At 56.3% G+C, this 45,298-nt stretch carries 37 protein-coding genes and 7 pseudogenes (1 of these 44 cut by a window edge); 22 read left to right on the top strand and 22 right to left on the bottom strand.

Going from position 1 to position 45,298, the window contains the following annotated elements:
• The first annotated feature begins 33 nt into the window (after positions 1-33).
• From AXG89_RS45025 to AXG89_RS42485, 3 genes are all read left to right on the top strand, one after another.
• Positions 34-198: a beta-propeller fold lactonase family protein gene (locus AXG89_RS45025; RefSeq protein WP_442861772.1), complete on the top strand. Its 165-nt coding sequence runs from the start codon at positions 34-36 to the stop codon at positions 196-198.
• 52 nt (positions 199-250) lie between these two features.
• Positions 251-1,582: an MFS transporter gene (locus AXG89_RS30435; RefSeq protein WP_062172722.1), complete on the top strand. Its 1,332-nt coding sequence runs from the start codon at positions 251-253 to the stop codon at positions 1,580-1,582.
• 464 nt (positions 1,583-2,046) lie between these two features.
• The gene (locus tag AXG89_RS42485) at positions 2,047-2,292 is read left to right on the top strand and encodes a hypothetical protein (protein ID WP_144029351.1); all 246 of its coding nucleotides are present in this window, start codon (positions 2,047-2,049) and stop codon (positions 2,290-2,292) included.
• Between the two features lie 201 nt (positions 2,293-2,493).
• On the opposite strand, the gene AXG89_RS30425 is transcribed toward AXG89_RS42485, so the two are convergent.
• Both AXG89_RS30425 and AXG89_RS42480 read right to left on the bottom strand, forming a co-directional pair.
• The gene (locus AXG89_RS30425) at positions 2,494-4,815 is read right to left on the bottom strand and encodes a hybrid sensor histidine kinase/response regulator (RefSeq protein WP_062172724.1); all 2,322 of its coding nucleotides are present in this window, start codon (positions 4,813-4,815) and stop codon (positions 2,494-2,496) included.
• A 289-nt stretch (positions 4,816-5,104) separates the two neighbouring features.
• Positions 5,105-5,365, bottom strand: coding sequence for a hypothetical protein (locus AXG89_RS42480; RefSeq protein WP_144029352.1), 261 nt, complete (start codon positions 5,363-5,365; stop codon positions 5,105-5,107).
• A 430-nt stretch (positions 5,366-5,795) separates the two neighbouring features.
• Between AXG89_RS42480 and AXG89_RS45020 the strand changes: the two genes are divergently transcribed.
• The 5 genes from AXG89_RS45020 to AXG89_RS30405 all read left to right on the top strand — a co-directional run bounded on the left by AXG89_RS45020 (position 5,796) and on the right by AXG89_RS30405 (position 9,798).
• Positions 5,796-5,903, top strand: a complete 108-nt coding sequence (locus AXG89_RS45020) for a DUF2934 domain-containing protein (protein ID WP_082771648.1) — start codon at positions 5,796-5,798, stop codon at positions 5,901-5,903.
• 327 nt (positions 5,904-6,230) lie between these two features.
• On the top strand, positions 6,231-7,364 hold the full coding sequence (locus AXG89_RS30415) for a sensor domain-containing protein (protein ID WP_062172726.1): 1,134 nt from the start codon (positions 6,231-6,233) through the stop codon (positions 7,362-7,364).
• 45 nt (positions 7,365-7,409) lie between these two features.
• The gene (locus tag AXG89_RS45015; protein WP_062172171.1) at positions 7,410-7,910 is read left to right on the top strand and encodes a transposase; all 501 of its coding nucleotides are present in this window, start codon (positions 7,410-7,412) and stop codon (positions 7,908-7,910) included.
• Complete coding sequence (locus AXG89_RS30410) at positions 7,907-8,986, top strand: IS3 family transposase (protein ID WP_062172173.1); 1,080 nt, start codon at positions 7,907-7,909, stop codon at positions 8,984-8,986. The genes AXG89_RS45015 and AXG89_RS30410 overlap by 4 nt, the downstream gene beginning before the upstream one ends.
• 50 nt (positions 8,987-9,036) lie before the next feature.
• Entirely contained in the window at positions 9,037-9,798 is a 762-nt protein-coding gene (locus AXG89_RS30405; protein ID WP_082771569.1) for a putative bifunctional diguanylate cyclase/phosphodiesterase, read from the top strand.
• A 158-nt stretch (positions 9,799-9,956) separates the two neighbouring features.
• On the opposite strand, the pseudogene AXG89_RS30400 reads toward AXG89_RS30405, so the two are convergent.
• Positions 9,957-10,124, bottom strand: a pseudogene (locus tag AXG89_RS30400) (TIGR00366 family protein); the annotation flags it as partial.
• Positions 10,125-10,755: 631 nt separating this feature from the next.
• On the opposite strand from AXG89_RS30400, the gene AXG89_RS30395 reads away from it, so the two are divergent.
• Positions 10,756-12,540: an SWIM zinc finger family protein gene (locus tag AXG89_RS30395; RefSeq protein WP_062172730.1), complete on the top strand. Its 1,785-nt coding sequence runs from the start codon at positions 10,756-10,758 to the stop codon at positions 12,538-12,540.
• A gap of 48 nt (positions 12,541-12,588) precedes the next feature.
• On the opposite strand, the pseudogene AXG89_RS45010 reads toward AXG89_RS30395, so the two are convergent.
• A pseudogene (locus AXG89_RS45010) lies at positions 12,589-12,732 on the bottom strand (IS6 family transposase); the annotation flags it as partial.
• Positions 12,733-13,679: 947 nt separating this feature from the next.
• The gene (locus AXG89_RS44295) at positions 13,680-15,359 is read right to left on the bottom strand and encodes a methyl-accepting chemotaxis protein (RefSeq protein ID WP_062172734.1); all 1,680 of its coding nucleotides are present in this window, start codon (positions 15,357-15,359) and stop codon (positions 13,680-13,682) included.
• 499 nt (positions 15,360-15,858) lie between these two features.
• Here AXG89_RS44295 and AXG89_RS30380 point away from each other — a divergent pair, with 499 nt between their 5' ends.
• From AXG89_RS30380 to AXG89_RS30365, 4 genes and pseudogenes are all read left to right on the top strand, one after another.
• Positions 15,859-17,631: a sensor domain-containing protein gene (locus tag AXG89_RS30380; RefSeq protein WP_236873531.1), complete on the top strand. Its 1,773-nt coding sequence runs from the start codon at positions 15,859-15,861 to the stop codon at positions 17,629-17,631.
• Positions 17,632-17,939: 308 nt separating this feature from the next.
• A pseudogene (locus tag AXG89_RS30375) lies at positions 17,940-18,080 on the top strand (transposase); the annotation flags it as partial.
• Between the two features lie 36 nt (positions 18,081-18,116).
• The gene (locus AXG89_RS30370) at positions 18,117-18,821 is read left to right on the top strand and encodes a sensor histidine kinase (protein ID WP_062172739.1); all 705 of its coding nucleotides are present in this window, start codon (positions 18,117-18,119) and stop codon (positions 18,819-18,821) included.
• Entirely contained in the window at positions 18,791-19,051 is a 261-nt protein-coding gene (locus AXG89_RS30365; RefSeq protein ID WP_082771572.1) for a response regulator, read from the top strand. The genes AXG89_RS30370 and AXG89_RS30365 overlap by 31 nt, the downstream gene beginning before the upstream one ends.
• 585 nt (positions 19,052-19,636) lie before the next feature.
• Here the strand turns inward: AXG89_RS30365 and AXG89_RS43665 are convergent.
• On the bottom strand, positions 19,637-19,918 hold the full coding sequence (locus AXG89_RS43665) for a transposase (RefSeq protein ID WP_236873532.1): 282 nt from the start codon (positions 19,916-19,918) through the stop codon (positions 19,637-19,639).
• A gap of 692 nt (positions 19,919-20,610) precedes the next feature.
• Positions 20,611-21,408 (bottom strand): annotated as a pseudogene (locus AXG89_RS30355) (IS630 family transposase); the annotation flags it as partial.
• Between the two features lie 61 nt (positions 21,409-21,469).
• Here AXG89_RS30355 and AXG89_RS30350 point away from each other — a divergent pair.
• Positions 21,470-21,727: pseudogene (locus tag AXG89_RS30350) on the top strand (SDR family NAD(P)-dependent oxidoreductase); the annotation flags it as partial.
• A gap of 47 nt (positions 21,728-21,774) precedes the next feature.
• Here the strand turns inward: AXG89_RS30350 and AXG89_RS30345 are convergent.
• From AXG89_RS30345 to AXG89_RS30305, 9 genes are all read right to left on the bottom strand, one after another.
• Positions 21,775-22,215: a hypothetical protein gene (locus AXG89_RS30345; RefSeq protein WP_062172743.1), complete on the bottom strand. Its 441-nt coding sequence runs from the start codon at positions 22,213-22,215 to the stop codon at positions 21,775-21,777.
• 400 nt (positions 22,216-22,615) lie between these two features.
• The gene (locus AXG89_RS30340) at positions 22,616-23,410 is read right to left on the bottom strand and encodes an ABC transporter substrate-binding protein (protein ID WP_062172746.1); all 795 of its coding nucleotides are present in this window, start codon (positions 23,408-23,410) and stop codon (positions 22,616-22,618) included.
• Positions 23,411-23,578: 168 nt separating this feature from the next.
• Positions 23,579-24,550 (bottom strand): amidohydrolase family protein, encoded by a 972-nt coding sequence (locus AXG89_RS30335; RefSeq protein ID WP_205583090.1) that lies wholly within the window; start codon positions 24,548-24,550, stop codon positions 23,579-23,581.
• Positions 24,541-24,939 (bottom strand): amidohydrolase family protein, encoded by a 399-nt coding sequence (locus tag AXG89_RS44100; protein WP_062172751.1) that lies wholly within the window; start codon positions 24,937-24,939, stop codon positions 24,541-24,543. The genes AXG89_RS30335 and AXG89_RS44100 overlap by 10 nt, the downstream gene beginning before the upstream one ends.
• A gap of 66 nt (positions 24,940-25,005) precedes the next feature.
• On the bottom strand, positions 25,006-26,016 hold the full coding sequence (locus tag AXG89_RS30325; RefSeq protein ID WP_062172753.1) for an FAD binding domain-containing protein: 1,011 nt from the start codon (positions 26,014-26,016) through the stop codon (positions 25,006-25,008).
• The gene (locus tag AXG89_RS30320) at positions 26,016-26,528 is read right to left on the bottom strand and encodes a (2Fe-2S)-binding protein (RefSeq protein ID WP_062172754.1); all 513 of its coding nucleotides are present in this window, start codon (positions 26,526-26,528) and stop codon (positions 26,016-26,018) included. The genes AXG89_RS30325 and AXG89_RS30320 overlap by 1 nt, the downstream gene beginning before the upstream one ends.
• Positions 26,525-27,550 carry an alpha/beta hydrolase gene (locus AXG89_RS30315; RefSeq protein WP_062172756.1) on the bottom strand — a complete coding sequence of 342 codons (1,026 nt, stop codon included), beginning with the start codon at positions 27,548-27,550 and terminating at the stop codon, positions 26,525-26,527. Before AXG89_RS30315 ends, AXG89_RS30320 begins: the two co-directional genes overlap by 4 nt.
• A gap of 12 nt (positions 27,551-27,562) precedes the next feature.
• Positions 27,563-27,901, bottom strand: coding sequence for an EthD family reductase (locus tag AXG89_RS30310; protein WP_062174044.1), 339 nt, complete (start codon positions 27,899-27,901; stop codon positions 27,563-27,565).
• A 182-nt stretch (positions 27,902-28,083) separates the two neighbouring features.
• Entirely contained in the window at positions 28,084-28,914 is an 831-nt protein-coding gene (locus AXG89_RS30305) for an oxidoreductase (protein WP_062172758.1), read from the bottom strand.
• Between the two features lie 244 nt (positions 28,915-29,158).
• Between AXG89_RS30305 and AXG89_RS30300 the strand changes: the two genes are divergently transcribed.
• Positions 29,159-30,010, top strand: coding sequence for a LysR family transcriptional regulator (locus AXG89_RS30300; RefSeq protein WP_062172760.1), 852 nt, complete (start codon positions 29,159-29,161; stop codon positions 30,008-30,010).
• 118 nt (positions 30,011-30,128) lie between these two features.
• Here AXG89_RS30300 and AXG89_RS30295 read toward each other — a convergent pair.
• The 3 genes and pseudogenes from AXG89_RS30295 to AXG89_RS30275 form a co-directional block, all read right to left on the bottom strand.
• Positions 30,129-30,822: pseudogene (locus tag AXG89_RS30295) on the bottom strand (IS6 family transposase).
• A gap of 73 nt (positions 30,823-30,895) precedes the next feature.
• Complete coding sequence (locus AXG89_RS30290; protein ID WP_062172762.1) at positions 30,896-32,473, bottom strand: hypothetical protein; 1,578 nt, start codon at positions 32,471-32,473, stop codon at positions 30,896-30,898.
• 1,065 nt (positions 32,474-33,538) lie between these two features.
• Positions 33,539-34,171 carry a TetR/AcrR family transcriptional regulator gene (locus AXG89_RS30275; RefSeq protein ID WP_062172768.1) on the bottom strand — a complete coding sequence of 211 codons (633 nt, stop codon included), beginning with the start codon at positions 34,169-34,171 and terminating at the stop codon, positions 33,539-33,541.
• Between the two features lie 135 nt (positions 34,172-34,306).
• Between AXG89_RS30275 and AXG89_RS30270 the strand changes: the two genes are divergently transcribed.
• Together AXG89_RS30270 and AXG89_RS30265 are read left to right on the top strand one after the other, a co-directional pair.
• A complete protein-coding gene (locus tag AXG89_RS30270) occupies positions 34,307-35,494 on the top strand; it encodes a TCR/Tet family MFS transporter (protein WP_062172770.1) in 1,188 nt (395 codons plus the stop codon).
• Complete coding sequence (locus AXG89_RS30265; RefSeq protein WP_062172772.1) at positions 35,491-36,399, top strand: NADP-dependent oxidoreductase; 909 nt, start codon at positions 35,491-35,493, stop codon at positions 36,397-36,399. The genes AXG89_RS30270 and AXG89_RS30265 overlap by 4 nt, the downstream gene beginning before the upstream one ends.
• Positions 36,400-36,470: 71 nt before the next feature.
• Here AXG89_RS30265 and AXG89_RS43660 read toward each other — a convergent pair.
• Positions 36,471-36,698, bottom strand: a pseudogene (locus AXG89_RS43660) (Tn3 family transposase); the annotation flags it as partial.
• Positions 36,699-37,510: 812 nt separating this feature from the next.
• Positions 37,511-38,482, bottom strand: coding sequence for a magnesium/cobalt transporter CorA (gene corA, locus AXG89_RS30255; RefSeq protein WP_062172773.1), 972 nt, complete (start codon positions 38,480-38,482; stop codon positions 37,511-37,513).
• A 665-nt stretch (positions 38,483-39,147) separates the two neighbouring features.
• Between corA and AXG89_RS30245 the strand changes: the two genes are divergently transcribed.
• Positions 39,148-40,803 (top strand): methyl-accepting chemotaxis protein, encoded by a 1,656-nt coding sequence (locus AXG89_RS30245; protein WP_062172777.1) that lies wholly within the window; start codon positions 39,148-39,150, stop codon positions 40,801-40,803.
• 432 nt (positions 40,804-41,235) lie between these two features.
• Here AXG89_RS30245 and mntR read toward each other — a convergent pair whose 3' ends face one another.
• Positions 41,236-41,679, bottom strand: coding sequence for a manganese-binding transcriptional regulator MntR (mntR, locus tag AXG89_RS30240; protein ID WP_062172779.1), 444 nt, complete (start codon positions 41,677-41,679; stop codon positions 41,236-41,238).
• Between the two features lie 250 nt (positions 41,680-41,929).
• On the opposite strand from mntR, the gene AXG89_RS30235 reads away from it, so the two are divergent.
• The 4 genes from AXG89_RS30235 to AXG89_RS30220 all read left to right on the top strand — a co-directional run.
• The gene (locus AXG89_RS30235; protein WP_062172781.1) at positions 41,930-43,288 is read left to right on the top strand and encodes an Nramp family divalent metal transporter; all 1,359 of its coding nucleotides are present in this window, start codon (positions 41,930-41,932) and stop codon (positions 43,286-43,288) included.
• A gap of 642 nt (positions 43,289-43,930) precedes the next feature.
• Positions 43,931-44,416, top strand: coding sequence for a DUF3455 domain-containing protein (locus AXG89_RS30230; RefSeq protein WP_062174046.1), 486 nt, complete (start codon positions 43,931-43,933; stop codon positions 44,414-44,416).
• 81 nt (positions 44,417-44,497) lie between these two features.
• Positions 44,498-45,064 carry a sigma-70 family RNA polymerase sigma factor gene (locus AXG89_RS30225; protein WP_062172783.1) on the top strand — a complete coding sequence of 189 codons (567 nt, stop codon included), beginning with the start codon at positions 44,498-44,500 and terminating at the stop codon, positions 45,062-45,064.
• Positions 45,061-45,298: the start of an anti-sigma factor gene (locus tag AXG89_RS30220; protein ID WP_062172785.1), read on the top strand. It continues 509 nt past the right edge of the window; the window shows 238 of its 747 coding nt (coding positions 1-238); it begins with the start codon at positions 45,061-45,063; its stop codon lies beyond the right edge, outside the window. The genes AXG89_RS30225 and AXG89_RS30220 overlap by 4 nt, the downstream gene beginning before the upstream one ends.

Here is a 45,298-nt window from a genome sequence, read left to right as displayed (position 1 = left end):
GTCGAACAAAGCCGAGGTCGTACGCCTAGGTTCATGACATCGACGCCAAACGGCCGGTTCATGTTCGTCTTGAATGAAGAAAGCGACAACATCGTCGCGTTTGCTGTGGACCACACGTCCGGACGGATCAAGCCAACAGGATTTTCCGTTCAAACCGGCAGCCCGGTTTGCATGATCTTCTCGCAACATCAAGCGTAAGCACCTCTGAATCTTTACGGGCATCGAGCGGCTTGACGCCGATGAGACTGATATGCAAGCACCATCAGCAATAAACGAAACAGCGCTCGTCAGGAAAATTTCGTGGCGCATCATTCCGTTCGTTTTCATCCTTTACATCGTCTCGTATCTGGATCGGGCGAACATTGGGTATGCGGCGCTTCAGATGAACAAGGAACTTGCCCTTAGCAGTGAAGCGTTTGGCTTCGTCTCGGGCATCTTCTTCATCGGATATTTCCTCTTTGAAGTGCCCAGCAATGTGATGCTCAACAAGTACGGTGCGCGCGTCTGGATCGCACGTATTCTGCTGACATGGGGAGCTGTCGCGATCGTCTCTGCGTTTGTCCAAAACGCTACTCAGCTTTATATCTTGCGGTTTCTGCTCGGGGTTTCGGAAGCCGGCTTTTTCCCAGGCATCATCGTCTACCTGACGTACTGGTTTCGTGCCAAAGAATTAGCGACGACCGTTGCCCTGTTCACGGCCGCCATCCCGGTTTCGTACATCATTGGCGCGCCGCTTAGCACGTGGATCATGGATAACGTCCATTGGCTGCAGTGGAGTGGATGGCGATGGATGCTGGTCCTCGAAGGTGCGCCTGCCCTACTTGGCGCCGTGATGTGCTTTCTCTACTTGGCCGATCGCCCGAAGGATGCCAAGTGGTTGAAGCCTGATGAGCGTGACTGGTTGCTGGCTGAACTTGAGGAGGACAAGAAAGCACGCCCAAGTGTGAAACACATCGGGACGTTCAAGGTGCTCGCCAGTCCGAAGGTCCTTTACCTGTCGTTCATTTACTTTGTCTACCAGTGCGGAAGCTTGGGCGTCGGTTACTGGATGCCGCAAATCATCAAGGCGTTCTCAACAAAGATCAGCCATACCGAAATCGGGCTGATCGCGACGATCCCTTACATATTTGCAACAGCGGTCATGGTGCTGTGGTCACGTAGCTCTGATCGTCGGAGCGAGCGCCGGCTGCATTCGGCGATTCCGTTGGCCGTCGCAGCAGCAGCCTTGTTCGGAGCCAGCATGGCGACAAATCCATATGTCTCCATTTCGATGATCAGTTTGAGCCTCGCGGGCTTGTACGCGTTTAAATCCCCGTTCTGGGCTTTGCCTACGCTGTTTCTCTCACGCTCAAGCGCCGCGGTTTCCATTGCCGTTATCAACTCAATCGGCAATTTGGGCGGGTTCGTCGGCCCCTTTGCCATTGGCTACATCAAGGAGCAGGGCGGAAGCTCGACTACCGGCCTGCTGTTCCTTTCTGGGCTTCTGGTCGTGTCATTCTTCATGACCAACTTTATTCGCATAAAGGAACATATTTCGGAGGTTTCCGGGGTAGAGGCTGTCCCATCGAACAAGAGTGCTTGAACGCGGCAGCCATTGACCGTTACGAGTTCACTCGCGCTCCAAAAATCAGCAAATTTTTATAACAACTTAGCGTGGGTGGAGGTCCCAACGAAAAAAGCGAGTTCGGAAAGAATGGCCTGCCGTAGCTAGCTGTCATTTACTATGACTGCCATGATGTCTCCGGGACGATCAGAAGTAATGTTTGAAGAATGGAATAAACGATGTTGATGATGATAAAAGCCGTCGTGCTGTTCCGATAGAGCCGGAAACTACTCAGCACATAGCAGCAGGCCGCGTGCGATGCCAACTTTGGATCGTGTCGAACGCTGGCGAACAAAGACCGCATCGCCGTGTCTGCATTCGTTGACCCAGGTCAAGCCGGGCCTCGTCGCCAAATCTACACTCTCAACGTTAGAAGGCTCGTTCCACGCAAAGGGGATTGACGTTGAGAGCATTCGTGTATCACGGACCCGGCGGAGAATCTCTTGGGAGTGAAAGGCGGGGAAGAGCATATCAAGCCACCGGGCATGATTCCGCGAAGTGACGGCCACGCAATTATTTCCGTAGGATTTCGCTCTTTTTTGCGACTAAGCAACAGCCAGAAATATTTCATGACAAAGCGGTTGATCAAAGTGTTCGACGGCAGCGGTGCCGTCATCCACTCCACCGCTGCAGCATCGATCTCTCGGATATTGGTTGCCGCCCTCGGCACCGGTATCCTTTGCCGTTAGCTTCTGTGGCCGGCTTTTTTATTAGTTGCCTCTGCCTAACCCAAAGATGGCCGCATGGAACAATGTGTCGCCAAGCGATGTGGGTGAGGCAGGCCTAACTTGCGTATTTCAGCGTTCGATGGGCATGGCTAACGCGTACGGAGACGCGGCGGCAGATGACCCGTTTCGGGTTGCGAAGGCCTTATCGGTGTTCCGACTGCCCTACGGTTCCAAGTGTGTCGGCGTGACGGCCCGATCGGCGACTGTCCCCAGGATGCGTCGCACTCGATCGAAGTCAACGGGTTTGACCAGATAATGGTCTATTCCAGCCTTCAACCCGAGCTGTCGATCTGTTTCGTGACCATATCCAGTAATTGCCACAAGAACCGTGTGGTCGAGACTCGGTTGTTCTCTGATGCGCGATGCCACCTCGTAGCCGTTCAGCCCGGGCAAGCCTATGTCGAGAAGCACGACGTCAGGCCGAAATTCGGAGGCGGCTCGAAGCGCGCTATTGCCATCGTGCTCCATCCTTACGACATGCCCGAGCATTCCCACCAGCATCGCCATACTCTCTGCGGTGTCGACGTTGTCATCCACTACGAGAATTCGCAACGCGGTCGTTGATTCAATACTTGATTCGGTCACGGGTAACGTTTGCGTTGCTGACGATGCTGCGATCGGCAGGCGTATGACAAATTCCGTTCCTTCGTTCAAGACGCTATGAACATCGATGATCCCATCGTGCATTTCCACGATACGTTTTACTAACGCGAGGCCGATCCCCAGTCCACCGCGGGAGCGCGCAAGGGACCGCTCTGCTTGTGTGAAAAGTTCGTAAATATGTGGTAGTAATTCCGGGGCTATGCCGACGCCGCTATCTCTTACGCGCACAACGCAATTAGTCTCTTCGAGCTCGACCGACAATGCTATTGTGCCGCCTTCATCGGTGTATTTGGCTGCATTTGCTAGAAGGTTGACCATCGCCTGTTCGAGCCGCGATGCGTCTCCGTTGATCCATATTAGGTTCTCTCCAAGCGACTTGGAGACTCTATGGTGCCGTTGTTCAATCAGCGGTTGAGTTGTCTCGAGGGCCCGACTCAGTATTTCCTGGATGGTCACGCGCTCAAGCCTCAACCGCACCCGTCCCGTCGTAATCCTCGACACTTCGACTAAATCATCGACCAGTCGCGTCAACTGAACGAGTTGCCGCTCGATGATGACGCACGCGCGATCCATTGTGGCGTCTTTGATCTCGTGGTGGCGCAGGAGCCGGACAGCGTTGGTGATATGAGCAAGGGGGTTGCGGAGCTCATGGCTGAGCATCGCAAGAAACTCATCCTTCTTATGGTGCAATTCTGTAAGCGCTGCTGCCTGCTGCTTCAGAACGTCTTGCATGCGCACGCGATCGCTGATATCACGGATATTGCATTGAGCGATCGGCTGGCCGGCGACCGAGTAGACATTGCTGATGAATTCCACCTCGGCCGGCTTTCCTGCCATGGTCTTCAGCGGGAGACTATCGTAACGGACATACCCGTATTGCTGCAGATGCGTGTAAGTGGCCTGACTCGCTTCTTTGTCGGCAAAGAACCCGATTTCCCAGAGCTCTTTCCCGACCAGCGCACCGTGGGAATAACCTAGAAGATCAGCGATGTACCGATTGGCATCGACGATGACAAGCGTCTGAGCATCAAGAATGAGGATGCCGTCCTTGGCTGTCTCGAACAGTCGTCGATAACGCAGTTCTGAGTCTCGTAATGCGCGCTCTGCAGACCGACGTTCCGATACGTCTTCAATCGTGACTAAGATTAGATTGTTTGTTAGGCCGAACAAGCTGAGAGCGGTGGCACTCACTTGCATCGCGCGTTTGCCCAAAGAGGGAAAGAAGTCTTCGACAAGACAGCATCGGCTGCTCTGCTGGCCCTGTAGAAGCCCATCCAAAACCCCATCAACGTCGATTTTGGCCCATTGCCCGTTTCCCAGTGCATCTAGCTTGATCCCAAGGGTCTCTGCCGCCGTGACACCGAAAGTGCGGTAAAACTCAGGGTTCGCTGCATCAATGCTTAGATCAGGATTCAACACCAAAAGCGGGAAGGGTAGCGAATCGATTACGCTCTGCGCCGCGCTGTGTTTTTCCGCAGAAAAAGAATTTTCATCACTTCGAGGGATCTCCTCCGCGAATATCAAAAGTCCTGTAGCTACCCCTTGAGGTGGGTTCAAATCGATCGCGCTACCGATCACATATTTTGACAAACCGCTCTTGGTCGAAATCGCTCCGCTGACCGACCGCGAATTGTGTTCTGGGGAAATTTTCCTGGAGATTTCAAACAATCCCTCGGGGTCGTTCTCCGTTGAAAAAACGTGCTGCAGCGTCCTACCGCGCGCCTCGGCAATGCTCCACTCAGTAAGGCTTTCTGCTTTCGTATTCATCCAAAGCACGCGTCCCGTGACGTCAACAGTGATAACTGAATCGAACTGGATGAGGTCGGGATCAGCGAGTCTTCCGAAGTCATAGGCCTCTGGCGGCTGACGATCTATGTTCATTCAAAATTCCATAATGTGTCGCCGCACTGGTGGCATTAACCCGTAGCTGTTTAAAACACGGGTTTGCAAGTAGCAAAAAAGTTGACTGCCAAGCTATTGTGCTGCGCGTGCAAAAGAAGGGGATGTATCAAGCGCGCTCAACGCAGGAATCGCTAAGAGTGACGCGCCCAATAGTAGGAGGCCTGATAGAGAACCGTCTGTTAAAAGTATTAAGCAGATGGCGAAAAGTCGATGATCTCCCTGCCGGGTCTTACAGTCCGCATTAACTTATATTCTGTTTCCAATGTGTTCACAAGGAATAATGTGTATCCGATATGTCCATGTTCGGAATGAAATAGTGTTTCAGTAAAGCGTTGACTACAACATTTGGTTGCTCGTTCGCAGCGTTGATCGGCAGAATAACGTCGTTCCCTCGTACACAGCCGCCGTCGTTGATCGCAGTTGTTTTGACGTAGTGTGAAAAGGTGTTTGGAGCTTGGTCAAAGAAAGGGCTTTGGGGGCGCAAAGTCCGTAAACCGGTAAAACTGCGCGAAATCAGTTGATATTTCATTTATAACGCTGGACGGAACGTCGTAAGGGTGATTAACTGGATTAATTCCTCCTGCATGACGAGCGGGCACCGAGCTTCTAGGTGAGAAGTTATGAGCGAACGGCTAGTCGACGTAATGATAGAGGCGAAACGGTTATACACAGATATCCGGTCACGATTAATGGGTCGCGTGGCATTGCATGCAATCAGCAGTTTGAAGCTAGTGCTCTGGAGGCGGCCGCCCATGGTCAACTCTTACCCAATGACTTGGCTGGTTTACAGTCCGGATGCATGTGAGTCGAGCAGAGCAGTTGGCGTCCTACGGGGACGATGTCAATGAAGCTTCCGAGACGAAACTCGGCTTAGAACAGTGCGTGCGTGCGCGAGCATATTTCCTTTGGGGGAGCGGTGGCCGTCTGGACGGAAAATCAGCAGATTTTAGCATTGCACTCTGGACCAGCATATCCGCGAGCGGGCCCACGCGGTTTGGGAGCAAGAAGGTAGACTCACCGGTGGGCAAGATGGGGGTTGGCGCCGCTTATGCGATTTTCAATCGTAGTGCGCTACGATGATGTTTGGTTCAGGTGGTTTATAGGGACGCCGCTCGTCGAAGAACAGTATGTTTTGCTTCTCTCTGATGTTGACCGCCCCCTTTGGCGCCAACGTCCTCAGCTTTGGTTTCCGTGGTCGGCATTTTTATTCCCTTTGTTGGCGTAGGTTTATTCAGGTGCCATTGACGTGGCGTGCCACGCGGGCAACGCGTTACTTAATAACCTTTTTACAGCATTGAAAATTTTAGATGTCATTGAATTGCCTACGGACCCCAACTAGACATAGGTGACCTTTGTTTTGTTCCACTTTCTTCAAGCGCCGGCGTGAGGCAAAAATGACTGTGCGTTCCGAACGATCTTCCAATAGCGCATTCACCGACAGATACATCGAAAGCGCGCCTGACGGCGCCTTCGAACATACGTTATTGCGAGCACTTGCACAGAATGTGCCGCACCGCATTTATGCAAAAGATTTGCATGGCCGTTTCATCTTCGCTAACGACTCGGTAGCAAAAGGCATGGGAGTTTCCGATTCTACTGAACTGCTGGGAAAAACTGATTTCGATTTCTATCCATTCGAGCTTGCCAGCGAGTATCACCGGCAAGAACAGGAGGTTCTAAGGCACGGGCGCTCGCTGCTCAATCAGGAGGAGCATGCGAAATATCTCCTACTAGAATCCGAAGCGTGGCTAGTTACGACGAAGGTCGCCGTGCGCAATGAAGCAGGGGAAATTATCGGTCTGGTAGGAATCAACTATGAAATCACCACTCAGAAGGCAGCTGAACTGGCGTTGCAAGCAGCTCATGCGATGGCAGCAGATGCCACGTTGCGACTGCAAGCCACTGTTGCGCGGCTTGATCTAGAGGTAAAAGAGCGCCAACGCTTCGAGCAGGAACTTCGCCACCAAGCCATGCACGACGCGCTCACTGGTCTGCCGAACCGGGCGTTGCTAATGGACCGCATTGAACAAGCCATCGAACTCGCCCGGCATCGCAACCAACCGCTCACGCTGTTGTTCCTTGATTTAGACCGTTTCAAGCTTGTCAACGACAGTCTTGGTCACGCCGCAGGGGATGAACTACTAAGGGTCCTAACCCGGCGGCTTGGCCGCGTAATGAGCTTAGGTGACACCCTGGGCCGCCTTGGCGGTGATGAGTTCATTCTCTTACTCACCGAGCCCATGTCGGCTAACGCTTTTGCTGATCTGACCGGAAACCTTCTGCGCGTCGTGGCCGAGCCGGTGCTCATCGCTGAGCGCGAGGTGTCCGTTACCTGCAGCCTGGGCTACTGCGTCTATCCCCGGGACGGAGCGGATGTGACCACGTTGGTTAAGCATGCCGACGCCGCCATGTACGGCGCAAAAAAAGACGGCGGTAATCGGGTGTGGCAATACACGGCGGCGTTAAGTTCGCACGCCGGCGAGCGGTTGGAGCTAGAGACGCAGCTAAAGCCCCCTGCGTCACAATAGTTGTCGCCTCTGAATTTTCTTAGTGAAGAGATCAGAGGTGGTAGATTGAAGACGAAACAAACGTATTCAGCCGAGTTTAAAGAGCAGGCGCTTGCGAAGGTCCTAAACCGCGGAAGCCGTACAGTCGGATCCGTGGCCGACGAATTGAACATGAATGCACTGACCTTAAGGAAGTGGATGAGAGGTAGCGCCACGGCAGGTCGGAGCTTGGACTCCGGACACGCAAAACGTCCAGAAGACTGGTCGCCGGAAGAGCGACTGGTGGCTTTGCATGAGAGCCATGGGTTGGTCGATGAAGCCCTGAACGCGTGGTGTCGCGAGCGGGGTTTGTTTGCCCATCATCTTGCGCAGTGGGGTGCGGATTTTTGCGTCGCCGGCAGGGCTGGCCATCGCCAAGAGAGCGCTCAGGAGATCCGTGAACTGAAGCAGGCCAATATGCAACTTCAGCGCGAATTGAACCGTAAGGAGAAGGCCTTGGCTGAAGCGGCAGCGCTGTTGGTGCTGCAAAAAAAGTATCGTGCGTTGTTCGAGGACGAGGCGTCATGACCGCCCTTGAAGATCGCAAAACAGTGATCCGTTTGATCGGCGAGGCCACCTCGGCCGGGGCTCGGCAAGCACCTGCGTGTAGCATACTGGGATTGAGCGAGCGTACTGTGCAACGTTGGCTGTGCGGTGAACCTGACTCGCTCGATGGGCGCTCGACGCGACACTATGAACCGTCCCATAAGCTTTCTGCTGATGAACGCGCGGAACTGCTGGCCGTGGCGAACTCTGCCGAATTCGGGCATCTGCCGCCCAGTCAAATCGTTCCCCGGCTGGCCGATCAGCAACGCTACATTGCCTCGGAATCAACCTTCTACCGCGTCCTGCGAGACGAGAACCAACTCGCTCACCGGCGCAGCGAGCGGGCGCCCCGCTCGTGCCGCAAGCCACGCGCTGTCATGGCCGATGCGCCGAACCAGCTTTACAGCTGGGATATCACTTACCTGCCTTCAGCGATTCGCGGGCAGTACTTTTATCTCTATCTATTTATGGACGTGTTCAGCCGCATGATCGTCGGCTGGCAGGTCTATGCCGAGGAGAGCGGTGCCCAGGCAAGCGAGGTCCTCAAGGATCTCTGCGCGCGTGAGGCGATACAGCCAGATCAAGTCATTCTGCATTCCGACAATGGTGGCCCGATGAAGGGCGCCACGATGCTGGCTACCTTGCAGTCCCTGGGCGTCATGCCGTCATTGAGTCGCCCGGGAGTCAGCAACGACAATCCTTATTCAGAATCGCTGTTCAAAACGCTGAAATACCGTCCGGCCTATCCGCTCAAACCGTTCGACACATTATGCGCCGCGCGCGATTGGGTCACCGAACTGGTGCGCTGGTACAACCATGAGCATCGCCACAGCGCGATTCGCTTCGTCACGCCAGCCCAGCGTCACCGAAATCTCGACCAAGACATCTTGAATCGTCGTGCAACCCTCTACGAGAGCGCTCGACAAAATAATCCGCTGCGATGGAAAAGCCAAACGCGCAACTGGCAACGCATTCATGTGGTCCATCTCAATCCGGATCGCGACGACAAAATCAGCGCCGTTTCGCAACCCCGTAACCAGGAGCTAAAAGCAGCTTAAATCTCATGCGTCGAGGCGACAACTAGCTTGAAAACTTCCGAAAGCAGGCCCTGCAACGGGACGAATTTCTGCTCCACTACCAACCCCAAATTCAGATTGCCAGTGGACGCATTGTCGGCGTTGAGGCGCTGATACGCTGGAAGCATCCCGTTCGCGGATTGCTGCCTCCGACACAGTTCATTCCGCTTGCCGAAGAGACTGGACTGATCGAGCCTATTGGCGAATGGGTGTTGCGAACCGCGTGCGCGCAAGCTGCTGCATGGCACAGCAGCGGGTTGCCGGCTCTGCGTATGGGTATTAATGTTTCGGCTCGTCAGTTCAACAATCCTTCGCTGGAATCGGTGGTCGCTCAGGTGCTCGCTGATTGCGGCCTGGCCCCTGAGCAATTGGAGCTTGAAATCACCGAGAGCCTTTCGATGAAAGACCCTGAGGAGAGTATCCGCATTCTGGCCAGCTTTAAGGCGCTCGGCATCGGTATCGCGATCGACGATTTTGGCACTGGTTATTCAAACCTTGTTTATCTGCGACGATTCCGCGTAAGACGGATTAAGCTGGATCGGTCGTTCGTCAGCGAGCTCGGTTCAGAATCAAGCAGCCACGCAATCGTCGAGGCAATCGTCGCAATGGCTCATAAACTTGACTTGCAGGTGGTTGCCGAGGGAGTCGAGACGGCCGAGCAGCGTGAACACTTGCTTCGCTACGGCTGCGACGAACTTCAGGGTTTCTGGTTTTCGCGGCCAGTTGATGCTGCCACATGCGGCAGCTTGCTGCTTTGCGAAATCAAACCGGATAACGAAAGAGCAAAGGCATAGCATGAAAAGATGCAACGGCGTTTTCTGATCGCTCGACGGCTGCTGGAGCCTTGCAAAAAGTGCCGTGCAATCGCGTGTCGTGCAGCTGGCGGGCGACGTGCATCTCTTCGCCAATGCGTTGCCGTCGTCCGATTTTCGATGAGGTAGCGATCACACGCTCAATGCATGACCGGCGGGACGAATTCCAGCGAACTGGCTGATACCGTCAGCAGGATCAGCACGAGTGGCACGTGCACGATCAATTGAATAAATGTGAACCCGACACTATCGCGGGCTCGCAGTCCGAGCACATCCAGCAACGGCAGCATCCAAAATGGATTGATAAGGATAGTTATCTTAATAGAACGGAACTTGATCTTTTTTCCCCGCAATTTTCGCTCGCACAACTAAAGTCGGTTCTAAGTTTCAAGTAAAGTTGGTACTACGCATTTCAGGCAATGAGTGCGCCGTCGCCACTAGGAGTTAGAGTGGCCTCTATTGCCGGCCTGGCGGGACTCGGAGAGTTTTGCGGGGGACGTGCTGCTCGTTCGGTAGGGTAGCTGCGTTGTAAGGTTTCTGGCTATTAAGTGCCAACTTTAGCTGAAATCGTTCAGAGAGAACGAAGTTTAATTGACGGCTAGGGGAGCCTATAGAACCAACTTTGCTTGAAATGGTTTGTGGCTCTCCGCCTTTTCCGACGGACGTTCCCAGCGAACAATGGCTGGATTGCTGTGGGACCATATTTAGTTGTGCAAGCGCTATGTTTTTACGCGTCCAAAACCTTCGAAATGGCCGCTTTTGGTGCTGACAATCGAACTTAAACCACAGCGTTCAAACGCGTGGTCTATGAAATTAGAATAGGCCAGATCTGACCAGAAATCGAGGTCGCTAGCGCGGAGAGCCGTCAAACGTTTTTGTGCCGTGCTAAGCGGCGGCCTTGTAAAATCCGAGAGTTGAGCTCCGCGGAGAAAATCGCAGATGTGTGCCAAGGCCAGACAGTCGTTATTTTTCGGCATCCTCACCCTCGCCGTAATCAAGTCACTTGCGGACACGAAGACGCTCGCGCGCGGGAAAGCATATTTCCAAGAGGGTGCCGTGTCAGTTCTTAAAGAACGTAAAAACATCCTTCGTGCTTTTGTACACGGTACCTATCAGTACAGCGTTCAACTTGGGATTGGGAGCGACGGTGAACTGACCTACGAGTGTGACTGCCCTGTTGGCGCGGACGGGATCTTTTGCAAGCACGCGGTTGCTGTCTCGTTTTCTTGGCTCGAAAACTCGGGTGAGGAGGTGTTTCATATAGACAAGCCAGAACCCGCACGAAGGGGCAAAAATCGCAAGACGTACGAAGAACTGATACGCGAGTATGTTGCTGGATTGGGCGAAGAGGTTCTGAGAGAGTTGCTCCTCGACGCAGTCGAGCGCGACATCGGTTTGCGCGACAGGTTGCTTTTTGCTGCTCGTGCAGCGGCTGCCGATGACGCACCGAGCATGAAGGCAGCAGTTCGTGAAGCGACCCGCGTGTCTCACCCACTCGACTGGCGCGAGGCGGGCGCATACGGTGATGGTCTGATGTCTCTTGTGGACATGCTCCGTCAGCGACTTGCTGGCCCCTACGCTTCCCAGGTAGTCGAGCTTGCAGAAGAGGCGATATCTGGGGCGGAGAAAAGTCTGGAACAGATCGATGACTCGAGCGGCGATGTTATGCCCGCCATTATGGAGCTGGCGGCCGTGCACCTTGAAGCATGCCGGCAAACGCATCCGGACCCGTTGAAGCTTGCCGAACGATTGTTCCGTTTTCAAACTGAAGGCGTGTGGGACACGTTTTACGACGTCTTGCCAGCCTACGCGGACGCGCTCGAGGAGCAAGGAATACAACGCTATCGGACGCTTGTGACAAGTGCGTGGGACAAGCTTGCTGAACTACCTCCAAGCAACGAGTTTCGCCGATCGTTTGACCCCCTACGCATGCGACTTGACCGTGCGATGGAGGCGATTGCCAAAGGCGACGGCGACGTGGACGCACTTGTTCTCATTCGTTCAAAGGATCTGTCGAGCCCCTACCGTTTTTTGCTGGTCGCAGAACTTTGTATGCAGCATGCGCGCTACGACGACGGCCTGAGTTGGGCAGAACGGGGGCTCAGCGAATTCGGGAAGAACGTTGACCAACGCTTGCTCACATTCTGCATTGAGGAATATCTGCGTCGCAGCGATTTCGCGAAAGCCGATGCATATGCGTGGCGACGATTCGAAATGCATCCTACAGCCGAGGGGTTTGCAGAACTGATGGAGGTCGCCAGCGCGACCGGCCAACGAGGCGTTACGGGCGCTCGCGCGCTCGACTATCTCTGGGAACGGGTTCGGGACGAAGAAGCACCGACCAAAGCGACGCGAGGTTCCTGGCAAGCAGGAACACGAACGGAAATGCTTAAACTATTTCTTTGTGAACGCGACTATGCCAAGGCCTGGGAGACATTTTGCGGCGGTCCGGTGGCCACGCACATGTGGGCGCAAATGGCGGCGATTCGAGCGAAAACTCATCCGCATGATGCGATCGCTTTGTACCACCGATTGCTGCCGATCGCCGCTGATAATGGAAGCCGAAAAGCGCGCTATGACGAGGCGTTTGGCATCGTAAGGACAATTAGCAACTTACGAGCGAAACTGGAGGAACACACGGTGTTTGTCGAAGAACTTCAGACGATCCGTGAGACTTATCGTGCCAAGCGCAATTTTATGAAACTGCTGGCAAGTTTAGGCTGAAAACACATCAACCTTCGCACGAAAAAGCCGCCGACATCAATCGTATAGCGGTCTGCGGCGTAGAACTTTTGCACGATGAGAAAATTCTCTGCCGATTTTGTCGCAACAGCGTCGGATCGGCTCGTACGTCATCACCACGCCGCGCTCAAAGAGCAGTCCCTCGACGTCGCGTAGGCTCAAGTGCAAGCGAAAATTTCAACACACGGCGTAATGGATTAAGTCAGTTTGGAAAACGAAGATCGAGATAGGGCGACTTAAATTTCTTCGTTGCGCTGGTTTAGGCGGCCAACTCAGCAACCCGACACTGCCCTCTGTAGGGATTTTGCCTATCTCAAAATCCAGAGATTCCAGCTACCCGACTGTCCGGATTAGCGGAGCCAGCTCTATGCGCAAAACTGGCGTTCAACCCGAAAACGCGGATTGACAGTTTTCTACGCGTAGCGGTGACGAATTAAGTGGGTATGCGCTCGTGAAGCGTGTTTTTGGCGGTGCCGTGTCATGCATCGCGGGGCGCTTATCCAAACCAGCGTGCTTTTTACGTTCAGTGGACGCGTCTCGATTTCTGGACATTTGTCCAATCAGTGTCCGAGATTTTATAGCGTCCACGGAACGTGTCCATTAGGATTAACTGGACACCCAACCTATGGCTTACCATGACAGGCACAACTTCTCCATGGTCGAATCCGCCGGACAGCTTTCGCTGATTCGACTGGCATCGAGACCACCGTCCGCGCGCCCAACCACGGAGACGACTTTGAGGCGACGATCCACATCAAGATCCGCGGTTATCGTGCGATAGGCAAACGGGTGTCCGTCGTGATACCCCGAGCGCTCCATGCTCAACTCTGCATTCGAGAAAAGCGGACCGACCCCGGCGGCAATCGCGATACTCCGCTCCGAAAAACAAGCTATTGAAACGTCGTGGATTGCGAGCCACCGCTAGCGCACTCTTTGGCCGATGATTCGTCGGGAATTCCACATATGCAGCGGTGACCGCGGAAATTGGGACATTGGGTAGCCGAAGGAATTCGTCAGCTGCGAATACTCACTCCGCCGCCTTAAAGACAAACCGCTCTTTCCCCGCAGGGGACTAGATCCTTGCGCGCGAAGTTTCTCGGGTAGCCTGGAACGCAGCGAGTTCAGAAAGACTGCCAGTCAGCCGTGGTATGCGTCCCTAATGATGCCGCTCGCTTGGTGGACGGCATCGCTGCTGCCTTGGCTGGTGCCCAACGCGCGGGCCGTGGCGCCGAATGAACAGTGCTTTCGCCAACCTTGAATATCGACACCGCCTGGCGCAGCGAATTCGACTGATCCGCCATCGATTGCGCGGCCGCTGATGCCTGCTCGACGAGCGCGGCATTCTGCTGCGTGACTTCATCCATCTGGCTGACCGCCTGGTTGACCTGCTCGATACCCACGCTCTGCTCGGCCGACGCTGACGAGATTTCGCCCACGATGTCAGTGACTTTTTGCACGGACGTCACGATCTCCGTAATCGTCGCGCCCGCTTCGGAGACCAGTTTCGAGCCGGCATCGACGCGATGCACCGACTCGCCGATGAGCTCGCCGATCTCCTTCGCCGCCGTCGCACTGCGCTGCGCCAGCGTACGCACTTCGCCCGCGACGACCGCGAAACCCCGGCCTTGTTCACCAGCACGGGCAGCTTCAACCGCCGCATTGAGCGCGAGAATGTTGGTCTGGAACGCGATACCCTCGATCACGCTGACAATGTCGGCGACCTTGCTTGCGCTGTCGGAGATACCTTGCATCGTGTCGACCACGCGGGCCACGACCTCGCCACCTCGCTGCGCCGTAAGCGACGCGGAACCGGCCAGCGCGGCGGCCTGCTTCGCGTTGTCCGCGTTATGGCGGACCGTAGTCGTGAGTTCTTCCATGCTCGCCGCGGTTTCTTCCAGAGACGCCGCCTGTTCCTCCGTGCGCTGCGACAGATCCGTGTTGCCCTGCGCGATTTCTGAGGCTGCGACCGAGATCGATTCGCTCGACGTCTTGATGCCGCGCACGATGGTGGTCAGCTGTTCTTTCATCGTCGCGAGCGAATATAACAGGCTGGCGCTGTCGCCATCTTTCAACCTGATCGGCACGAGCAAGTTGCCTGCGGCAATTGCGTGAGCAATCGTGGCCGCATCGCTTGGTTCGCCGCCGAGCTGCCGAGTCAGCCCGCGCGCGATCAGCAGCGCTAGCGCCAAGCCAATGAGCGTGGCCGCGACTGTCCCGGCAATTACGAGCGCGACCGCGCGCGAAAACCCGTTACGCGAGTCAAGGCCTTCCTTGTTAGCCTCAGCAACATTCGTATCAACGATTGCTTTGAGCGACCTTTCGGCGACATTTAAAAATTCAACCGATTCTCCTTCCAGCAACGACATTGCGTCATCATGCTTGCCGTCCTTCGCTAGGGTGCGAATACTGTGGTCGGCATCCAGATATCGGCTCATGGCAGCTTGCAAATCCCCGTACCGTTTCTTTTCTTCAGGGTCATTTATCAACGGCTCATACTGACCAGCCGCGTGACTAAACCCAGCGATAGCTTGATCGACTTGCTGGCTTGCCGCATCGATATCAACAGCTGACAGGCTATTTGCCGCCCGGTAATCGCCAAGGCGAATCGCGTTTAGGCTGCCCCGCATTTCCAGACTGTACCTAACCGCCGGCAAGGAATTTTCGCTCAGTAAAACGACGTGCTCGTTCTCGCCGGCTATCTCGAATAGGCTAAAAATTCCTAGCCCAATGAGCAGGGCAATGACGACGGAAAATCCGCCGACTAGTTTGGTAAATACGTTTACCTGATTAAAAGTCGGCACAGTTTGTTCCCGCAGATTTGAGGTGGGTGCAAGCTAACAAACAGATTAACGGACATTATTTTAGATACTTAAGGTTTTTTAGATGACAGCGGTGCGGCAAGAGAAAATCGTATTTCCCACATTTCATGTGAACGCTCTGTCAGTAGCCTCGACCGTGGAGATTAAGCGGCCTAGGGTTTGTACCGATAATGTAAGGTTGCGATATGCCGTTGTAAGCATTAAAGGCGCCTCCAGCGCACGCGTTTCGCCAAGCCGGAGTCTGGAATCCGAACAATGATTGCTCATTTTGCTTCTTCGCTCTTGGCAAGACGTTTTGCCGGCCTAGAAAATTTGTACAGGCTTGGAGTTGCCAATGATTAGAACGTCTCGTCACATTTATCGGGTCAAATCAGGCAGATCGGTAATACGCGACCCCGCAAGCAATACTTTCGACGCTTTTGAACATACCCTATTACGCGCGCTTGCCGAGAACGTACCGCACCGTATCTATGCGAAAGATATGCAGGGCCGGTTTATCTTCGCCAACAGGGCGGTGGCTCGAGGCATGGGGGTGTGCGATCCCGCTGAGTTGCTTGGAAAAACCGACTACGATTTTTATCCGCTCGAACTCGCAAGCGAATATTACCGACAGGAGCAGGAGGTCTTAACGCACGGACGCTCGCTCCTTAATCACGAAGAGCATGCCAAATATCGGCTGCTCGAAGATGAAGCCTGGTTGATCACGACCAAGGTAGCGGTGCGCGACGCCAACGGACGCATTATCGGGTTAGTGGGCATTAACTACGAGGTCACTTCTCAGAAGGCAGCGGGACTGGCGCTGCAGGCTGCACATGCGCAGGCAGCGGAGGCGGCCGTCCGGCTGGAGGCCACCGTCGCACGGCTAGATCTTGAAGTGCAGGAGCGTCAACGCTTCGAACAGGAGCTACGCCACCGGGCGATGCATGACACGCTCACCGGACTACCAAACCGGGCACTGTTAATGGACCGGATCGAACTGGCGATCGATTTCGCCCGACGCCGCGAGCACTCGCTCACGCTGCTTTTCCTCGATCTTGATCGCTTTAAGCTCGTCAACGACAGCCTTGGTCACGCTGCAGGCGACGAACTGCTGCGCGCGGTCACGCGCCGGATCGGCCGCTTAATGCGTGCAGACGATACATTCGCCCGCCTTGGTGGGGACGAATTCGTCTTGTTACTGACTAATCCCATCCCTACCGACGAACTGACCCGCGTGATGAGCCGGCTCTCCCGGGTGGTAGCCAAGCCAGTGCTCATTGGCGAGCGCGAGGTGTCAGTCACATGCAGCCTTGGATACAGCGTTTATCCGCAGGACGGTGAGGACGCGACTACGTTACTCAAGCATGCCGACGCTGCAATGTACGGCGCCAAAGAAGGCGGCGGGAATCGGGTCCTGCGTTACACACCTGCTTTAAGCGCTCACGCGGGCGAACGATTGGACCTCGAGGCCCAGATGAAGCGAGGGCTGCAACGCGGCGAATTCGTGTTGCACTACCAGCCGCAGATCGAGATCAAAAGCGGGCGCATCACTGGCGTTGAGGCTTTAGTGCGCTGGCAGCATCCGGTTCGCGGATTACTGCCTCCGACGCGCTTCATTGGGTTCGCCGAAGAGTCAGGATTGATCGAGCAGCTTGGCGAATGGGTGTTGCGTACGGCTTGCGCCCAAGCTGCGGCGTGGCAGAGCAGCGGATTGCCGGCTTTGCGCATGTCTATAAACGTCTCAGCGCGCCAGTTCCACAATCCGGCGTTGGAGTCAGTCGTTGCCCGGGCGCTCGCCGAACATGGGCTCGCCCCCGAGCAATTAGAGCTTGAAATCACCGAGAGTCTTTCAATGAAGGACCCGGAAGAAAGCATACGCATTTTGGATAACTTTAAGGCCCGTGGCATTAGCATTGCGATCGACGACTTCGGCACGGGTTACTCCAACCTTGCCTACTTGCGCCGATTCCCCGTGCGTCGCATCAAACTGGATCGCGTATTTGTCAGCGAGCTAACTTCGCAAGCGAGCAGCAACGCAATCGTCGAGGCAATCGTCGCAATGGCCCATAAGCTCGATCTCCAAGTCATCGCCGAGGGTGTCGAGACCGCTGAGCAGCGCGACGCATTGTTGCGCTTCGGCTGTGACGAATTGCAGGGCTACTGGTTTTCACGACCCGTCGATGCGGCCGCCATCGACGTTCTGTTGCGAAACCAATGGGAATTTGGGCGAGGCCTTTACTTAGGCGCGCCCGTTTGCCTTGAGCTCACGGGGTGACGGTTCTAGGGCTTTCGTTGAACGAGCGTATTGAAAGCGGTCCAGCAAAGCATGAATAATAATTGTCTCGTTGCGGAACGTCGGTGAACCGTGGCGGAGGGTTGAACCGGGGAGGGCAACCGCTTCGGGTTGAGACTTCACTTTTCCACTGCTGCCACCAAAGCTTCTTGCTTTGGAGCCAGGCGCGGATAGCTTGGTGTGACAGATTTTTCATGTCTGTGAGAGGTGGCTCCGGGAATTCGGACAGCCGGACAAGTGGGAAAGCTGGGCCTGAGCCTGCCGTAATGTGGGCAGTAAGGGATCCGTAAATGACGAAACATAATCGGCGTGCTCACTCGGCAGTCTTCAAGGCGAAGGTAGCCTTGGCGGCACTGAAAGGCGATAATAGGCTGGCGGAGCTGGCGCAGCACTTTGAGATTCACCCGGATCAGGTGACGGACTGGAAAAACAGTTGAAAGAGCAGGCTGTCGGCATGTTTGAGAGCAATGGACCGTGCGTGCGTCATTATCGAGCGGCAACTCGTTCAGTTGACGCGACTGGTCGATGATTTAGTCGAAGTGTCGAGGACTACGACGGGGTGGGTGCGGTTGAGGCTTGAGCGCGTGACCATCCATGAAATACTTAGTCGGGCCCTCGAGACAACTCAACCGCTGATTGAACAACGGCGCCATAAAGTCTCGGTGTCGCTTGGCGAGGACCTAATATGGATCCACGGAGATGCATCGCGGCTCGAACAGGCGATGGTCAACCTTCTAGCAAACGCGGCCAAATACACGGATGAAGGCAGCGCAATAGCATTGTCAGTCGAGGTTGAGGAGACGTATTGCGTCGTGCGCCTAAAAGATAGCGGCGTCGGCATAATTCCGGAATTACTACCTCATATTTACGAACTCTTCACACAAGCAGAACGGTCCCTTGCACGCTCCCGCGGTGGACTGGGGATCGGCCTTGCGTTGGTAAAACGTATCGTGGAAATGCACGATGGGATCATCGCCGTTCATAGCGTCTTGAACGAAGGGACGGAATTTGTCATACGCTTGCCGATCGCGACATCGTCAGCAAAGCTTGACTTGCCCGTGACCGAATCAGGTATTGAATCATCGACCGCGTTGCGTATTCTCGTAGTGGATGACAACGTCGACACGGCAGAGAGTAGGCGATGCTGGTGGGAATGCTCGGGCATGCCGTGAGGACGGAGCACGATGGCAATAGCGCGCTTCGAGCGGCTTCCGAATTTCGGCCTGATGTCGTGCTTCTCGATATAGGCTTGCCCGGGCTCAACGGCTACGAGGTGGCATCGCGCATCAGAGAACAACCGAGTCTCGATCACACGGTTCTTGTCGCAATTACGGCTAACCAAGAGTTGTTCCAGTCCATGCAGCTCGACGCCAGTTCGAAAAAGCGTCAGCCGCGCTTTTAAACCGATCTCGATCAATCCTGCATCGCGCTGCGAAGAGCTAAATTGGCAACATCTCGAAGAAAATGGCCTCTAATCGGAGGATGCTTCGATGGAAATTCGGATACTGTGGTTTAGCCTAGTGAAGTTGTATTTGATCGGTGGGCTATCGGACTTAGCATTATGACGAAACGATGCGTTTAAAGCAGAATGTTTGTTCGGCTTTCTTATTTTTTACAAAGGAAAACAAGATGCGGACGGGACGAAAAGATCAACGAACCGATCCATCAAGAGAATCATGGTATGGGCACATTGACAACGAAATGAGTGAAGCATTCTCGCATCCGTCCCTATCCGATTGCGGGCTAAAAGCAGGACTGGCCATCTTGGCGATTGGCCTCCCAGCTCTAGCAATTTACGTCCTGAACTGGGGTTGACTGGCTGTGGCCACGCAAGTTCGCTATGGCCATATTCGGCGCACAAACAAACAGCCGACGTTAGCTTGGCCGCTTTATTCGCCGCTGATCAACACCGATGCCGGATTAACGATTGCCGCGTTGTTTGCCGAACACTCGAGCTCAGGATTTACGCCGTCGGGCAGTAGAGCCGTCAGCGGTGCTGGGCTTGCGAGGGTGGCGAGACACTGGATGGTTCCGCGGTAGTGACGAGGCGCGCTGTGGGCACGATGACCGGCGTCGCACCGACGACCGTAACGACCGGCACAAACGCTGACAGTGCGGTCGGTGTTTCGCGCTTGACCGGGGCGCCAAACTGGTCATGCACCCGAACCCACTTATGCAACTGGCTGGCATTCACGCCGGCCTCAAGGGCGAGGCCCGATAGCGAAGCCCCTGGCTGAAGACAAGCTTCAACCAGTCGTCGCTTGTCCATCGGGTCGAGCTTCGCTCCCCGCTGACGCCAACTCGGGTCACCCGCAAGGGCGGGAAGCTCAGGCCATCTTTTGTCATGGATTACGTCCGCAAAGTGAGGTTGCGGACGCAATCGCGAGCTTTCTCACTAACGTAAGCGAGGTGTGGAAGATCGAGCGCTTACAGCTCCATAGCCTCCGAAAGGGTCGATGCGGTAATACACATGGAGTTTGCGAAGCGAGCGGGCGCGTACCTTGCCTAAAGTACTGCTCGATAAACCGATTTGGCGGGCGCTGTTCGCGGACCTCTTGCGACACCACTGTGTCATGGCTCCCAGCGAAATGTTCGGCCGCCTCATTTCAACGCACTGTGCCCCGGCAGAGATTAATTTTCTCCGCATTATTTAACGGCATCGGAATCTCGCCGGTGCGACATCCGCCAGCGGCAATGATAAGATTTATCACCTTTCGGCGAGCCCGATTGCGAGGCTTTCCGCAGAATGGCGTCCGTTCGATTATGGCTATCCCGCGCCACAATGCCGCCGTTCACGGGCTAGGAAACGATTCGAACGGCGTGTGCCGGCGTAGCATTTGTGCATCGATCTAAAGCGAGACGACCACGTCGCGACGTGACGCCATCGGATGCTTCACCTCTAGCCTCCTATTGAAGCGCGGCCGACTGGGGCTGGTCGATTCATTCCCCTAGTCCACTGCGTCATTGACTTGGCACCGGGCGAATTCGACGGGAAGGATCGTCATATTTCCATTTGATTGGTTTCGGATTTTGATTGTGCTCGCGGATATAACGCATCAGTTTGCGATCCAGATCCTTCACCGAAGTGAAGACGCCGCGAGCGATCACATCACGCTGAATGCGTGAGAACCAGTTTTCCACCTGGTTAAGCCACGAAGAGTAAGTCGGCGTGAAGTGCAAGCGTACGTTGCGATGCGCGGTGAGAAAGTCGACCACCCGCTGCGTCTTGTGGCTGCTTACGTTATCGCAAATGACGTGGATTTCCCGACGTTTGGGCTGGCTGGCGACGACGTCAGTCAGAAAGGCCACAAACTGCTCGCTGGTGTGGCGCGACGCCGTCTTGCCCAGCACCTCGCCGGTCGCCGTATTGAACGCCGCGAACAGGCTGAGTGTCCCGTTGCGTTTGTATTCGAAGCCATGGCTCTCGGCGCGTCCCGGCGACAGCAGCAGCATCCGGTCCTTACGCTCAAGTGCCTGGATCGCGGTCTTCTCATCCACGCAGAACACCGCCGCGTGCGCCGGCGGGTTCAGATAAAGCCCGATCACGTCGGCCGCCTTGGTCTCGAAGTTCGGGTCGTTGGAGACCATGTGTCGTTCCAAACGCTGCGGCTTGATGCCGTGTTTGCGTCAGATGCGCTGCACGGCCAAGACCGACACGTCGCCCAGTTCTGCTGTGAGCTTGTAGCTGCTCCAGTGTGTCGAACCGTCGGATGGTTTGTGCTTGAGGGTGCGGGTGAGTACCCGCGCTTCCAGACTAGCGGAATTACTGGACACAATCAGCGCTTCTGTGGACGCCGCTAACAAGATTAACGGACAACAACAGTCGCTGCATCACGAACTCGCGAGCAAAGGCGTGCAAATACAGGCGGTGCTGCCGGGTGCGACCGCCACCGAGTTCTGGGAAATCGGCGAGCTGCCGATCGAGCATCTCCATGCAAACATCGGGATGTCCGCAAGCGACATGGTTGAAGCAGCGCTGGTTGGTTTTGACCGGCATGAGCTGGTTACGATTCCAGCGCTGCACGACATTGGCCAGTGGGATGCATTCGAAGGCGCACGGCAATCAATGTCGACGTAGTTGTCGAGCAAATCGCCTGCAGCGAGATACGTCCAGCCGAACTGACCTTACTTGGCTGCGCCGACCAGCGCGAACGCATCGTATTTTGGATCCATTGGCGTATGCGGCATGTGCGTGAGCGCCTCTTCAACAAGCGGCTCGCATGCGCCATAGTCCGAACCGATACTGTCGCTATGCGCCTGCGGGAAATTCACGGCGAGCACCTTGCCGCCCCAGCGGTCCACCGTAGCCGTCATGCTGCACTTCCCCGCGCCGCCCACCTTCAGGTCGAGCAAGATCAGCGTCATGTCCAGCGCGGAGTCCGAGTTCGAGAAGTTCCATTGCGTCGTCATGCGGTCATTAGGGCCGCCGGTATCAACGAGCTTCATGGTCTTGTCAGGAATACCGACCGATTGCACCAGATCGAGAATGTTCGATCCGACAAGCTTACCGCCCTGCTCGTCGCGCGCTTCATGAGTTTTGTAAGCGGCGCAACCTGTCAGCAGCATGAAAAGAAAAACCAGGGGGATCGTTAAAATTCGCACAGATGTTCCTCCGGATAGGCGCGTTAAATAGACGCGCAGGATGAGTGTTGGCGATTTGGGAGTGGATGAAAACGAGGTGCAGCTCGAGTCTGGCCGCAGTCGATGCTATTGAGTGACGTGGGCCAGCACTCTTTAACTGATCGCGATTGAACGGATAAGTTCACTGCGGGGTGTTCTCCCGCGCTGCCACGTGGGGACAGGTACGCGGGACTGTATAGGAACGACCCTTCTCAGTCAGCCTGTGAAGACATTTTCTATTGCATCGTTCCGTTGCCGCGGAATGACAACGAAACGAAGCCCGAAAAAGCGTGGCTTAACCGTGCGACGGAATGAAGACTTGCAATGCTGCAGGCACCGAGCTAGATCACTTCGGAGACACGTCGATATCGCCGAGATACTTCTTCGCCAGCGTCTTGACAGTGCCGTTTGCCTGCAGCTTGGCAATCGCCTTGTTCAAGCGCGCCTTGAGCGCACCTTCGTCCTTGCGAACACCAAACGCAATGCCGCTGCCCAGAATCGCGTCATCGAGCACGGGACCGCCGGCAAACCCATAACCCTCGCCGTCCGGCTTCGACAAAAAGCCCGACTGCCCGGCAGCCGACAACACCAGCGTGCCATCGATACGACCCGCCTTCAGGTCGGTGTAGATCTGGTTCTGGTCCGGATAGCTCGTGACCGTCACGCCGTTGGTAGCCCAGGCCATTTTTGCGTAGGTTTCCTGCGTCGATCCCTGCAGCACGCCGATTGTCTTGCCCTTCAACGAGTCAGGCGTCGGCATCAGTCCGCTGCCCGCCTTCGCGACCAGTTGGGTAGGCACCTTGTACACGATGTTCGTAAAGTCGATGGCCTGGCGGCGCTTATCGGTGACATTCATGGCTGAGTTGATCACGTCGAACTTACGGGCTTGCAGCGCGGGAATCAGGCCATCGAACGAGTTCTCGGTCCAGTCGCACTTCATCTTCAGTTCAGCGCACACCGCATTGCCAATGTCGATGTCCAAACCCTGCAATTCCCCTCCCGACGATTTTGATTCGAACGGCGGATATTGCGCTTCCAGGCCGTATTTGAGGGTATCGGCGGCAAATGCCGCGCTCGCGCCCAGCGTCGAGGCTAACAGTATTGCGGCCTGGAAAAACTTGATTGAAGTCGATATTTTCATAAACTGGTCTCGTGAGGTGGGAATGTGCGATCTTGTGGGCGCGTATGAGAATCCCGACCACGCCATTGTGTAATTTAAGCAGGAACATAAGCCGGAAAACTATTCAACCAATCAAAGGCGGCAGACTGCGCGACAAGAAATATTGGCGCGTGCCGCTGGTCGCATCGCCTAGCCGACAAACCGCGCCGCGTGAGGCTTCCAGGGGGTATCCATCGACAATGCCCGTTCGTAGATTCGCCGCATCGGTTCGAGCAACGGCCCGACCGACTCATCGGCAAGATCGATCTCCGCTTTCAACGCCTCGTAAGCGTCGGCAATCTCGCGCGGGATTTTTGGTTCATCGATCGTGGTCAGATTGCCGCCGCGCATCACGCACCGGCCCGCAACGAACACGCTGTCGATCGACCCGCCCCGCTCGGCGTACACGAGCTGTCGCACGGGGTCCGTGAGCGGCGTGAAGTTGATTGTATCGGTCCGGTACGCCACCAGATCCGCGCGATATCCCGACGCGATCGCGCCGAGCTGACCCGCCATGCCCACGGCCTGCGCGCCGCCCAGCGTCCCGGCTCGCAACGCCTCGGCCGCCGTCAGCCAGCGCGAATAGTCGTCCCCCCTCAGCTTCGATAACCCCGCCGCCGAGCCCGCCACGTTCAGCATGTTGGCGGTGACCTTCGACGAAAAGCCATCCGAGCCAAGGCTCAGGTTCACGCCGGCGTCGAGCAAATGACGCGTCGGCTGAATGCCGGACCCGAGCATCAGGTTGCTCCACGGGTTGCGCTGCACGGTGGCGCCGCTGGCGGCGAGCCGCACGATTTCATCGTCGGAAAGCCACATTGCATGAATGAGCGATGTGGCCGGCTTCAGGAAGCCGAGTTCGTCGAGGAATTGCACCATCGGCTTGCCGTAGAAAGCGTTCGCCGTCACGACCTGCAAGCGGGTTTCCTGCACATGGATGATCACCGGCAACGCATGGTCGTCGGCGAATTCGCGGCAACGTGCCAGGAATTCGGGCGTGCAGCGTTGCGGCGCCGATAGTGCCACGAGCACACCGACGCGATGATGTTGCGGATGCCGGTGGCGCACGGTATCGCCGAGAAATGCGAACCACGCATCGGGCGATGGGCGCGGTATCAATCGCATTTGCGCCAGCATAACTCCGGAAAAATCGCATCGACGAAAGGAAAGCTGTCGACAAGCGGGCGGTCCATCATCGAGAAGCCGACGAGTGTGCGAATGCCGGCGTCTTCATACGCCTGGAAAATCGCATTTATCGCGTCGGGATCGATCGAGCCGCCCAGGTTGCAGTCGTCGGCCACGGTTGTCGCGCCGCTTCGCAAGGCCTCGACCGCGCCGATCAGCGTGCGCAGGTAGATTTGGCGCGGCGTCAGCGCAACGGGCCTCGGTGCGCGTACGTAGTGCATCCACAGTTCGAGCGGCAGGTTCTCCACGCGCCCCTTGTGGAAATGTTCGTGTGAATGCTGGTGACCGTTGACGAGGCCGGGCGCGAGCAGACAGCCATCAAGCGGCACGACCGTATCGGCCGGCCCGAGCGGGAGGGTGTCCGTCCACGCGGGGAAGCGGTACGCCGATGGCGGTCATGAAAGCGCTCCCAACTCGCTGAGCGCGCGTACGACGGTACGCCTGATCAGTTCGATCTTGTAGGCATTGGCGCCGTGTGAAACAGCGCCGTCAGCAGCATGCGCCGCTGCCGCCTCTATATTGCTGATATTGAGCGCCGAGCCCTTTAGCGAGGCCTCGACATTCTGCAATCTCCAGGGCTTGGTCGCTACTCCGCCGACCGCGATTCGCGCGTCGCGCACCGTCCCGTCGTCAGCCAGGTCGAGCGCCACGGCTGCCGAGGCGATTGACCACTCGAAACTCGCTCGATCGCGAACTTTAAGGTAATGAGACCGCCGCGTTGGTATGCCCGTGGGAATGTCGATTGACAAGATCAGTTCGCCCGGCTCGAGTTGCGTCTCTATTTCAGGCGTATCTCCAGGCGCACGATGAAGATCCGCTAGACAAATAACGCGATCTCTCCTCAGCCCGGCGATCCGTACGTTTGCATCGAGCACCAACAGCGCATTGGCAAGATCGCCGCTGTAAGTCGCTATGCAAATGCCGCTGCCGCCCAGCACTGCGTGAAATCGATTTTGTCCGTCTATAGCGGGGCATCCCGTTCCCGGTTCGCGCTTGTTGCATGGCGTGCCGGGATCGCGAAAATAACCGCAACGGGTCCGCTGAAGGAGGTTGCCACCGAGCGTCGCGAGGTTGCGAACCTGCGGCGATGCGCTCGCGAGAAGCGCCTCAGTGACAACCGGGTACCGAGCGCGCAGGGTAGGATTCATTGCCGCGTCGCTCATTCGCACCAGTGCGCCCAGGCGAAGCGCGCCAGGGACCATTTCGATACCGTCGAGCCCGGGCAGAGCGGTGATGTCTATGATCCGGTCAGGGTTACGCAGATGTTCACCCATCAGTTGCATGAGGTCGGTGCCACCTGCAAAAAAGTCGGTGCCGGCCTCATGCGCCCCATCTGAGCGATGGCGTGCGCGGGTTGCGATGGCGCCAGCAACGCTTGCCGCCTGGACGTATGCGAAGGCCACCATCAGCTGGCCTCCCCACACGCAGACTGGTGGATCGCTGCAACGACGTTTGTGTACGCGCCACAGCGGCAGATATTGCCGCTCATCCATTCGCGAATTTCGCTGGCGCATACGGCATGGCCTTCCGCTATGCAGGCGACGCCGCTCATGATCTGCCCCGGAGTGCAATAGCCACATTGGAACCCGTCATGGGCAATAAATGCTTTCTGCAGCGGGTGAAGCACGCCGTCCTTCGACAAGCCCTCTATCGTGGTGATCGCTTTGCGTTGATTCATGACCGCGAGCGTCAGGCAGGAATTCATCCGGCGCCCATCGATCAACACCGTGCACGCTCCACACCCTCCCAGCCCACAACCCTTTTTTGTCCCCGTCAAATGAAGGTAATCGCGCAACGCGTCGAGCAGGCAGGTGTGCGCATCGAGATTGGCCAGGCGGTGTTCGGCTCCATTGATCGTAAGTACGACGTTGAACTGCCGCCCGTGTTCGTCGCCCAAAGGGGCCAGGTCGACCGTCATACGTTATCCCCTCGCGCGGACGAATTTTCGGCGTGACGCGCCAGCCAGTCGAGTACGGGCTGCAGTGCCGCATCTGAATTCTTTTCGTAGATCAGACCATGACCATTTCCAGTCACGCCATAGTCAGGCAAATGAAGCAGTTCTGCCGCTGCGCCTCCCGCTTTGAGCGCGGCAACAATTGGCGTGCTGGCGGGCGCAAAAGAAGAGGTGTCTCCCGTCACCACCGCAATAGGCAAGTCGGCCAGATGCGCAAGGCGCAGTGCAGCCGGGTCGGCCTGGCGGACGGCCTCAGGTGTTGTTTGCGGCGGATCGAATGTGAGCGGCGCGGCAGTCAATCCCCAGCGCAGAAGACCGATATGGGGAATATCAGCGAAAGGGGGGCCCATCGGTTCGATACTGACTATGGCCTTGACCAGGCGCGGGCGACGATCGGCCGTCAGCCAGCCACTCGGTCCCGACGCCGAATGGGTCAGGAGAATGGCCGGTCCGATCCGGTCAAGCAGGCGGGCCAGCCGGTCTGCATCCATGTTTTCAGACATCGCAAGGTCGGCAGGCAAAGGCCCGTAGCCCGCGATGAACTGGTCCATCGCGGCTTCATCGTCGGGGGCAAAGGGCCATTGCGTATGCTTACCCGAGGGGTCCGCCGGAAAATAGATCTGGCGCCCACCCTCATAAGAAAATGGTGGCCCCATGGGTCCGATGACATCGGTATGAAGCGGCGAGCGGCCATGTCCGGGACGGTCAACAACCAGCGTGACATACCCCGCTTCGACCAGCCGCTGCGCCCACCCTGGACGGCCGTCCGGTGTATCGAGCCATTCGACGCCTTGGAATCCGCCGCCATGCACGAGGACGATCGGCCATTGCCGGGTGACCCGTTCGGGCGCTTCCCATTCCACATACATCGGTCCGCGCTGATACGTGTTCTCGCCGACCCCAATACGTTCTCCCGCGATCCAGAAGTGGCCGCGCGAGACGGTGCGCGAACGGGCGGTTGACCAAGGGGCAAATGACTTGCTCATTAGGAAATCCTGTTAAATCGGAACGACGCGCAAACGCTGAGGCATCAGTTCAGTGAAATGGATGACGTCGGCCATGACGGCAGCCGCTTCCGGCGAGTCGAATGCAGCGTGAACGGCGGCCATATCCCGGAAATTGCATTCGCAAATCACCTGTGTTCCGTTCTGCTCACCGCTCCGAAACAGCGCAGCAACACTTTCCAGTCCGTATTTCGACCAGCTCTTCATTACGAGTGGCAAGTGGTGATCGACGTACCAGTTACGATCAAACCGCGCATCCGGGCCACCCGTATAAATTACGTAGAAGGTAACCGTCGGGTCATCATGCGTTGCGCCTGTCGCAATTTTTTCCATGCGCATACTCCCTGGTTATCAGGTGCGGCATCGCCTTAGGTCATGTCACTGCCGGCAAAAAGAGTGAAGACAGCGCGCCGCGTTCTCAGATCGATGTGCGGCTTACCTTCTCAACCATGGCGGATAAAGTAGCCTCCACATCGAGCCGACGAGACGCTAAGGCCACGGACAACCACGGGTCTCTATGAGTGGCCGGTCGCCAACGCATCCGCCTCCCACGCATCCATGTCGCGCTGAAACGCCGCCAGCTTTTTGCGAGCAATCTCGTAGGCGCGTTCGCCGAGAGGCAGATGGAGTGGAGGATCTTTTGCGTCGACTGCTTTCAAGATCACTGCCACTCCTTTCACGGGGTCGCCCGCCTGTCTTCCATCGTTGGAATCACGATAAGAGCGGAACGGACCCACGATCTCCTTATAAGCGTCGATGTGGTTTTTGGGACCATTCATCGAGCGTCCAAGGAAGTCTGTCCGGAAAGGACCCGGCTCGACAATGATGACTCGAATGCCGAACGACGTCACTTCTTCGGCAAGCGCCTCGGAAAGGCCCTCAACGGCAAATTTGCTCGCGCAGTAATAGCCATTTGCCGCAAATCCGGCAATTCCGGCCCCGGAGGATAGATTGACGATTCGGCCGTTACCCCTGTGACGCAATGCGGGGAGCGCGGCGCGTGTGGTTTCGATCAAACCGAAGACATTGGTCTCGAACATGGGGCGATACTCTTCGGGCGTCGCTTCTTCGACGGCTCCGATAAAGCCGAATCCTGCGTTATTGACAAGAACATCAAGCCCGCCGAATTCTTCTTCAGCAACAGCTACCGCTGCGGCAGCGTCCCCGGTTTTGGTTACGTCGAGCGCGACGGCACGGACTTTCGTCCCATAGCGCGCTTTCAGGGGTGCAAGAGAGTCGCCGTTACGCGCCGTTGCAACCAGGTTATCGCCCCTCGCAAGCACCGAGTCCGCGAGCACCCGGCCGAATCCACTTGAGCAGCCGGTAATAAGCCATGTTTTTGTCATGTCTATATAGAAGTTAGGTATTCACAATGAAGAATTCGATAGCGCTACGGATAGGGTGAAGAATCGTTCAGCCCGTGGCTGGCGCTTCGTCCTGTCATTACCGCTCCGTGGCGTGTAGTGATGATTTCGAATCCGGTAGATCACGAGCACGTCACAACATCCGACAACATAGTGTCGCCGGTTCAATGTTTATCTTCAATTCACTATAATGCACAACGTTCGTTCAATTATGTGGGTGCAGGATATGGAGTGGAGTGATGTCAGAATCTTCCTCGCAGTCTCGCGCTTAGGAACGCTCGGTGCCGCCGCGCGTGCGCTGCGTCTCAGTCATCCGACCATTGGAAGGCGGCTTCGTGCACTTGAAGAGTCCACGGGACAGGTGCTCTTTCAGCGAACAGCAGATGGCTTCGTTTTGACTGAGGAGGGCACCGCTATCGTGCCGCTCGCCGAGCAAATGGAAGAAGGTGCGCTCGGCATGGAGCGTCGTTTGGCCGGTGAGCAGCAGAGGCTGGAAGGAACACTCAGGGTATCCTCGGCCGATTGGTTTGGCGCCTACGTCCTGCCGCCCGTGATCGCCGAATATTCGGGAGAGTATCCCCTCGTTGAGATCGAGGTCCTGACGGGAACGCGACTGTTCAATCTGTCGCAGCGTGAAGCAGACGTCGCTTTCCGCATTGTTCCATTCGAAGGGCCGGATATCGTGCAAAGACAGTTGAACCCGATGCGTTACGGAGTCTACGTATCGATTGCGAGCCCCGATCCCGTGGAAGGCGACGGTGCGGGTAACCGTCTGATCGTGATGGATACATCGACCGGCACATTTCCGGACATCGATTGGCTAAGAAATCGCTTCCCGAATGCCAGCGTCGTATTGCAGTCGAATAATCGCAATGTTCAGGCGCAAATGTGCGGTAGCGGGCTAGGTATCGCTGTGTTGCCGCGACCGGTCGGAGACAAGAACAGCACTATTCGACGACTCGATTTGAGCGAACATCCACCCGATCGGGAAATCTGGATGGGCTACCATCGCGATCTGAGGCGGCTACATCGTCTCCGCGCGTTCGTAGTGCTGGCAATAAAACACCTGGCCAGTTAGTCGACCGGACGGGCAAGCCCGGGCGCGCGGCGTCACCCGCGCTTGGCCAATGGCGCTCGAAACGGTTCTGTCGCAATAAGGATGGTTGGGCGAGCAAGGGCGATATGATAAGTGATGCTTATTTGGCTAACGAGTAAAACTGCTCGGCGGCGTTTGAGCCGGCGCCTTTCATTTGCCCTTTCTTAATCATATGCATGAGTTCGATGCTGCCCAGCACAATGCGCGCACACCGGAAGGTCTTGAATCCAAGCATTGGTTGGGTGCGCCGCTTGATTGCCCGATGATCCTGTTCAATAATGTGTTTAAATACTTGTTTTGGCGGATCTTGATCGGTGTGTCGCGCTGGGCGTTCAGCGTCTCAAGCGCGGCCACATTTGAGCCACTTTTATCGATTGTAATCGTCTCAGGTTCGCCGTTCTTATCGATCGACTTCTCGAATAACGCTGCGCCGCGGCCTTATCGCGATGGGCTCGTAGCAGAAAATCAACCGTGTGGCCGGCCTTGTCCACTGCGCGATAGAAGTACTTCCATTTCCCCTTGATCTTGATATACGTCTCATCGACGCGCCAGCTCCTGCCCACCGCTCGCTTATGCCGGCGGAACGCTTTCTCAAGAACGGGCAGCATTTTGATCGCCCACCGGTGCACCGTCGAGTGATCGACCTCGATGCCGCGCTCCCCCATCATCTCTTCCAGGTTTCGCACACTCAGCCCATAGGCGACATACCAGCGCACGCACATCAACATCACGTCAAGCGGATAGTGAAGGGGTTTCAACACACGCGCTAAGGCTGGCGTCAGGGTCTTTTTCATCGGGTAGCGGTTTCATTTTATCGACCCAAATCATATCGCACCACCTTATTGCGACAGAACCGAGGAAAAGCGATCAAACGTCGGGATTGGACGCAATGAATTTTGCGAACGCCGTGTAAGGCGCATTTGACTTAACGCCATCGGTCATGATCCCGTATGTGTCGTTGCCGCTATCGAGAACATAATACATCGTGGACTGTATGTTATGAGTTTTACGAGCCTGATGAAGGTTTGATAATTGTGTCGTAATGTAGGCGGCCCGATACGACTGCGTCTGTTCGGGTCCCGTGTTCCACTCCGTTATCATGAAGGGCACGCCGTATCGAGCCTTGCAATACGTAGGCAAATCAAATGCCGGGCCCGCGCCGTCAGTACCAATATTAAAGATGTCGCCATAGACTTCGTAGTTGTGCCACGTGGTAATGTCCCATCGCACCTTTGCATATCCGGCTGTGCCGTCGGGTTGAGACCCTTCCCACAGTGCGTCGGCAGCACCGATGTCGGCAGCACAAAAGTTGATACCGCATTTCGCGCTCGGTTGAACAGACTTGACCCCATCGATCATGCCCCGCATGACGCCCCGCATGGCCGGCCAGTTTGCATTGTTGAAGTCGCTCGCTGCGTTACCTGCTTGTTTAAAGTCTTTAATGGTTGAGACCTGCCGCGTCAGCTCGTTTCCGCATTCGTACATTGTCACGCCGTATTGCTTGAGTCGGCTGGCGACGGTCGATCCAACCATATATGCCTGGTTGTACGCAACCTGTTCCCCGCGCAGCACGTTGCCAAAAGCATCCGTCATCCCCTGATTAACAAGCACAAATAACGTGAGGCCGGCCGACTGAAAAGCTTGCGCTAGTGCAGAGACAGCCGCGAGCTGTTTCGGATCGTCGCTGCATCCAACGCGGTAGGTCGAAATGCCCATCCCCTTTAAGATCGCGACGACTTGGGCGGGTGTATATCGATAATCAAAGTGTCCGTTCATTCCGAAAAAGGTTCCGGCAGTCGCAGGCACTGGTATCCGTGGGTCTGTCGCATGTAGCCATCCAGCCGCGCCGACCCCGGACCAAACGTAGAACTGACCGCTGGTGTTCTTGTGCCAGATCATGCCGGCGTACCATAAAAGCAGCGCAACGTTGTAATTGATCCCCGCCACGACGCCTTCTCGATACACAACGCCGTTCGCCACTGTCCAACGTCGACCCTCGGCGTCGTTGATATAGGCCCCCGACGGAATGGTTGTGCCGTTGGGCGATGTGCCTTTCTCCGAACGCGGGTCTAGGCATGCGGACCATCCCGAGCCTGACCACGAATAGAACTTCCCGGATGTATTTTGATGATAAATGGTGCTGCTGTACCACAACATGAGCACAGCGTCGTAGTTAACGCCGGCGGTCGCGCCATTCTTTTTGACCACCCCTCCGATCAATGTCCAAGTTGCGCCGCTGCTATCCGTAATTGACGAGGCCGGAGGCATCGTTGTTCCGTTCGAAGAGCCGCTATTGATCGCCGCGTTCCGCAATGCCGAGACGCTTGCCGCAACGTTCGGACTTGCTCCGCCGCTTCCTATATCAGACCCACCGCCGCAAGCGGTCAATACATATGTACTGCTAAAGGCGACAAGGCCGCCCAGGAATTGACGACGTTTTATCATGGCGAGTTCATCCCTGTCGGCGCTGGCCGACTCTAAATTTTTTCGAGGTGTTTTCTCTCACGTCTTTAAACGACGACATGGTGAGAAAATGATCCGTAATCCTAATTAGTGAAACTGAAGATCGTGCTTTTATGCGTGTTAATTGTTAAGGCGAATAGAAATTTCCCGGCTTAGGGGAGCGTTTCCCAACTTACGCGCGCACTTAAGCCGACCAAGACAAAAAGACAAATCAGGTATTAATTACTTCTCGTCACGCTGATGTACAGGCAAATAATACGACATCATCTGTGCGTCAGCGCACGCTGTTCGATGACATAAGAGGATTTAGCAAAGGGCTGCTTCCGTTGGCAGATTACCGTTCGTAATCTTCCGGAGAATCCATCTTGGAGGGTTTAATCTCACAAAATGTAACTCAAAAGGGAAATTTATGCCGTATACAAAGCGAGACGGGTATAATATACCGATCGTTCGCCGTCAGGGAGGAACACATTGCTCCTCTTCGTGATGGTTCGGTGGACCTCGATATCGGCGCCGGGGGGCAGCATGGGTCCTGAGATCTGCACCGAACAGCTTATGGAGGACGCATTTGTTTGCGCTGGTCGCGCAAACCATTCCATATTGATGGAGAAGGTCACCCTGCAAGCCTATGCCAACGGCAATCATGTGGTGGCGTCTCGGCGCGGGCGCGCCTACGGCCGATAGATGAGATTTTGGCGGCCGCGTATATTGTTCGCCGTGTACCCCTGATCGTACCGGACACTTTGGCCGCCCTCGCGCTTGCGGCAACGTCAAATTATCTCGCGACGGCTCCCCGTATCGTCGCCCTGTGGGGCGTCAAGACCATGAACCTCGGGGTATTTCCTCTGCCGTTCGCTATTCCACCGATGACGATGTTTCAATCGTGGCATCTGCGGCTCTCTTCGGACTTCGCCCATCAGTGGTTGCGCGAGTGTATGGCCGCTATCGCGCGAGACGCTGCTTGAGCATTTCCTGAAGGTTCGGCGCACGACTTCGGTCTAGTCCCGCCGATAACGGATAGATTGGGAACATGCAGATGGTGGTGGTTCAACCGTAAGGCGAGCCTGCCATTGCAGCTTTCAGGCCGATGGCGCCCTTGTTGACAATCGCAAGAAAGGCGGCATTTGCTGCCACTGAGTCTCGGCTCTGTCGAAAGGTTCGGTGTCCCTGTATGAAGGCGGCGGTCCACGTTGCCAGCAGCACATTGGCCGCGAAGTAAGCGTCGGAATCTTCGGCTTCGCGCCCTACGCATTCAGCCAGCGCCGCCGTGACGACATGTGCGATCTCGTCGCGTATTCCTCTGGCGCGGGCCTTGAGGGTTTCGCTGCGCTCGATCGTCGCGATGAAGCCTTGGCTTCGCACGGAAAATTCAACGGCGGGATGTCGTTCGGCGATCAGCCGATGCGCGAGCAGTCGGTACGCTTCGATCGGCGCGACGCCGGGGTCGCGCTGCCGAAGGGCTTCTCGCAATACCTCGCGCGCCTCTTCGTCACGATCGAAGAACATGTCTTCCTTGCGGGGGAAGTGGTTGAACACGGTCATTCGCCCGACGTCGGCCGCTGCCGCGATCTCATCCACCGTCACATCATCGAAGCCCCGCTCCAGGAAGAGGCGCGTAGCGGCATTGGAGATACCTTGCCGCGTGGCGAGGCGCTTACGCGATCGGCGATCAGAGAGCATTGACTTATCGTTTTCTTAAAAATATACTCAGTATATGTTTATATCTAGTATTGTCAATCATGCGGTCGAAATTAAGCTGAGGTTGCCGGTGATTGATCTGACGTTGGGCAGATTGCGCATCGGCGGGCGGCGACCGTGAACAAGCCCCTGGTTGTGATCTACACCGCCATTTGTCTCGATGCGGTCGGGATCGGCTTAATCTTTCCCATCCTGCCGCGGCTGATCGAGGACGTGACCCATGCCGGCAACGTTGCGCCCTATCTCGGCGTCCTGACCGCGCTCTACGCAGCCATGCAATTTGTCTTCGCACCGGTGCTCGGCGCATTGAGCGATCGGCTCGGTCGCCGCCCAGTGCTACTGATCTCTCTCGCCGGGGCGGCCATCAATTACTTGGTGATGGCAGTTGCGCCGTACCTCTGGCTGCTGTTTGTCGGCCGCTCCATCGCCGGACTGACCAGCGCCAATATCTCCGTTGCAACCGCCTACATCACCGACGTTTCGCCGGAAGATACACGCGCGCGGCGCTTCGGCCTGTTCAATGCCATGTTCGGCATTGGCTTCATCGTTGGCCCGGTCCTCGGCGGCGTTCTCGGCGACTACTGGCTTAGGCTCCCGTTCATCGCCGCTGCGGTGCTGAACGCGGGCAATCTGTTGCTCGCGCTATTCGTTCTTCCGGAGTCACGCACGCCAAGCCGCAAGAAGATCGACCTCGCCGCGCTTAATCCGCTGCGCCCATTGCGATGGGTGTTCTCGATGAAGGCCTTGATCCCTGTCGTTGCCACCTTTTTCGTCTTAAGCGCCACGGGCGAAGTGTACGGCGTCTGCTGGGCGCTCTGGGGCAATGACGTGTTCCGGTGGAACGGCCTCTGGATCGGTCTGTCGTTGGGGGCCTTCGGTGTCTGCCAGTCGCTGGCGCAGGCCTTTCTGCCCGGCCCCGCCGTCAAGCTGCTTGGAGAGCGCCGGACCGTGCTGACCGGAATCGCTGGAGCCTGCGTCGCGCTGATCGTCATGGCTTTCGCCACGCAAGGCTGGATGGTCTTCGCGATCATGCCGGTCTTTGCCCTCGCGGGCATCGGAACTCCAGCACTGCAGTCCCTTTCTACGCGCCTCGTCGACGACAGCCGGCAGGGCCAGTTGCAGGGAGTCCTGGCGTCGGCCGTCAGCCTTGCATCAATCGTCGGGCCGCTCGTGTTCTCGACCTTCTACTTCGTCGTTCGCGAACACTGGCCGGGGGCGATCTGGCTCTCGGCGGTGGTCGTCAACGCGCTCGCTATCCCCCTCGTGCTCGGCTTGGGGTTTCAAACCGAAAGGAAAACCGCATGAAAGCAGCTCAGTTCAGTGAATATGGAGGCCCGGAGGTCGTTCAGGTTGTCAACGTCGATGAGCCGCACGCCGGTCCCGGGCAAGTCCGGATCGCGGTCCGGGCTGCCGGGGTAAATCCCTCGGACTGGAAACGTCGGGACGGACAATACCGCGCGTTCGAGGAGGTGACTTTTCCCTCGGGCTTTGGCGTCGAGGCGTCGGGCGTTGTGGATGAGGTCGGGCCGGGTGTTTCCAACGTCGCGATCGGAGACGCCGTCTTCGGCTTCGGCGAGAACACGATGGCGCAATATGCGGTTCTCACGCATTGGGCTCAAAAGCCAGAAGATCTGTCGTTCGACGTGGCGGCCGGGCTTCCGGTGATCGTCGACACGGCGACGCGCGCCCTCGATGAAGTTGGCGTGAAAGCCGGTCAAACGCTGCTTGTCAGCGGCGCCGCGGGCGGAATTGGTTCGGCCGTTCTCCAGCTCGCGCGCCTGCGCGGGATCAACGTCATTGGTACGGCGAGCGCGCCGAAGCATGACTATCTGCGCGACCTCGGCGCCATCCCCACGACCTACGGATCAGGACTGGCGGAACGTGTCAGGACGCTTGCGCCGCAGGGCGTCGGCGCCGCCCTCGATCTCGTCGGTTCGGGGGTTATCCCGGAATTGATCGAGATCGTCGGCGATCCTTCACATGTCCTCTCCGTCGCAGATTTCTCGGCCGAGCAATATGGCGCGAAGTTTTCTCATGGGCCTCCAAAGGACCCGGAAAAGATTTTCGCTGATGTGGCACAACTTTGTTCAGAGGGCCTTTTCCGCTTACGTGTGGAACAGACCTATCCGCTTGAGCAAACTGCGGAGGCGCAAGAAGTCAGTGCCAAAGGGCGGGTTACAGGCAAGCTCATTATTTTCATCGACGGCTAGCTGGGCTTTAACGCGCAATTATTTTCGGGTTCGGCAGATTGGGGTTAAGGCGCAGTGGAACGGAAACTGGATTAAGCCTTTTCATGAGTCGGTGACTGCCGGATCTCGTAGGGGTCGCATTCGCGCTTGGCCACGGCATCGGGCATCGAAAACGAATACCGCCCCAGCATGTTAATGTGGCTCGTTCAACAGCGGCGACAGTCGTGCCATGTCTGCTTCCTTGAACACGTAACCTTTTCCCCGCAATTGGTTTTAGGCGGCTTCGCCTCTAAGTAGATCGTGTTCCACAACACAACCATTCGTGCACGCTCGCGATAAGCCGTCTTATCGCAATGGCCCGACTTCCCGCCTGAATTTGCAAATGTGAAAACGGTCGCTCTTTTTGCAGGACGACGCAGTACCGGGTCGCGGCCTCATCTTCAAATGTGTGCCGGTGCGATGGCCGGAAGTGCTGCAACAAGCCGCCATACGGTATTCGCGCTCTTCAACCTTCACCGGCTGTTGACTGAGCGCCTCATCTTTGATGCGAACCAAAAGTGGCGATAGGCAGTAGGGGGTTGTGGTGCTGACGCGGCACATGGCACATGGCGCACGACACTGTATTGCCCAGAATGGCGTGTCCCGAGCGGCGCTCCTCACCGATAAGTCAGCGTCGGCATATAGCAGTTCCGTATGCAAATGCGCATATATCGCGACCAGCCAGCGTCGTGGACAATTTCGTGAGAAGCAGATGAGTTCTGGCGGCGTTCCGACACATTTGATGTAACTCCGATGCACCCCGGTTTCGAAGGCGCAGCGAGCGTCTATCAAAATCCATGTCTGGATCAAAGCGATCACATGGCATGAAAGGTGATGACATCGAGCAACGGCACGCTTGAATACTTGATTCCAAAAAAATATGGCTGTTGAGATGTCGAATACCTCGAGCACCGCGATCGCCACAAGCAGTACCAAACCCTCGCCTTTCAAGCGCATTTTGGTTCGAGCAGTCACCATCTACTCCCAGCGAACTCTATTAGCTAGCCGGCACCAATCGCTTTGCGCTCGCCTTTTCACATGTAATGCAATCAGTCATGGGGCGATCAACGTCGGTTAGGAGTCCAATCATCTTTCACACCCAACCGGCACTTTTGAGCCTCCAGTAAAGGGTAGCGCAACCAGTCACCGTGACAAATAAGGTCACGGGGTAACCCCACATAGTTTTCAACTCCGGCATCCATTCAAAATTCATCCCGTACATACTAAATATCAAAGTTGGCACGGCAAGTATTGCCGCCCAGCCCGCGAGTCGCTTGACCACTTCGTTCTGCCTGACGGACACAAGGGCTAAGTTGACATGCATAGCGTTTGTCAGCATCTCGCGCATATCTTCAGTCGTGGTGATTACCTGATGCGCATGATCCTGGACATCGCGTACGTAGGCGCGCAAATCTTTTGGAATAGTGTCCTCGTGGAACCGAATCAGTTGATTGCATATGTCGTCCATCGGAATGGCGGCATTGCGTAACTTAAGTAGATGACGCCGGAGGTCATACAATTTCTCAACCGCCGCCTGGTCGAAATCGGATGTGAACATGTCCGCCTCGAGCGCATCGAACTGTTCTTCGAACTGACTGACAATTGGGCGGTAGTTGTCGACGACAAAATCAAGCACGGAATACAGCGCATACCCGGGGCCCTTGCTAAGCAGCTTTGGATTTTCCTCGACGCGTGTGCGAATAGCAGCGTAGCTTGAAGAAGCGCCGTGCCTGACTGTCACGAGAAAATTCTTTCCCACAAAAAGGTGGGTTTCGCCGTACTGCACTTCACCATCCACCAATTGTGCGGTTTTGATGACAATGAAAAGCGAATCGCCATACACCTCGATTTTGGGACGCTGGTGGGCGGTGAGTGCATCCTCGATTGCGAGGTCATGCAAGCCAAACTCTTCCTGAATCTTTCGCAAGAAAGTGTCATCAGGCTGCCAGAGGCCAACCCAGACGAAAGTGTCAGGTTCTTTTACAACCTCACTGATATCGTCGATGGTGACGTCGCTTAAACGCTTACCTGCTCGGTAAGCAACGCTGTTGACGACCATGGCCATCGGTTTCTCCTTTACATCGTCTCGTTTCATTTGGGGGATCACTGAAGGTTTAGTTAAGGCGCTCAAAGAATCGAGATTGACGGCTCCTGATAGTACATGTCCAACAGCCAATCTGTCCTTGGTGATGGAAGCCTCTATCCTGTTGCCGCGTTTGGCGATCGCTTGGTCTGGCTGATCTTTATTGTTGCTTCCTATGCGCATATCGAAGCGCTCATCCGCCACCCACCGAGTCGGACGCGCCCGGTCGGGCTCATGACGGCAAGCAGCGAGACGCTACGGCTCGGGCGTCGAAAAAATCAGCAGCGTACGCGCTAGCGCTCTTCAACGCACCGGTGATCGGCGTAATCAATCTGTATTAATCCGCGAGGCTGAGCGCTAGCGGATCTTCGGGGCGCTGGCGAAGAAGCGTCCACGGCAAGCCGTCGTTATGATCCGGCGAACAGTTTTTTTTCCGAAGCAGAGGTCGTGGCGCTCGCGCAGTTTTCGCAACCCAGCGTGGGACCAACCTTGCTGTAGCTACTTTTTCAGTATTACCTTGTAAATGCCCATCCATGCAATAACGATCTAAAGAAGCGCCGTTTGCCGCCGTAGACCATTGATGTAGCAGTGCACCCCGCCCAAAAAGTAGGCCACGCAATGCCAATCAAATCTAGGAAATTAAATAGATGAAACCGTTTTCGCTACAGGGTAATCGCGGCGCTGGCTTTATTCCCGAAGGGGGCGCCAAAGCCCACGCCAAGACTACAGTCAAGGCCGCCGGCAGGAGCGGCCGGTCGTTGTCCGTCGGGGCGTCGCTTCGTGTGGCGTTTTCGCTGCTGCTAGTCGGCACGCTCGCCATTGGCGTGATCGCGTTGACACAGATCAACCGCCTTAACAGTTCAACCGATTCGATTTATCGCGAGGGTTATGTCGCTAACCGTGCTGTCGAAGAACTACGCAGCGCCGTGCTGCGCGCGAGCCGCTCGCAAAAGATGCTGATTACGGCGACGACTGCGAAGGAACGCGACGAACTCGGCACCGACATCGAGCACGCGCTCGCCGATATCGGTCGGGAGCAACAGGACCTGCAAGGGTACGCAGACCCGTCGGGCGACCAGAAGCGTCTGGCGTCCGGCGTTGGGGCCTGGAGCGCCGATCTGCGGGCCTTTGTGAAGTTGGTGAAGGAACAGCCGCTCGATCTGTCGCAGATGAACTGGCAAGTGGGTATCCAGGACGTCTCGCTGCTGGTGGCGACGGGAAAACTCGAAAAGCTCGTCAATGTGCTCATCGAGCAACGTGGCGTCGCGGCGAAAGCGACCATCGATTCGGCGGCGTCCATCTATCACGCATCTTTTGTGATGGTGGCCGCGTTGACCCTGTTGCTGATCGTACTAGCGGTCTCGGTCAGCGAATGGGTCGTGCGGCGGCTTGCCAAACAACTTGGCGGCGAACCCGTCTACGCGGTGGAAATCGCGAGCCGGATCGCCGCAGGCGATCTGTCCAACCAAATTGCGCTCGCCAAACGCGATAACACTAGCTTGCTCCATGCGCTCTCGGGCATGCAGCATGATTTATCAACGACAGTCGGCGAAATCGCGGCCAGCGCGGAAGCGATCGCATCGGCGTCCAACGAAATCTCGCAGGGCAATGTGGATTTGTCGCAGCGCACGGAACAGCAGGCGGTCGCGCTTGAAAGGACGGCTTCGAGCATGGAGGAATTGACGTCCACCGTACGCCAAAACGCTGATAACGCGAAGCAGGCGAGCGCGCTGGCTTACAACGCATCGGAGATTGCGGAGAAGGGGGGCGTGGTGGTCGGACGAGTGGTGGCGACCATGGAGCAGATCAATTCGAGCGCGAAGAGCATTGGCGACATCATCGGGGTGATCGAAGGCATTGCATTCCAGACGAATATTCTTGCGCTCAACGCTGCCGTGGAGGCGGCACGGGCAGGTGAAGAGGGGCGTGGATTCGCGGTCGTCGCGGGGGAAGTGCGAAACCTCGCGCAACGTTCGTCGGCCGCGGCGAAGGAGATTAAGGGCTTGATCCATGCATCGGTCGCGCGTGTTTCCGATGGCTCGACCTTCGCTCACGAAGCTGGCGCGACTATGGAAGAAGTCGTGAAGGCGGTCAAGCGCGTGACGGACATCATGGAGGAAATTTCGGCGGCATCTGCGGAGCAGAGCAGCGGCCTTGAGGAAATCAATCACGCCGTTACGCAGATGGACGCGGGCACGCAGCAAAACGCGGCGCTGGTCGAGCAGGCGACTGCAGCGGCGCAGTCGCTCGACGACCAAGCCCATGCATTGAAACATCTGGTCGGAAAGTTTCAACTCGTTTGATGTTGTGTGCGGCTGTTTTCCTGAGCCTAGAGGATGCTGCGGGTGTCGCGGTAAAGTGGCGGAGCGCGCAACAGCGATGTGTTGCGGATAGCTTACCTGACCAACGAATTTGGAACCGCTTTTGTCGGTAATTACCGTTTCGGCTACGCTTTTTCGCGGGTCAATCTGTGTCGTGGGGTAGTGATCTTTCGTGGCAATTTTTGGCGGTTAGTGTACGGACCGTACTTATCGGGATGCCTCGAACCTCACACCATTTGAATCAGAAAAATGTGGTAATCGCGACAGGGGCGACTCTGTCGCCTTGCTCGAACGGCTATCACAGGCGAGGCTAGCATCGCCATTGCCGGCGCGACCAGCTCAGGCAATCGACGTGCACTGTTGCTGCGCCTCTCGTCGTGATTTACATCGGTTGAGCAAAATGGACGGACCTTATCACGGCTTCGTTATCGCCCGTCGGAATGCCTTGAGTGTCTCGGCGCTTACATAATGCTCTATGCCTTCGGCATCGAGCCGAGCCGTTTCCGCACTCACGCCTAGCGATCGAAGAAAGTCCTCGACGATCTGATGGCGCACTCGGCTTCGGTGCGCGACCTCACGACCTGCATCGGTCAGAAAAACGCCTCGATAGGGCTTCCGAGAGATCAGACCCTTCTCCGACAAACGGGCAAGCATCTTAGCGACGGTCGGCTGCGCTACGCCGAGCCGCGCAGCGATGTCAACCTGCCGCGCCTCATGGCCGTCATCGATTAAATCGGCTATCAGCTCGACATAGTCCTCGACCAAAGCCATCCGACTCGCCTCACGCGTCTGGCGGAACGCTTCCGAATGCCTATCGGCGTCAATCAGCGGTTTCTCACGCGGCGCAAACTGACGCATATGTTTGGTGTCCTTGCCGATGTTTTTGATTTGCCAATGCAACGTCTTTTAGCTTTTATAGCACATGCTTAAATTTCTTCACCAAGGGCTAACCCCACATTGGCGAATCCGTGCCCTCGGTGAGATATGGATCGGCCGGCCCGAGGTGCGACTCGCTTCGCTAAATAAGTATAGCAAAGGGTATATAGTAGAGACATATCGTAGAAACGGCGGTCGCCGGCAACTTTGCGAAATTCATCGGGAAACTTAAATGTCAGATCCGAGGAGCACTTCGAATTCCCGATCCGCCTGGAAATTTTCCAGGCCGGACGAGGATTTTCAGCCAAGTCTGCGCGAAGTTAATGCTTCGATCCACGTGCCCCAGGGCGGCCATTGGATAAGGCGGTTGCTTGCATTCATGGGTCCCGGTTATATGATCTCGGTCGGCTACATGGATCCCGGCAATTGGGCGACTGATTTAGCTGGTGGCGCGCAGTTTGGTTACACCCTGCTTTCGGTCATTCTGCTGTCGAATTTGATGGCAATTTTGTTGCAGGCGCTATCGGCGCGGCTTGGTATTGTGACGGGGCGCGACCTTGCTCAGGCGTGCCGCGACCATTATTCGCGCCCTGTCAACATCATGCTCTGGCTTGCGTGTGAAATTGCGATTGTTGCGTGTGATCTGGCGGAAGTCATTGGTACGGCCATCGCATTGCAGTTGTTGTTCGGCATCCCCCTTGTAGCCGGAGCACTGCTCACCGCACTCGATGCTTTTCTATTGTTGCTGTTGATGAACAGAGGCTTTCGGTTTCTCGAGGCTTTTGTCATTGCCCTTCTGGTTGTGATTGCGGTCTGCTTCGGCATTCAAATCTTTGCGGCGGCACCCCCGGTCGCGGCGGTACTGCACGGTTTCATTCCGAAAGCCGAGATCGTGACCAATCACGAGATGCTCTACGTGGCGATCGGCATTATCGGCGCCACGGTGATGCCGCATAACCTTTATCTTCATTCATCGATCGTGCAGACCCGGTCCTACGAACGAAACGATGCTGGTCGGCGCGACGCAATCAAGTGGGCCGTGGCCGATAGCACGATTGCGCTTATGCTCGCTTTGTTTATAAACGCGGCGATCCTTATTGTGGCCGCTGCGGCCTTTCATGGCAGCGGACATACCGACGTCGCTGAGATTGGCCAGGCATTCAAGCTGTTGTCCCCGCTCCTGGGCCTTGGAATCGCGTCGACCCTCTTCGCAATCGCGCTGCTTGCATCGGGTATCAATTCGACGGTGACCGCGACGCTGGCAGGACAGATTGTGATGGAAGGTTTCTTGCGCCTTCGCATCCCGAACTGGGCTCGCCGTTTGCTTACCCGCGGCATCGCCATCGTTCCTGTAGTGATAGTCACCGCAATTTATGGTGAAAAGGGCACTGCTCAACTCCTCGTATTAAGCCAAGTCGTTCTATCGATGCAACTGCCGTTCGCGATCATTCCACTCGTACGGTTCGTAACCGATCGACAAAAGATGGGGAAGTTTGTGGTCCCCAAGTTGATCACAGCTTTGTCATGGGCCGTAGGCGGAATCATCCTTGTCTTGAACTTCAAGTTGTTATATGACACGTTATTAAGTTGATGAATATTGAAGACGTTCGACGCCAGACCTCATTCGGGTCATTAGACAAAGCGCGAGGCGGCTATCACAACACATTCATGCCGAAAGCCCGGGCGTCTGGTGATGAGCGATCGCATATTGACTCCAGCCGAGGACCTCTATTAATTTTGGCATGCATGTGCGGTGCGTGGGCGTTGTCTTTACTTCAAAAAGAAACGGGCTACCGTCCATTTTTGAGAACATGCGCAACGCGATCGCCAAGCGGAAACCTATGGGCCGTTCCGGTAGGGCGGTCACGGGTTTCGGTCCGTCGATCGCCAACGACCGGAATCGCTAGCCACATTCACGGCAATGTGCAGTCGCAGCGCACGTCGTGCCTCCTTGCATACCTGCAGCACAGCAACCAGAGAATCATCAACACGACGGCGCGACCCAGCCAAAATGATTCAGACGCGCTCAACCTAGAATATTTTTTCGCCTGACTGCATCCGACCCGATTCTTCGCGTGTAGTACCAGCAACCGCCCCTTATGCGGTTGATTCTCAACCCGCCACACCCACGCGTTGCTCTTGTCGGAGAAAGAACATGAATCATCACTCGTTGCTCCAGTCATCCGTTGCCGTCACGCTAGTCGCCGCAGGGCTGCTTTCCGGTTGCAGCGCGATGGACACACACTCACCGAGCTTTTCGCAAGATTCTTTGCCCGACTCCGTTAAAGTCCCTGCAGGGCATAAAGTCGCGATGGAAACCGTGGGCATGGGCGAAATAACCTACGAGTGTAAGGACAAGGCCAATGCTCCCGGCACCGTGGAATGGACGTTTATCGGGCCCAAGGCCGCGTTGAAAGATCGGTCCGGCAAGCAGGTCGGCACCTACTATGGGCCGCCCGCAACGTGGGAGGCGAAGGACGGGTCCAAACTGACCGGCACGCAGCAGGCAATCGCTCCGTCCGGCCCGGGGAACCTGCCGTTTCAGTTGGTCAAGGCGAACCCCGCCACGGGTACGGGCGCGATGAGCGGCGTGGCGTATATCCAGCGCGTCGCGCTCACCGGCGGCGTTGCGCCGAAGTCCCCCTGCGCCGCTGAAACACGCGGCCGTCGCGACACAGTTGCCTACCAGGCAGACTACATTTTCTGGAAGGCAGAATAAGCCAGCAGCCCGTAATCGAAAGCATCGTGTAATATCCGATTGCGATGCTTTCTTTTATTCGACCTGCCTAAATCATCATCCATGCCTATACCGGTGACCGAGTTTGATTACGAAGCAGCCGTTACAGGGTGCGCCGCCGGAAACCACGAAGCGTTGCATCGCTTATATGAACAGGAAGGCGCCCGACTGCTCGGCGTCGCGCATAGGTTGGTTCGAGACATGGCGTTGGCAGAAGACGTTGTCCACGACGCCTTCGTCAATATATGGACGCATGCGGGCACCTTCAATGTGACTAAAGGTGCCGCGCGGGGCTGGATGTATAGCATTACGCGGCATCTCGCGTTCAATTCGATCCGAAAGCATCGCCGGGAAATCGAGGTCGATGAGAGCACTAAAGTCGCCATCGATGCGCGCGAATCGCTCGAAGCATGGCATGACATCACCGATGCCTTTGTCTGGAAGAGCAGTGCAGGGCGCATTGGTCCCTGTCTCGAGCGGCTTGAACCCGTCAGGCGAAACTGCATTTTGCACGCGTATGTTGATGGACTCTCGCACAGCGAAATTGCCAGTCGCGTCGGCGCGCCCTTAGGCACGGTCAAGGCTTGGATCAAGCGCAGCCTCCAAGCCTTGAAGGAGTGCCTCGCGTGAGCATTGACACTTCTTCCTCCGATGGTCCTGACCTCGATGAATTGGCGGGCGAGTATGTTCTGGGCACCTTATCGACGGCGCAGCACGAAGATGTCAGCAAGCGAATGCTCACCGACCCGGCGTTACGCGCTGCGGTGCAAGAGTGGGAAGCGCGCCTGCTGCCGCTTACGTCGATGACTGATCCTGTCGAACCCTCGACACGGCTGTGGCACCGCATCGAGCGCAGCGTCGATT

The sequence above is a fragment of the Burkholderia sp. PAMC 26561 genome (assembly GCF_001557535.2).
Classification (GTDB): Bacteria; Pseudomonadota; Gammaproteobacteria; order Burkholderiales; family Burkholderiaceae; genus Caballeronia.
This window is presented reverse-complemented; position numbering and strand designations above follow the sequence as displayed.

Coding starts and splice junctions, on each gene's coding strand:
- AXG89_RS30265 (WP_062172772.1), top strand. CDS start 35,491: ATGAAAGCAGCTCAGTTCAGTGAATATGGAGGCCCGGAGGTCGTTCAG.
- AXG89_RS42480 (WP_144029352.1), bottom strand. CDS start 5,365: ATGAAATATCAACTGATTTCGCGCAGTTTTACCGGTTTACGGACTTTG.
- AXG89_RS30310 (WP_062174044.1), bottom strand. CDS start 27,901: ATGGAAAAAATTGCGACAGGCGCAACGCATGATGACCCGACGGTTACC.
- AXG89_RS30235 (WP_062172781.1), top strand. CDS start 41,930: ATGTCAGATCCGAGGAGCACTTCGAATTCCCGATCCGCCTGGAAATTT.
- AXG89_RS30275 (WP_062172768.1), bottom strand. CDS start 34,171: ATGCTCTCTGATCGCCGATCGCGTAAGCGCCTCGCCACGCGGCAAGGT.
- AXG89_RS30230 (WP_062174046.1), top strand. CDS start 43,931: ATGGACACACACTCACCGAGCTTTTCGCAAGATTCTTTGCCCGACTCC.
- AXG89_RS30315 (WP_062172756.1), bottom strand. CDS start 27,550: ATGAGCAAGTCATTTGCCCCTTGGTCAACCGCCCGTTCGCGCACCGTC.
- AXG89_RS30410 (WP_062172173.1), top strand. CDS start 7,907: ATGACCGCCCTTGAAGATCGCAAAACAGTGATCCGTTTGATCGGCGAG.
- AXG89_RS43665 (WP_236873532.1), bottom strand. CDS start 19,918: ATGGACAAGCGACGACTGGTTGAAGCTTGTCTTCAGCCAGGGGCTTCG.
- AXG89_RS30290 (WP_062172762.1), bottom strand. CDS start 32,473: ATGATAAAACGTCGTCAATTCCTGGGCGGCCTTGTCGCCTTTAGCAGT.
- AXG89_RS30435 (WP_062172722.1), top strand. CDS start 251: ATGCAAGCACCATCAGCAATAAACGAAACAGCGCTCGTCAGGAAAATT.
- AXG89_RS30305 (WP_062172758.1), bottom strand. CDS start 28,914: ATGACAAAAACATGGCTTATTACCGGCTGCTCAAGTGGATTCGGCCGG.
- AXG89_RS30415 (WP_062172726.1), top strand. CDS start 6,231: ATGACTGTGCGTTCCGAACGATCTTCCAATAGCGCATTCACCGACAGA.
- AXG89_RS30365 (WP_082771572.1), top strand. CDS start 18,791: ATGCTGGTGGGAATGCTCGGGCATGCCGTGAGGACGGAGCACGATGGC.
- AXG89_RS30425 (WP_062172724.1), bottom strand. CDS start 4,815: ATGAACATAGATCGTCAGCCGCCAGAGGCCTATGACTTCGGAAGACTC.
- AXG89_RS30370 (WP_062172739.1), top strand. CDS start 18,117: ATGGACCGTGCGTGCGTCATTATCGAGCGGCAACTCGTTCAGTTGACG.
- AXG89_RS30345 (WP_062172743.1), bottom strand. CDS start 22,215: ATGCTGCTGACAGGTTGCGCCGCTTACAAAACTCATGAAGCGCGCGAC.
- AXG89_RS30245 (WP_062172777.1), top strand. CDS start 39,148: ATGAAACCGTTTTCGCTACAGGGTAATCGCGGCGCTGGCTTTATTCCC.
- corA (WP_062172773.1), bottom strand. CDS start 38,482: ATGGCCATGGTCGTCAACAGCGTTGCTTACCGAGCAGGTAAGCGTTTA.
- AXG89_RS30335 (WP_205583090.1), bottom strand. CDS start 24,550: ATGCGATTGATACCGCGCCCATCGCCCGATGCGTGGTTCGCATTTCTC.
- AXG89_RS30395 (WP_062172730.1), top strand. CDS start 10,756: ATGTGTGCCAAGGCCAGACAGTCGTTATTTTTCGGCATCCTCACCCTC.
- AXG89_RS30340 (WP_062172746.1), bottom strand. CDS start 23,410: ATGAAAATATCGACTTCAATCAAGTTTTTCCAGGCCGCAATACTGTTA.
- AXG89_RS30320 (WP_062172754.1), bottom strand. CDS start 26,528: ATGACGGTCGACCTGGCCCCTTTGGGCGACGAACACGGGCGGCAGTTC.
- mntR (WP_062172779.1), bottom strand. CDS start 41,679: ATGCGTCAGTTTGCGCCGCGTGAGAAACCGCTGATTGACGCCGATAGG.
- AXG89_RS45025 (WP_442861772.1), top strand. CDS start 34: ATGACATCGACGCCAAACGGCCGGTTCATGTTCGTCTTGAATGAAGAA.
- AXG89_RS30225 (WP_062172783.1), top strand. CDS start 44,498: ATGCCTATACCGGTGACCGAGTTTGATTACGAAGCAGCCGTTACAGGG.
- AXG89_RS30325 (WP_062172753.1), bottom strand. CDS start 26,016: ATGGTGGCCTTCGCATACGTCCAGGCGGCAAGCGTTGCTGGCGCCATC.
- AXG89_RS30380 (WP_236873531.1), top strand. CDS start 15,859: ATGCAGGGCCGGTTTATCTTCGCCAACAGGGCGGTGGCTCGAGGCATG.
- AXG89_RS30300 (WP_062172760.1), top strand. CDS start 29,159: ATGGAGTGGAGTGATGTCAGAATCTTCCTCGCAGTCTCGCGCTTAGGA.